This is a genomic window from Pontixanthobacter sp., from assembly GCF_049682855.1.
Lineage (GTDB): Bacteria > Pseudomonadota > Alphaproteobacteria > Sphingomonadales > Sphingomonadaceae > Pontixanthobacter.
Genome location: NZ_JBAUIK010000018.1, coordinates 57,135 through 114,805, shown reverse-complemented (window position 1 = coordinate 114,805; position 57,671 = coordinate 57,135). Strand labels below are relative to the sequence as shown.

At 57.5% G+C, this 57,671-nt stretch carries 49 protein-coding genes and 1 tRNA gene (2 of these 50 cut by a window edge); 35 read left to right on the top strand and 15 right to left on the bottom strand.

The features are described from left to right. On the bottom strand, positions 1–2,843 hold the 5' portion of the coding sequence (locus WA922_RS12080; protein WP_424771961.1) for an intermembrane phospholipid transport protein YdbH family protein. It extends 421 nt beyond the left edge of the window; 2,843 of the gene's 3,264 nt are visible here — the first part of the coding sequence; the start codon lies at positions 2,841–2,843; the stop codon falls past the left edge of the window. Between the two features lie 67 nt (positions 2,844–2,910). On the opposite strand from WA922_RS12080, the gene radC reads away from it, so the two are divergent. Beyond that, a complete protein-coding gene (gene radC, locus WA922_RS12075) occupies positions 2,911–3,621 on the top strand; it encodes a RadC family protein (protein ID WP_424771960.1) in 711 nt (236 codons plus the stop codon). A gap of 31 nt (positions 3,622–3,652) precedes the next feature. On the opposite strand, the gene WA922_RS12070 is transcribed toward radC, so the two are convergent. Further along, positions 3,653–6,442 (bottom strand): DUF3857 domain-containing protein, encoded by a 2,790-nt coding sequence (locus tag WA922_RS12070; RefSeq protein WP_424771959.1) that lies wholly within the window; start codon positions 6,440–6,442, stop codon positions 3,653–3,655. Between the two features lie 251 nt (positions 6,443–6,693). On the opposite strand from WA922_RS12070, the gene purB reads away from it, so the two are divergent. The 10 genes from purB (at position 6,694) to WA922_RS12020 (ending at position 15,655) form a co-directional block, all read left to right on the top strand. Next, positions 6,694–8,004 carry an adenylosuccinate lyase gene (gene purB, locus WA922_RS12065; RefSeq protein WP_424771958.1) on the top strand — a complete coding sequence of 437 codons (1,311 nt, stop codon included), beginning with the start codon at positions 6,694–6,696 and terminating at the stop codon, positions 8,002–8,004. A gap of 75 nt (positions 8,005–8,079) precedes the next feature. Next, positions 8,080–8,463 (top strand): DUF1049 domain-containing protein, encoded by a 384-nt coding sequence (locus WA922_RS12060; RefSeq protein ID WP_424771957.1) that lies wholly within the window; start codon positions 8,080–8,082, stop codon positions 8,461–8,463. Then, complete coding sequence (pyrF, locus tag WA922_RS12055; protein ID WP_424771956.1) at positions 8,460–9,134, top strand: orotidine-5'-phosphate decarboxylase; 675 nt, start codon at positions 8,460–8,462, stop codon at positions 9,132–9,134. Before WA922_RS12060 ends, pyrF begins: the two co-directional genes overlap by 4 nt. A 17-nt stretch (positions 9,135–9,151) precedes the next feature. Then, a complete protein-coding gene (gene bla, locus WA922_RS12050; RefSeq protein ID WP_424771955.1) occupies positions 9,152–9,931 on the top strand; it encodes a subclass B1 metallo-beta-lactamase in 780 nt (259 codons plus the stop codon). 30 nt (positions 9,932–9,961) lie between these two features. Next, positions 9,962–10,600: a phosphoribosylanthranilate isomerase gene (locus tag WA922_RS12045; protein WP_424771954.1), complete on the top strand. Its 639-nt coding sequence runs from the start codon at positions 9,962–9,964 to the stop codon at positions 10,598–10,600. Positions 10,601–10,603: 3 nt separating this feature from the next. Then, on the top strand, positions 10,604–11,821 hold the full coding sequence (gene trpB, locus WA922_RS12040) for a tryptophan synthase subunit beta (RefSeq protein ID WP_424771953.1): 1,218 nt from the start codon (positions 10,604–10,606) through the stop codon (positions 11,819–11,821). A 259-nt stretch (positions 11,822–12,080) separates the two neighbouring features. After that, positions 12,081–12,533 (top strand): endonuclease domain-containing protein, encoded by a 453-nt coding sequence (locus WA922_RS12035; RefSeq protein ID WP_424771952.1) that lies wholly within the window; start codon positions 12,081–12,083, stop codon positions 12,531–12,533. Further along, a complete protein-coding gene (trpA, locus tag WA922_RS12030; protein ID WP_424771951.1) occupies positions 12,530–13,309 on the top strand; it encodes a tryptophan synthase subunit alpha in 780 nt (259 codons plus the stop codon). Before WA922_RS12035 ends, trpA begins: the two co-directional genes overlap by 4 nt. A 112-nt stretch (positions 13,310–13,421) precedes the next feature. Further along, the gene (gene accD / locus WA922_RS12025; RefSeq protein ID WP_424771950.1) at positions 13,422–14,282 is read left to right on the top strand and encodes an acetyl-CoA carboxylase, carboxyltransferase subunit beta; all 861 of its coding nucleotides are present in this window, start codon (positions 13,422–13,424) and stop codon (positions 14,280–14,282) included. 5 nt (positions 14,283–14,287) lie between these two features. Continuing rightward, on the top strand, positions 14,288–15,655 hold the full coding sequence (locus tag WA922_RS12020) for a bifunctional folylpolyglutamate synthase/dihydrofolate synthase (protein WP_424771949.1): 1,368 nt from the start codon (positions 14,288–14,290) through the stop codon (positions 15,653–15,655). Positions 15,656–15,658: 3 nt separating this feature from the next. On the opposite strand, the gene WA922_RS12015 is transcribed toward WA922_RS12020, so the two are convergent. Further along, positions 15,659–16,981: an AmpG family muropeptide MFS transporter gene (locus WA922_RS12015; protein WP_424771948.1), complete on the bottom strand. Its 1,323-nt coding sequence runs from the start codon at positions 16,979–16,981 to the stop codon at positions 15,659–15,661. 79 nt (positions 16,982–17,060) lie between these two features. On the opposite strand from WA922_RS12015, the gene WA922_RS12010 reads away from it, so the two are divergent. The 5 genes from WA922_RS12010 (at position 17,061) to WA922_RS11990 (ending at position 22,574) form a co-directional block, all read left to right on the top strand. Continuing rightward, positions 17,061–18,236 carry an aromatic ring-hydroxylating oxygenase subunit alpha gene (locus WA922_RS12010; protein WP_424771947.1) on the top strand — a complete coding sequence of 392 codons (1,176 nt, stop codon included), beginning with the start codon at positions 17,061–17,063 and terminating at the stop codon, positions 18,234–18,236. Positions 18,237–18,267: 31 nt separating this feature from the next. Then, on the top strand, positions 18,268–19,053 hold the full coding sequence (locus WA922_RS12005) for a pseudouridine synthase (RefSeq protein ID WP_424771946.1): 786 nt from the start codon (positions 18,268–18,270) through the stop codon (positions 19,051–19,053). Further along, positions 19,053–19,598 carry a 16S rRNA (guanine(966)-N(2))-methyltransferase RsmD gene (gene rsmD, locus WA922_RS12000; RefSeq protein WP_424771945.1) on the top strand — a complete coding sequence of 182 codons (546 nt, stop codon included), beginning with the start codon at positions 19,053–19,055 and terminating at the stop codon, positions 19,596–19,598. The genes WA922_RS12005 and rsmD overlap by 1 nt, the downstream gene beginning before the upstream one ends. 37 nt (positions 19,599–19,635) lie before the next feature. Continuing rightward, positions 19,636–21,936 (top strand): UvrD-helicase domain-containing protein, encoded by a 2,301-nt coding sequence (locus tag WA922_RS11995; protein ID WP_424771944.1) that lies wholly within the window; start codon positions 19,636–19,638, stop codon positions 21,934–21,936. Positions 21,937–22,007: 71 nt separating this feature from the next. Next, entirely contained in the window at positions 22,008–22,574 is a 567-nt protein-coding gene (locus tag WA922_RS11990) for a DUF7010 family protein (RefSeq protein WP_424771943.1), read from the top strand. A 36-nt stretch (positions 22,575–22,610) separates the two neighbouring features. On the opposite strand, the gene trhA is transcribed toward WA922_RS11990, so the two are convergent. From trhA to WA922_RS11975, 3 genes are all read right to left on the bottom strand, one after another. Then, positions 22,611–23,243 (bottom strand): PAQR family membrane homeostasis protein TrhA, encoded by a 633-nt coding sequence (trhA, locus tag WA922_RS11985; protein WP_424771942.1) that lies wholly within the window; start codon positions 23,241–23,243, stop codon positions 22,611–22,613. A gap of 14 nt (positions 23,244–23,257) precedes the next feature. Next, the gene (locus WA922_RS11980) at positions 23,258–24,724 is read right to left on the bottom strand and encodes a DEAD/DEAH box helicase (protein ID WP_424771941.1); all 1,467 of its coding nucleotides are present in this window, start codon (positions 24,722–24,724) and stop codon (positions 23,258–23,260) included. Positions 24,725–24,910: 186 nt separating this feature from the next. Further along, positions 24,911–25,468 carry a hypothetical protein gene (locus WA922_RS11975; RefSeq protein WP_424771940.1) on the bottom strand — a complete coding sequence of 186 codons (558 nt, stop codon included), beginning with the start codon at positions 25,466–25,468 and terminating at the stop codon, positions 24,911–24,913. Between the two features lie 172 nt (positions 25,469–25,640). Here WA922_RS11975 and WA922_RS11970 point away from each other — a divergent pair, with 172 nt between their 5' ends. Then, a complete protein-coding gene (locus tag WA922_RS11970) occupies positions 25,641–27,149 on the top strand; it encodes an FAD-binding oxidoreductase (RefSeq protein ID WP_424771939.1) in 1,509 nt (502 codons plus the stop codon). A gap of 93 nt (positions 27,150–27,242) precedes the next feature. Then, positions 27,243–28,022 (top strand): SapC family protein, encoded by a 780-nt coding sequence (locus WA922_RS11965; protein ID WP_424771938.1) that lies wholly within the window; start codon positions 27,243–27,245, stop codon positions 28,020–28,022. A gap of 190 nt (positions 28,023–28,212) precedes the next feature. Here the strand turns inward: WA922_RS11965 and WA922_RS11960 are convergent, their stop codons facing one another. Beyond that, on the bottom strand, positions 28,213–29,175 hold the full coding sequence (locus WA922_RS11960; RefSeq protein WP_424771937.1) for an N-formylglutamate amidohydrolase: 963 nt from the start codon (positions 29,173–29,175) through the stop codon (positions 28,213–28,215). Between the two features lie 139 nt (positions 29,176–29,314). Here WA922_RS11960 and cpdR point away from each other — a divergent pair, with 139 nt between their 5' ends. The 6 genes from cpdR (at position 29,315) to WA922_RS11930 (ending at position 35,419) form a co-directional block, all read left to right on the top strand. After that, positions 29,315–29,704 carry a cell cycle two-component system response regulator CpdR gene (gene cpdR / locus WA922_RS11955; protein WP_424771936.1) on the top strand — a complete coding sequence of 130 codons (390 nt, stop codon included), beginning with the start codon at positions 29,315–29,317 and terminating at the stop codon, positions 29,702–29,704. Between the two features lie 123 nt (positions 29,705–29,827). Continuing rightward, positions 29,828–29,902: transfer RNA gene (locus tag WA922_RS11950), tRNA-Val, on the top strand. Positions 29,903–30,319: 417 nt separating this feature from the next. Next, complete coding sequence (locus WA922_RS11945) at positions 30,320–31,534, top strand: NADP-dependent isocitrate dehydrogenase (RefSeq protein ID WP_424771935.1); 1,215 nt, start codon at positions 30,320–30,322, stop codon at positions 31,532–31,534. Positions 31,535–31,730: 196 nt separating this feature from the next. Next, positions 31,731–33,368: a GNAT family N-acetyltransferase gene (locus WA922_RS11940; protein ID WP_424772040.1), complete on the top strand. Its 1,638-nt coding sequence runs from the start codon at positions 31,731–31,733 to the stop codon at positions 33,366–33,368. Positions 33,369–33,421: 53 nt separating this feature from the next. Continuing rightward, entirely contained in the window at positions 33,422–35,179 is a 1,758-nt protein-coding gene (locus WA922_RS11935) for a cation:proton antiporter (RefSeq protein WP_424771934.1), read from the top strand. 66 nt (positions 35,180–35,245) lie between these two features. After that, positions 35,246–35,419, top strand: coding sequence for a hypothetical protein (locus WA922_RS11930; protein WP_424771933.1), 174 nt, complete (start codon positions 35,246–35,248; stop codon positions 35,417–35,419). An 11-nt stretch (positions 35,420–35,430) separates the two neighbouring features. Here WA922_RS11930 and alaS read toward each other — a convergent pair whose 3' ends face one another. From alaS to dapA, 6 genes are all read right to left on the bottom strand, one after another. Then, positions 35,431–38,082 carry an alanine--tRNA ligase gene (gene alaS / locus WA922_RS11925; RefSeq protein WP_424771932.1) on the bottom strand — a complete coding sequence of 884 codons (2,652 nt, stop codon included), beginning with the start codon at positions 38,080–38,082 and terminating at the stop codon, positions 35,431–35,433. 274 nt (positions 38,083–38,356) lie between these two features. Beyond that, positions 38,357–39,430 carry a recombinase RecA gene (gene recA / locus WA922_RS11920; RefSeq protein WP_424771931.1) on the bottom strand — a complete coding sequence of 358 codons (1,074 nt, stop codon included), beginning with the start codon at positions 39,428–39,430 and terminating at the stop codon, positions 38,357–38,359. Positions 39,431–39,675: 245 nt separating this feature from the next. After that, on the bottom strand, positions 39,676–42,162 hold the full coding sequence (locus WA922_RS11915; RefSeq protein ID WP_424771930.1) for a response regulator: 2,487 nt from the start codon (positions 42,160–42,162) through the stop codon (positions 39,676–39,678). Further along, on the bottom strand, positions 42,159–42,779 hold the full coding sequence (locus WA922_RS11910) for a DUF2062 domain-containing protein (protein ID WP_424771929.1): 621 nt from the start codon (positions 42,777–42,779) through the stop codon (positions 42,159–42,161). The genes WA922_RS11915 and WA922_RS11910 overlap by 4 nt, the downstream gene beginning before the upstream one ends. A 152-nt stretch (positions 42,780–42,931) precedes the next feature. Further along, positions 42,932–43,414 (bottom strand): SsrA-binding protein SmpB, encoded by a 483-nt coding sequence (gene smpB, locus WA922_RS11905; protein ID WP_424771928.1) that lies wholly within the window; start codon positions 43,412–43,414, stop codon positions 42,932–42,934. A gap of 26 nt (positions 43,415–43,440) precedes the next feature. Continuing rightward, a complete protein-coding gene (dapA, locus tag WA922_RS11900) occupies positions 43,441–44,322 on the bottom strand; it encodes a 4-hydroxy-tetrahydrodipicolinate synthase (RefSeq protein WP_424771927.1) in 882 nt (293 codons plus the stop codon). A gap of 103 nt (positions 44,323–44,425) precedes the next feature. On the opposite strand from dapA, the gene WA922_RS11895 reads away from it, so the two are divergent. The 8 genes from WA922_RS11895 (at position 44,426) to WA922_RS11860 (ending at position 52,320) form a co-directional block, all read left to right on the top strand. After that, the gene (locus WA922_RS11895) at positions 44,426–46,375 is read left to right on the top strand and encodes a lytic transglycosylase domain-containing protein (protein WP_424771926.1); all 1,950 of its coding nucleotides are present in this window, start codon (positions 44,426–44,428) and stop codon (positions 46,373–46,375) included. 16 nt (positions 46,376–46,391) lie between these two features. Continuing rightward, the gene (locus WA922_RS11890; RefSeq protein ID WP_424771925.1) at positions 46,392–46,892 is read left to right on the top strand and encodes an invasion associated locus B family protein; all 501 of its coding nucleotides are present in this window, start codon (positions 46,392–46,394) and stop codon (positions 46,890–46,892) included. 54 nt (positions 46,893–46,946) lie between these two features. After that, entirely contained in the window at positions 46,947–48,215 is a 1,269-nt protein-coding gene (gene rlmN, locus WA922_RS11885; protein WP_424771924.1) for a 23S rRNA (adenine(2503)-C(2))-methyltransferase RlmN, read from the top strand. A gap of 46 nt (positions 48,216–48,261) precedes the next feature. Continuing rightward, a complete protein-coding gene (locus WA922_RS11880; protein ID WP_424771923.1) occupies positions 48,262–49,269 on the top strand; it encodes an alpha/beta hydrolase family protein in 1,008 nt (335 codons plus the stop codon). Next, a complete protein-coding gene (locus WA922_RS11875) occupies positions 49,242–49,886 on the top strand; it encodes an MOSC domain-containing protein (protein ID WP_424771922.1) in 645 nt (214 codons plus the stop codon). Before WA922_RS11880 ends, WA922_RS11875 begins: the two co-directional genes overlap by 28 nt. A 189-nt stretch (positions 49,887–50,075) precedes the next feature. After that, positions 50,076–50,855 carry an SDR family oxidoreductase gene (locus tag WA922_RS11870; RefSeq protein WP_424771921.1) on the top strand — a complete coding sequence of 260 codons (780 nt, stop codon included), beginning with the start codon at positions 50,076–50,078 and terminating at the stop codon, positions 50,853–50,855. Then, positions 50,852–51,571 carry a cytochrome b/b6 domain-containing protein gene (locus WA922_RS11865; protein ID WP_424771920.1) on the top strand — a complete coding sequence of 240 codons (720 nt, stop codon included), beginning with the start codon at positions 50,852–50,854 and terminating at the stop codon, positions 51,569–51,571. Before WA922_RS11870 ends, WA922_RS11865 begins: the two co-directional genes overlap by 4 nt. After that, positions 51,568–52,320, top strand: coding sequence for a molybdopterin-dependent oxidoreductase (locus WA922_RS11860; protein WP_424771919.1), 753 nt, complete (start codon positions 51,568–51,570; stop codon positions 52,318–52,320). The genes WA922_RS11865 and WA922_RS11860 overlap by 4 nt, the downstream gene beginning before the upstream one ends. Positions 52,321–52,437: 117 nt before the next feature. On the opposite strand, the gene WA922_RS11855 is transcribed toward WA922_RS11860, so the two are convergent. Then, positions 52,438–53,988: a tetratricopeptide repeat protein gene (locus WA922_RS11855; protein ID WP_424771918.1), complete on the bottom strand. Its 1,551-nt coding sequence runs from the start codon at positions 53,986–53,988 to the stop codon at positions 52,438–52,440. 268 nt (positions 53,989–54,256) lie between these two features. Here WA922_RS11855 and WA922_RS11850 point away from each other — a divergent pair, with 268 nt between their 5' ends. From WA922_RS11850 to WA922_RS11840, 3 genes are all read left to right on the top strand, one after another. Beyond that, positions 54,257–54,772 carry a PEP-CTERM sorting domain-containing protein gene (locus WA922_RS11850; protein ID WP_424771917.1) on the top strand — a complete coding sequence of 172 codons (516 nt, stop codon included), beginning with the start codon at positions 54,257–54,259 and terminating at the stop codon, positions 54,770–54,772. Positions 54,773–54,937: 165 nt separating this feature from the next. Continuing rightward, positions 54,938–56,152, top strand: a complete 1,215-nt coding sequence (locus WA922_RS11845) for an argininosuccinate synthase (protein ID WP_424771916.1) — start codon at positions 54,938–54,940, stop codon at positions 56,150–56,152. A gap of 505 nt (positions 56,153–56,657) precedes the next feature. Beyond that, complete coding sequence (locus WA922_RS11840) at positions 56,658–57,215, top strand: septal ring lytic transglycosylase RlpA family protein (protein WP_424771915.1); 558 nt, start codon at positions 56,658–56,660, stop codon at positions 57,213–57,215. Between the two features lie 65 nt (positions 57,216–57,280). Here WA922_RS11840 and WA922_RS11835 read toward each other — a convergent pair whose 3' ends face one another. Then, positions 57,281–57,671, bottom strand: partial view of a hypothetical protein gene (locus tag WA922_RS11835; protein ID WP_424771914.1) — the end only. 440 nt of this gene lie beyond the right edge of the window; only the last 391 of its 831 coding nucleotides appear in the window; the start codon falls outside the window, past its right edge — the gene reads right to left on this strand; the stop codon is at positions 57,281–57,283.

Here is a 57,671-nt window from a genome sequence, read left to right as displayed (position 1 = left end):
GTCGTGAAAGCATAATTCGCCATCGGCGAAAGGTCGCGGTAGCTTAGCTCGCCGACATAGGCGACATTGCCGCCGGGCGCCCGCGATACCAGCGACCCGCCAACAATTGCGCCAAATCCTTCCTTGTCAAACACGATCGGCAGCGACCCATCAAAGATTCCGGTCGCGGCAAGATTGGCAATGTCCATATTTTCCACGAACAGAGCCGCATCCAACGCCTCGACTTCGAGAACATAGCGGCGCTCTTCCTGCGCAGACAAGTTGAGATCGACCGGTTTGAGAGTGAGCGTGCCGCCCATAAACGGCCATTCACCGCCGGTGACACCCAGAAACTGCCCCTCTCTCAGCGAAAAACCAATAATCCCGTCCAGCACCTCGATACCCGGGTTGACCGATGCGACATATATTTCCTGATCGGGCGCGGTGGTCAGGCTGAGCAGATCAACAAACTCCACTGTCCCGCTGGCGCCGCGGACCGGCCCGAATACCGCCGCGAAATCAAGCGATTCGGAAGAGAATGTTCCGGCGCTGGTGAGCGTGTCAGCATCCCAGCCTATCCTGCCCGAACCGGTAACCCTACCTCGCACCAAGGCCACTACGCCGCCCGCCAGATAGGTCAGGTCATCAGGCTGTAACGCGTTATCAAAAGTCAGCCCCGAGGCGGTGAGATTGGCAAAACCGGCTGCGCTGTCCAGATTGTGCCGCATATCCACCGCGCTCACCGCCCGGCCGCTCGCCGGATGGCGCAGCACGGCATTGGCGGTAACAATATTATCCTGCAAAACCAGCGATGCACCGCGCGCGATTAACGGTTCGAAGCGTTGAACCTCCTCGCGATCAGATACGGTGAATGCCGCATCCGAAACCGCCAATACAGCATCATTGAAACTCCACTCGCCGCATGACCCGGAAATATCGAGCGGCACCGCGAATAGGCGTATATCTGCGCCGCTGAAGCTGCCAGTGATGGTTTGATCAAACATCGCCGTAAGCTCTGACACGGCAAAGCGGTTCGCCTGTGTATCTGCGCCCAGCGTGATGGTCACGTCTCTTGCCTTAACCACACCGGGATAGGCAATGGCGACCGCCCCGCTCGACACCGCAATGTCGGTTCCGCCCAGTGATCCGTTCAGCGCCAGCGATCCGGTACCTGCCGCGATACGCAAGGCATCGCCGCTTTGCCGAACGATCGCGCCGCCGGGCGGCGGGCACAGGCGCAGTCCCCGGCTGGCCAGATCAAGATTGGCAAATTTCAGCGAATCGAAGCGAACAGTCGTGCAGCTGTTCCAGATCGCCAAACCGCGCGCCGCGCTCCAGCTGCCTTCAATGGGCACCGCCAGATTGCGCATCGCGCCGCCGGGCAACATTCCGCTAACCGCAGCATTACCGGTAAATTGTACCGCTCCGCCGCGCTGCGTCACAGCCAATTCGGGCAATTCCACCCAATTGTCACCCGCACTGTATCGCTGCATTTTCAGCCGGAATATCGCGTCATCCGCGCCGCGTTGTTCCATCCGCCCGGTAATCAGCGGCAAACCGTTCCCGCCCATCCGGAAATTCCCGCTCAGCTTGGCCTGTGCAGAACGTGATTGCTGGTACTCAACGCGGGAAAAGGATGCGATATCACCGCCGCTGGCATTGCGCAGGCTGCCTTGCGGAACCGATGCGCTGATCGTCCCATTGGCGGCTTTCATATTAAATGAGGCGTTCAGCCTCGCGCCGCGCAATTGTCGCTGCTGCGCGGCATCCAGTTTGGCGAAGAGCGGCGCAAGCAAAGTGCCTTCGGCTGATGTTTGCAGTGGCAGCAAGCGGCCCGATAGATAAGCGCCCGCATCAATTGCGGTGACAGCCACATCACCTTGTAATTGCGCCGTATCATACCCGTTCTGCATCCGCAGCATGGCGCCGATCGTAGCCTTGCCCGCACGCAATTTTCCCGACGCCAGCCGTCCGGCCTGCAAATCAATCGCTGCGGTCAGCCCATCCTGCGTTGCAGAAAGCCGCAATGGTCCGCTCACCTGCGCGGCAAGGATACCGGCACCGGAAAATTGCCGCGTCAGGGCCGCGGCCTGCACGTCGGCTTTGGCAAAGTCGCTGGCCACGGTCAGATCGAGCGCAAACTCTGCCCCTCGCGCATTGACCCCCGCATCGGCGCAATCAAGCGATGGCACCCGAAGCGGACCGTCAAGCGATATCGCGCCGGCCTGTGTCGAAATATTTCCGTAAAGCGAAGGCGCAGCAGCACGGCATCCGGCGATGCTTAAAGACGGGGTCGTTGCAGCGATGATACCGGTAAAACCGCTATCCAGCCTCCCTTCCCCTTCCGCCTTCCAGCCAATTCTGCCAAAATCCGTCTCAAGCAGCCCGCGTGCATCAATCAGCGCGAGATCCAGCGCGGGCAGACCCGGCGGCTCGTCGCTTTCAGCGAACACCACCGTATCGAGCGCGCCGAAACTGAGGCGGCCATCACGGTAACTGCCGAACAGGCGCGGCTTAATCAATGTAATCCGGCCCAGCTCCGGCGGACCCAGCCCGTATATTAATTCTGCCTCAACCCGTTCGATAGTCAGATCGGGATTGGCGGGATCGCCAATAATGATATTGGTGAGCACTTGGCGGTCGGGCGAAATTTCCGCGACATCATAGGTGGCGGGCACACCGAGCCTCGCCAGTTCCTCCCCAATAAGATCGCGGGCGATGTCTTCCCGCAGCGCCCAGCCCAGCAGGCTGACACACATCAGGCAACCGAACAGCACCCACGCAAACCGGCGCAGCGCCTTACGCCTCCTTCGCAGCGGCAATTCGGGCGCAGGATCGCCAGTGTTATTGGAAGCGGGCGGCATCGCTTATTCCTTGCGCGGAGTGGCTGACAAAGGCAATGCAGTCCGCGCGTCACAACAGGATTAAATCGTGCCCGACACAGGCGATACGCCGCCCAAAGCCCCGCAAAAACATGGCGGAACCGGTCATCGGGCCCGTTTGCGTGACAGATTGCTGCATGGCGGTGCAGAGGCGCTGGCTGATTATGAAGTGCTCGAATATCTACTGTTTGCGGCCATCAAACAAGGCGATACCAAACCCGCCGCGAAAGCCCTGATCGACCGGTTTGGTTCGCTTGCAGGGGTACTCAATGCTGACCCTAAAGCACTACAGAGCGTCAAGGGAATTGGGGAGACGAGCGCGGCCTCTTTGAAAATCACCGCTCTGGCGGCACGGCGCATGGCGCGCAATGAAGTATCGCAAAAACCCGTGCTGGGCAGCTGGCAGGCGCTGCTCGATTACCTCACCATAGATATGGCGCATCTGACGGTCGAACGGGTACGGGTGCTCTATCTCGATACGCAGAACCGGCTTATCCATGATCACCATGTCGGCGATGGATCGATCGATGAAGCGGCCATTCATCCGCGCGAAGTCATCCGCAAGGGATTGGATATAGGCGCGACGGCTCTTATCCTGGTGCATAACCACCCCAGCGGCAACCCGCAGCCCAGCCGCGCCGATATCCAGATTACCCACCGCATTGCGGAGGCTGGCCGGTTGCTAGGCATTGTGGTGCATGATCACGTTATTATAGGCCGCGACGGGCATGTTTCGCTGAGAGCCAAAGGCCTGATCTGAAACGGCAATCTACTGCTCTGGTGATCTGTCATTACAGTTCGGGTTCTATCCCGAAGAGCGCGTAATAATCCTTCAACTCGGGCGTCTGGCGCAATGCCATTTCGATTTGCTCGCGACCTTCGCTTTTGCCCTGCTCCAACAGGATAATACCGCGCAAATAGCGCGAGGCCGACAGGGCGGGAGCAATCTTCAAAGCCGCATCCAGATCAGCGATTGCAGCGTCATAATCGCCTTTCGCGAAATGCACCATCGCACGGCTATCCAATACCGAAGCGGGATAATCGGCCCGTTCGACAGCGCGCGTACATTGCGCCACGGCATCGCCCAGACCGACCTTGTGCAGCCCGCGATACCAGCAATCGGCATTGAGCAAACTAGAGCTTTCCGACTTTTCGAGCAGCCGCTCCTCCAGCATGGTGAGGCCGGTACCGACATCTCCTGCCATCCCCAGAATGAAGGACTGTGTATCGATAAAGCCGTCCTGCTCGTCTTCCGAGACGGGTAATAATTCGAGCAATTCGAGCGCGCGGTCAGTGTCGCCTGTCCGGGCAATTAGCTGCGCCTGGTAATAGGCGGTATCATTGCTGGGCGACAGGTCATAGGCGGTTTGGATATCGGCAATCGCGGCGTCCAATTGGCCCAATGATACATGCAGGCCCGAGCGGGTCAGAAACAGATCGGCTGTCGGCTGTTCGGCGATCACCGCGTTGATATCTGTTAGCGCATTGTCGAAATCATAAATCAGCCGGAAGAAATTCGCCCGCGATTGCAGCGGCGCAAAATCATCATCATCGGCCAGAACAACCGCCACATTATAGGCATTGCGCGCTGTGCGCGTGCGGGCCGCCAGTTCGTCCGGGTCAAGCTCCCACCGCCATGTAATATTTTCCGGCGCATTTAATGTCAGATCGGCTTTTGAAATCCGTAAGGCCGCATGGCGGTTTTCGGCGAGTTTCTCGACCGGTATTTCGCCCAGATCGCTGATCGTCTGCTCTTCGACTGTCACGCGGTCGCCATCGATAGAGGATTTCCGCATAATCTGCGTATTGGCGAAGCGGTCATCAATGGTTTCGGTGCCGGTCAGAGTGAACCCTTTGCCGCCTTCGGGGAGAATAACCGTGGTGATCGTATGGTCGCGCCTCGGGCCATAAGTGGCCACGGGAATATCGCGCCATTTGGGCCGGATACGATTGGGTTCGAAAGATACATTATCGTTCGTATCGCCCATATCCATCGTGATCTCGCCCTGGTCGAAATCAAACGCGGAATCGGACACGCCCTTTATCAAGATGTTGCCGATAGCCAGTTCTTCATCATAGGACAGCAATACGGAAGTCACCTGTCCCGTCCCGCCAGCCCTGCCGAACCTTTGGCCAATCTGCTTGCGGACTTCGGGATCATCCTCGTCGACGACCGACTGGATAGATGCGCCCGTGGTACCCGAAATTTCCATTTCGATACTGAACAGCATCGGCAAATCAAGGCCCGCGCTCTGGTCAAAAGTCATCCGCATAACCGAATCGGGAAACAGTTTCTGGCGATCGGTCATTTTGGTCAGATCGGCGCCGCCCGGTTGCAGCGGCAAAGCGTAGTAAAATGCGGGCACTTCAGCCAGATTGTGCATCCGCGTGGCGGTGCTGGTTCCGTCGATCCAGTAATCGGTGCCGTTAATTGTGGCGCGGACAATCATATGATCGAAATTTGCGGGGATCGGCAGCAATTCCGGCAAAGCGTCACCGCCCTCGGTCGCAACCAGAACAACGTCCGCCTCGATACCCATCTGCCGCAGGATCGACATCAGGAGCACCGATTTGGCTTTGCAATCGCCGTATCTTTTTTCCCACGTCTCTTCCGCCGATTGGGGCAGATAATTGCCGCCATCCAGACCATCCAGCAGATAGCTCACCTGATCCTGTACCAGCCGGACAGCCAGCTCAGTGCGTTTCAAAGGATCGTCGCTTTGCGCCATGATCGAAGCCACTTCGCCCGCGACATTACCCGATGGCGAAACAATCGCTGCTTTGGTGAAATGCGGCTCCATCACAGCGGACAATTCCTGCCAGCTTGCAAAACTGCCCGCGCGCAGCAGCGGCGGACGGCTGAAGCGTGACGGCGCATCTTCGGGCATCTCGTCCGGTTTGGCGATGGGCAAATCCACCGTCAGATAAGTGTACCCGCCCCGCTCGACAACATCGGGCAGATCAATATTGGGGCCCGCCTGATAGGAAATATCGTAAGCCGTCGGCCAGCTCACGATGGTGCGCGCCTTGCCCGCGCGCCATGGTGCGGGTGGAAGATACTGGAATGCCTGCACTTCCTCACCCAAGGCCTGATCCGCCAGAGTAATACTATGCGCCACACGCAAAATATCACCCTCTTGCAAACCCGGCACTGCAACCGTCGCGGTCAAACGGCCATCGAGCAAGCGGCTTTCGAGCCCCTGTTCGCGCCGCAAAATTTCGAACCGGACGCCTTTTGCAGCCAGATCAATCACTTCGTCGCCGCGCAGGATTTCAAGCCGGTGAATAAACAGATCGCCTTTATCGGGCGCCCATGAATATTGCAGCGTCCCTTCCGACATAAGCGATTCCGGATTGTCTATCCGGACAGCGCGGTCGTTATATTCGTGCACCATCCCTTCTTCGAGCCGGTGCTGCCAATCATAGAGAATATCGGATGGGCCCGCAGCCAAAGTGTCAGGGGCCAGATCGGCGGCAATAACCCAGTCTGGGGCTTCCTCGTACCGGACTTCCTCACCGGCATAGGCTGGCGTGGAAGTTGCAACCATCGCAAATGCGCTGATGCAGCCCAATTTGTACATGAATAACCCCTGATGGAAAGTAATCGGGCAAACCTACAGTATGCTCGGTCCTTTGCAATTAGAACCGGTCAATTTTATTTACTGAACCGGGGCAGCAAAAACAGTAACAACAACGGTTTACAGGTGCCCGGCCAGCCAAGATACCATTCGTCCGCAGTTCGTCGACACGCATCACTTGCCAAGCGCAACCGGCCCGCTTAGCCGCCTCAGCACGCCAGTAATTTTCAAGAATCATCTGTTTCGGAGTGTTTATGGTCCCGCGTTATTCCCGCCCCGCAATGTCCGCCATTTGGGAGCCGGAGGCACGCTTTCGTATCTGGTTCGAGATAGAGGCGCATGCGACCGAGAAACTGGGCGAGCTTGGCGTAGTCCCGAAAAGCGCCGCAAAGGCGCTGTGGGACTGGTGGGCGACCGATCCGGTCATTGATGTTCCCGCAATTGATGCGATTGAAGCGGTGACCAAACATGATGTCATCGCTTTTCTGACATGGGTGGCAGAGCAGGTCGGCGATGAAGCCCGTTTCATGCATCAGGGCATGACCAGCAGCGATGTTCTGGACACCGCCTTGGCGGTTCAACTGGCACGTGCCTCTGATATCCTGCTCACCGACCTCGACGCTTTGCTCGCAGCCATCAAACGGCGCGCGCAGGAGCACAAATATACCCCCACCATCGGGCGTAGCCACGGTATCCATGCAGAACCGGTGACGTTTGGTTTGAAACTGGCGCAGGCTTATGCAGAATTTGACCGCTGCAAAGCGCGCCTGATCGCAGCACGCGCTGAAATTGCCACCTGCGCAATCTCGGGTGCGGTTGGTACATTCGCCAATATTGACCCCAGCGTTGAAGCGCATGTCGCGGAAAAATTGGGCCTATGCGTTGAACCTATCTCCACCCAAGTCATCCCGCGTGACCGGCATGCGATGTTTTTCTCTGTTCTGGCCGTGATCGCCGGATCAATCGAACGGGTGGCTGTCGAGGTTCGCCACTTGCAACGGACCGAAGTGCTGGAAGCGGAAGAATATTTCTCGCCGGGCCAGAAAGGCTCCAGCGCCATGCCGCACAAACGCAATCCGATCCTGACCGAAAACCTGACCGGCCAGGCCCGTATGATCCGCGGCTATGCCATGCCAGCCCTGGAAAATATCGCGCTGTGGCATGAACGCGATATTTCGCACTCCTCAGTCGAGCGTTTCATTGGCCCTGATGCGACAATTACTCTCGACTTTGCTCTGGGCCGCTTGACCGGTGTAATCGACAAATTGCTGATTTATCCTGATCGGATGCAGAAAAATATGGACCGTATGGGCGGGCTGATCCATTCGCAGCGTGTATTGCTGGCGCTGACCCAAGCCGGTGTCAGCCGTGAGGACGCCTACCGCCTGGTACAGCGTAATGCGATGAAAGTATGGGAATCGGACGGCGCGGTATCATTGCTTGATCTGCTCAAAGCCGACACCGAAGTCACCGACGCGCTGTCAGCCGCTGAAATCGAAGCAAAGTTTGATCTCGAATATCATTACAAACAGGTCGATCATATCTTTGAACGGGTGTTTCATTAGACGCCAAAATGTGCCCGCCCTTCACTTCCGGCACGAACCGGCGTAGGGATAAAAGGCAATAGTCGGAGTAAAATTATGCAGGTCGTCCGCACCATCTTCTGGGTTCTGTTGTTTGTCGGTCTGGCGGCGTTTTCGTTTTTTAACTGGACCCCTGTAGAAGTGACAATCTGGGAAAACCTGATTGTCGAAACCAAAGTGCCCGCGCTGGTTATCATGGCATTTCTGCTAGGCATGGTGCCAACATGGCTGGTCCATCGCGGTATCAAATGGCGGCTTTCGCGCCGGATCAAAACGTTGGAAAACGCTGCAAGGGCGTCTGCCGTCACACCGTCTGCCAGCACGGCAGATGCGATGGGCGGCCCATCTGGCAGTGCGGACGCCGCCCGTTTCGCCCAGCCTTCGTCACCCGCCTCTGCTTCGGGCGCGCGCCCCCTATCGGCCGAGCCCAAAACATTATGAGCAACCCTGTCTATCTTGCGCTGGATATGCCGCAATTGGATGCGGCCCGGATCATGGCGAAAAAAGTAAAAAGCCATATTGGCGGGCTGAAATTGGGTTTAGAATTCTTCTGCGCGCACGGTTCGCACGGGGTGCACGAGATCGCGCAGCTTGGCTTGCCGATTTTTCTTGATCTGAAATTGCATGACATCCCCAACACCGTTGCGCGCGCGATGCAGGCAGTCCATGTTCTGGAGCCAGCAATCGTCACCGTGCATGCCAGCGGCGGACGTGCGATGCTGGAAGATGCCAAGGCGGCAGCGGGCGAACATACCAAAGTCGTTGCGGTAACCATGCTTACCAGTCTGGACCAGCGTGATCTGGTAAAGCAAGGCATTGGCGGCACGCCGCATGATCATGTGATGCGTCTGACAGAGCTTGCCCACGCAGCCGGGATAGATGGCATTGTCTGCTCTGGCCAGGAAGTTGGCGCAGCACATAAACATTGGAAAGACGGCTTTTTTGTTGTGCCAGGCCTGCGTCCTGCGGGTAGCGCGATTGGTGATCAAAAGCGCGTTGTGACCCCCCGTCAGGCACGCGATGACGGGGCCAGCGTGCTCGTGATTGGCCGCCCGATCAGCCGGGCAGCCGATCCGGTTCAGGCCGCCCGCGATATTGAAGCAACGCTGTGATCGCTGCGGGGATTCGTATGTCAGCCGCCGCCTTGCTGGCGGTAGCAAGCGCATCCTGCACTTATAAGGAAATCCGCCCCTCGATCGCCCAGCAGGAATCGGCTCGCGCGGATGTCCAGCAATTCGGGCCTGTGTCTTTTCAAGAACTTGCGCCGGGTATCTGGCAACATACCGCCTATCTTGACGTACCCGGGTTCGGCGCGATCCCGACCAACGGCCTGGTGGTGGCGGATGGGGAGACATCCCTGCTGGTCGATACCGCATGGACCGACCAGCAGACCGAAGCGATCATAGGCTGGGCGCGCGCGGCGCTGAACAAGCCGATCCGCGCGGCTGTGGTCACGCATGCGCATAAGGACAAAATGGGCGGAATGAACGCGCTGCATGATGCAGGTGTCGCCACCTATGCGCTGGCGATGACCAATTCCTTGGCCGCAGAAAAAAACCTGACCCCTGCACAAAACGACATCACTTTGAATGCGCGGCAATGGGCCACCGGGGACGCAGCGCAGGTGCTCGCACCGCTCAAAATCTATTATCCCGGCGGCGGACATACAGCCGACAATATCACGGTTGGAATTGCCGGTACCAGGATCGCATTTGGCGGCTGCCTGATCAAGGGGTCGGGCGCGAAATCGCTGGGTAATCTGGCCGATGCAGATACGCAGAATTACGCCGCAACACTCAGCAATTTCGCCGTCGCATTTCCTGATGCGACGATTATTGCCATGAGCCATTCCGAGCCTGAAGGCCGCGAGGCCATCGACCGCTCTTTGAAACTCGCCAAAGACCTATAGCCAGCAGAACCCCGATAAACAACAGAGCCCATGACCACGCAGATCAAAATTTGCGGCATTTCGACCGCTGAAACGATGGCCGCGGCATTGGATGCCGGCGCGACGCATGTCGGCCTGGTCCATTTCGAACCAAGCCTGCGCCATTCGGCTTTAGGCGATGCATCGCGCCTGCGTGCCGCCGCGCGCGGCAGGGCTAAGGTCGTGCTGCTGCTGGTCAATGCGGAGATCGCGGTAACTTCTGCCGCGATTGAGGCGATACAGCCCGATGTCATCCAGTTTCATGGCTCCGAAACGCCCGAATGGACCGGACTGGTGCGTGAACGATTGGGAATCGAGGTGTGGAAGGCGCTGGGCGTTAAAGACAGGCCCACTCTGGCAAAATCGGAACGGTTTCTGGGCAAAGTGGACCGCCTGTTATTTGATGCCCCGGCTACCGCTTTGCCTGGCGGGAATGGCACCAGTTTCGATTGGGGTTTGATGGCCGAACACACGCACCTGATCGAATGGGGGCTGGCCGGCGGGCTGACACCAGACAATGTCGCCGATGCGATCCGCCAAACCGGTGCGCCCCTGGTCGACACTTCCAGCGGTGTTGAAAGCGCGCCGGGCGTGAAAGATATTGGAAAGATTGCGGCTTTCTGTAATGCGGCGCGCAGCGCCAGAGGATGATCGATGAATACACTTTCCCCCAATTCCTTTAAAAACCAGCCCGATGAACGCGGCCATTTCGGCGCCTATGGCGGCCGTTATGTCGCCGAAACGCTGATGCCGCTGATCCTTGACCTAGAAACAGAATATCGCGCGGCACAGGCTGATCCGGCTTACAAGGCGGAATTTGATGATCTGCTGGAGCATTATGTTGGCCGCCCGTCCCCGCTCTATCATGCAGAACGGCTAACCGAAGCGGTCGGAGGTGCACAGATCTGGTTCAAGCGGGACGAATTGAACCATACCGGCGCGCATAAAATCAACAATTGCATCGGGCAGATCCTGCTCGCAATCCGCATGGGCAAAACGCGGATTATTGCCGAAACCGGCGCGGGTCAGCACGGTGTCGCCACCGCCACCGTATGTGCGCGCTTCGGCCTGCCCTGCGTGATTTATATGGGCGCGACCGATGTTGCCCGCCAGCAGCCCAACGTGTTTAGGATGAAGCTGCTGGGTGCAGAGGTCGTTCCCGTCACCAGCGGAGGTGCGACGCTTAAAGACGCCATGAACGAAGGGCTGCGCGATTGGGTCGCGAATGTGCATGACACATTCTACATTATCGGCACCGCGGCTGGCCCGCACCCCTATCCGGAAATGGTCCGCGATTTCCAAAGCGTGATCGGCATTGAGGCCCGCGCGCAAATGTTAGAGCGCACGGGCCGTCTGCCCGATCTGCTGGTCGCCTGCATTGGCGGCGGTTCCAACGCGCTGGGCCTGTTTTACCCGTTTCTGGACGATCCCCAAGTGAAAATGCTCGGCGTGGAGGCCGCGGGACACGGCCTTGATGGAGACGAACACGCCGCCAGCCTGACCGGCGGCGCGCCGGGCGTGCTCCACGGCAACAAGACCTATCTGCTGCAGGATGAAGACGGCCAGATCACCGATGGTCACTCGATCAGCGCAGGCCTCGACTATCCTGGCATCGGCCCTGAACACGCATGGCTGAAAGAAAGCGGCCGTGTGGACTATACCAGCGTAACCGACGACGAGGCGCTGGAAGGCTTCCAACTGCTGTGCCGCACCGAAGGTATTATTCCTGCGCTAGAGCCCAGCCACGCGATTGCGGCGGTTGCTAAAGTCGCGAAGGAAATGCCCGATGACGCGACCATCTTGGCGAACCTGTGCGGACGCGGTGATAAAGACATCTTCACCGTGGCAGAGGCGCTTGGGGTGGAGATATGATACGAATTGTTCAGATTGTCTCTGCAATCTCCGCGCTCATTTTGGCAGTTTTCGTTGTGATTACTGGTGAAGAAACGAAGTCAATATACGGCCAGCTCTCAATAGCTTTTGTTGGTATTAGCATGTTCTGCCTAGCTTGGAACAATTGGAACGGTAGCAGTAAGCATGACTGAACGGATAATCTCAAACCTCGCCATTCTTAAAAAGCCCTCTCACCTTCAGGGGAGAGGGTTGGGAGAGGGGCCAAGCGTCAGTGCAAATGCGTAACGCCGCCTCACTCCAGCACGCCAAGACAATGCGCAAAGAACCAACCGAGCCAGAAAAACGCCTCTGGCATCAACTTCGCGCTGGCAGATTTCGCGGCATAAAATTCAGGCGGCAGAAGGTTGTTGGCAAATATATCGTAGACTTTGCATCTAATGCGCCAAAGCTGGTGATTGAGTTGGATGGCGATACGCACGCTTTTCAAGCCGAATATGATGCAGAGCGCACTGCCTTTTTGAACGGCGAAGGGTACCGGGTGCTGCGGTTTTGTAGTAATGATGTGATGAGAAATATGGATGGTGTTTTGGTTAGAATTGGTGAAGCTGTTGATGAGTTGAAAGGCAGTCCCCCTCTCCCAACCCTCTCCCCTGAAGGTGAGACGGCTTTAGCCTGTGTGCCTCCTCTCCCCTTGAGGGGAGAGGACCGAGGAGAGGGGCCTGCCGCATGACCCGCATTTCAACCGCCTTCGCATCCCCAGCACTCGTTTGCTTCCTAACCGCTGGTGACGGGGACACGGCGGCCAATCTCGATGCTCTGGTAGAGGGCGGAGCGGATGTGATTGAGCTGGGGATGCCCTTCACCGATCCGATGGCCGATGGGCCTGCGATCCAGAAAGCGAATCTGCGCGCTCTCGCCAAGCGGACCACGACCGCCGATATATTTGCGCTGGCTGAGCAGTTCCGGCTGCGTCACCCTCATGTGCCGCTGATCCTGATGGGCTATGCCAATCCGATGATCCGGCGCGGGCCCGAATGGTTTGCGGATGAATGCGCGAAGGCCGGTGTCGATGGCGTTATCTGCGTCGATATTCCGCCGGAGGAAGACGAGGCACTCGGCCCTGCTTTGCGCGCCAAAGGCATTGCCCCAATCCGCCTTGCCACACCCACCACCGATGCCAAGCGTCTGCCTCAGGTTCTGAATGGGTCAGACGGTTTCGTATATTATGTCTCCGTCGCAGGCATTACTGGTCTGCAACAAGCAGCGACAGCATCCATCGAAGACGCCGTGGCCAAGCTCAAAGCCGCCACCGATCTGCCCATTGCGGTCGGTTTCGGCGTGCGGACCCCCGAACAGGCCAGCGCCATCGCCAAAGTCGCGGACGGTGTCGTGGTCGGCTCTGCTCTGGTCGAATTGGTGGAGCAGCATGGCGCAAATGCGCCCGCTGCGCTAAGGGAGCTCACTTCGGCTCTCGCAAACGCGGTTCATTCCGCGCGGACCCCTTAATTTCGTCATTGCGAGGAACCGAAGGTGACGCGGCAATCCAGCGAAGGCGCTTGATACTCTGGATTGCGTCGCTACGCTCGCAATGACGATAAAACTAGAATAGGCTATCAGCATGAACTGGCTTACCCGCGTCCGCAATTCCTTGCCATTTGGCGACAAGCGCGAAACCAATGACAATCTGTGGGTCAAATGCCCCAATTGTCAGGAGATGCTGTTCGCCAAGGAATTTGAGGAAAACCAGCAAATCTGCCCGCGCTGCGACTATCACGGGCGCATCGGCGCGGATGAACGGCTCAGCCAGTTGCTCGACATGGGATATGATCTTCTGGAGCAGCCGGAGGTTAAGGAAGACCCGCTGAAATTCCGCGATACCAAGAAATATACCGACCGGTTGAAAGACGCCCGCGCGAAAAACCCGCACCGCGATGCATTCAGTGTCGGGTCAGGCCAGATCGAAGGCCATGATGCGGTTGTCGGCGTGCAGGATTTCAACTTTATGGGCGGATCGATGGGCATGGCTGTCGGCACCGCATTCTGCCAGGGGGCAGAACGCGCTTTGGCGCGCAAATGCGCCTATATCGTCGTGACTGCGGCGGGCGGTGCGCGGATGCAGGAAGGAATTTTGAGCCTGATGCAAATGCCCAGGGCAACCGTGATGACGCGCCGCCTGAAAGAGGCCGGCTTGCCTTATATCGTGGTGCTGACCGATCCCACAACCGGCGGCGTCACTGCAAGTTACGCCATGCTGGGTGATGTGCATATTGCCGAACCCGGCGCCTTGATAGGCTTTGCCGGACAGCGCGTGATCCAGGACACCATCCGCGAGCAATTGCCCGAAGGGTTCCAGCGCGCTGAATATCTGAAGAAGCACGGCATGGTCGATATGGTGGTACACCGGCACGCATTGCGCGAAACATTGGCGCGATTGCTGGATTATATGCAGGGGTCGGCCAAGGATACCAAAGCGGCCTGATACCGGTGGCAGATTTCGGCACGTCCGACCATCCGGCGGTCCGGCAGCAGCTCGACCGGCTGGCGCAATTGTCGCTGCCGCAGGGGCGATTTGGCCTTGATACCATGCGCGCGATGATGGCGCGGCTGGATAATCCGCACCAAAAATTACCGCCGGTTTTCCATGTTGCGGGTACCAATGGCAAAGGCTCTACCTGCGCATTTTTGCGCGCGATGCTGGAGGCGGATGGCAAGCGCGTCCACGTGACGTCCAGCCCGCATCTGGTGCGGTACAATGAACGGATCCGAATTGCCGGAAAGCTGATTGAAGACGACTATCTGGCGCAGTTACTGGCCGAAGTTCTGGATGGCTGCGGCGATCTCGGCCCCAGCTTTTTCGAGGTGACCATTGCCGCCAGCTTCCTCGCCTTTGCCCGTAATCCAGCCGATGCCTGTGTGGTCGAAGTCGGCCTTGGCGGGCGGTTCGATGCGACCAATATTATCGAACAGCCAGCCGTTTGCGGGATCGCCGCCTTGGGTATTGATCACGAACAATTCCTGCTTGCGCCAGAGGACGGCGCGCCGGATGCCCCCATTGCGCGGATCGCATTTGAGAAAGCGGGCATTGCCAAACACGGTGCTGCGCTGGTGACGCAAAGTTACGCTGCGCTGGCCAATGATGAAATTCGAAAAGCGGCAAAAAAGAATGATAGCGCATTGATAATGCGCGGCGACGCCTGGTCTATCAGCGCAGCAGACAGGCTCACATATTCTGACCGGACAGGCGCGCTTGACCTTCCGCTGCCTGCGCTGTTCGGGCGGCATCAGACAGACAATGCAGGATTGGCCATTGCCATGCTACGGCATCAAAATGCGTTGCCAGTCACCGGCTCGGCCATTGCGTGCGGGCTACAGACGGCGCGCTGGCCTGCCAGAATGCAGCGGCTGGGTGATGGACCGCTTGTTGATATCCATGAACTGTCCGAAATCTGGGTTGATGGTGGTCACAATGCAAACGCGGCAGAGGCAATCAGACAGACGCTATCGCAGGACAGCATAGTGCCGAATGCGGCGCAAGACGGCCCTAAGATCAAGGTGATACTGGGAATGCTAGGCAACAAAAATGCGGAGCAATTCATTCAGGCCATCGCGCCGGTCACCAGCATAATGATCGGCGTTCCAGTGCCCGGACATGATTGCCACAAACCCGCCGCATTGCGCGCAATGGCAAAGGCGGCAGGGATTGCCCCGAACGGCGCGGCAGATACTATCGAAAGCGCCCTGCACCTGCTCAATTCCGGGGGGCCAGATGATAAACGGCAACCGGTCGCCATTCTGGGTTCGCTCTACCTCGCTGGCGAAGTGCTCAAACGAAACCGCGAATTTCCCGATTAGGCGCTAGCCACTATTTTCAACAGGACTTTCTTCACCCGCTGTACCCAAGGACTGATCCACCAGTCCATTTCGCATCATCCACCAAAACAGCATAACGCCTGGGAATGCGAGAACCGTGGTAAGTATATAGAAATTTACGTACCCGATGCCTTCTATCAGACCACCTGCAGTGGTCCCTGTTAGAAACCGTCCCAGAATACTGGCGGCAGCAGAGAGAAGGGCAAATTGGGTGGCTGTGAAACTTAGATTGCAGAGCGCTGAAAGATAGGCGACGACACACACTCCGCCAATTCCACTGGCGAAATTTTCGAAACCAATCGCGGCTGCCATTCCCAGATTGCTGTGCCCTACTGCGGCAAGACCCGCAAAGCTGAAATTGGAAACGGCCATCAAGACCAAGCTAATCAATACCGACTTCTTCATACCCAAACGTGCGTAAAGAAAACCACCGACGAAAACTCCGACCAGCAGTGCCCAGAAACCAACCCCGACATCGTAAATCGCGATCTCATCTTTGCTGTATCCCAAATCTTCAAAAAGCAACCGGAAGGTCAGATTGGCCAGCGTGTCACCCAATTTGTGGATAAGCACAAATACCAGTACTAAAAACGCACCTTTGCGTTTGAAAAATTCGGCAAGCGGGCTGACATAGGCAATTGCGGCGGCAACGGGCCCCTGTAGCGGTTTCGGTGCGATACGCCGCTTGGGTTCTCCCATGACTATACCAGTTGCAATCGCAAAGATGCTAAAGAATGCGCAAACAGTGTACGCCGCGCTCCACCCATAGCGTTCTGCTACTACCAACGCTGTGGCTCCGGCAGCGGCAGCACCAATTCGCCAGCCATATTGGCTCATACCGGACCCAACGCCCAACTGATGCGGCTCAAGCAGTTCAATGCGATACGCATCGATCACTACGTCGAAAGTTGCCCCCGCAAATCCCACCAAAATTGCCGCTGCGGCAACCATCGCGATATCTTCCGTAGGATCAAGTGATCCAAGAAACATAATGCTTATCATTACCAACAGAGCCGTAAAGATGAGCCAAGATACGCGCTGGCCAATACGCCCAAGCAAAGGCACACGCACTGCATCGACTACTGGTGCCCACAGCCATTTGAAATTATAGGCTAAAAAAGTAAGTGCGAACGCTGTGACCGTAGATTTTTCAATCCCTGCCTCTGCCAGTCTGGTGGTCAATGTGGCAGCGATCATTGCAAATGGGAACCCAGATGATATGCCCAGAAATAGTGCTGCTAGCGGTGCGGGCTCCAGGTATGGTTTGATACCGTCCCATGCAGTTTTCTTTTCGGCGGCTTCGCCCATACTATTCCCATCCCTTTGAATGCGGCAAATTTCATGCGACACTAGCGTCTCGGCGCATTTAGGGAAGAGTTGGATGACCATGACCGGAACTGAAATCGGGGGATTGCGTCCCACCAGCGGCCAATTGGCGCTTGCCCAGGCGATTGTGAGCGGTGGAGGCCGCGCGCCTGACAGAGACAATACGGGCATCACGCATGTCCCGGCCAGCGTATATATCGATCCTGAGCACTGGCGCGCCGAAAAAGCGGCTCTGTTCGATCGGATGCCGCAAGTGATCGTGCCTTCTGCCTTGCTTCCCGGTGCCAATATGGCGGTTCCGCATGATCACACCGGCAGACCTCTCCTGATCACGCGCGATGCGGATGGCACGGCGCATGTGTTCCTGAATGTTTGTCGCCATCGCGGGACGCGATTGATGGAAGGCGGCGATGCGCAATGCACCAGGCGGTTGGTTTGCCCTTATCACGCATGGACATACAGGCTGGATGGCAGGCTGCTCGCCCTGCCCAGGCCCGAAACTTTTCCCGGTCTTGATAAATCCGATCACGGCTTGATCGAATTGCCGAGTTGCGAGGCTGGCGGCCTTATCTGGTTCGCGCCCGAACAATCAGAACCGGGCGCGGATTTTTCCGATGCGCGAATATTGGGCGAGGATTTTTCCGCTTTCGGCATGGATGATCTGTTCCTGTACCGGCGTAAAACGCACCACGTGACGGGCAACTGGAAGCTCATCATGGACGCTTTTCTGGAAAGCTACCATGTCACGCGGCTTCATGCGAACACCATCGGCCCCTTCTTCAAAGACGGCGTGACGGCTGGCGATATGATCGGCCCGCATGCCCGCTCTGCCGTCGGGCGGCTGGAAGATATGGAGAACGCTGACCTGACCGATATGGCCGCAATGCGCCGCGTGATTACGTTCGCCTATCAGCTATTGCCCGCGACAATCATCATCCCCAGCCCCGATTACGTGAATGTGATGGTGCTGATGCCCAGCGCGCATAACCGCACAGCAGTGGAGGATTTCATGCTGATCCCCGAAAAACCCGCCAGCGATAAAGCGCGCGATCATTGGGAGCGGAGCTGGAACCTGCTCGATGGCGGCGTGTTCGCCAGCGAAGATTTTCGCGCGGCGGAACTGGGGCAACAAGGCCTGGAAACAGGCGCAGTGCCGCACTTGACTTTGGGGTCGCTGGAAACCGGGATCCTGCGTTTTCATGAAACCGTCCAGCAGGCGCTGCGCAGTAATGCTTGAGTGAAATGGGTCAAGCGCGTAACCGCGCGCTATGGTCACAGTCACACCCGTCCCCAAGCACGATCCGTCCAAACCTGAAGGGCACCGGATCGCTAAACTGCTCGCCCGCGCAGGTATTGCCAGCCGCCGCGAAGTGGAACGGATGATCGGCGATGGCCGCGTCGCGATCAATGGTACAGTGCTGGAAACTGCAGCCACGATTATTGCCGATCTCACCGGCGTGACTGTGGATGGCAAACCGGTCGGCAAACCTGCACCCGCGCGGCTGTTCTGTTTCAACAAACCGCCCGGATTGCTGACCGCCGAACGCGATTTCAGCGGGCGCGGCACCATTTACGATGCGCTGGAAAATTCACTGCCGCGCGATGCACCGCGGGTTATGCCGGTGGGCCGCCTCGATTTTAATACCGAAGGCTTGCTGCTGATGACCAATGATGGCGCGCTGAAACGCGCACTGGAATTGCCCAGCAGCGGCATACCGCGCACCTATCGCGCCCGCGCATTTGGTGATGTATCGCAAACCCAGCTGGAAGATTTGATGGACGGAATCACCATCGAAGGGGTGCGTTACGGATCAATCAATGCCAATCTGGAACGCCGGACTGGCCGCAATCAGTGGATCGAACTTACCTTAACCGAGGGCAAGAACCGCGAAGTGCGCAATGTGCTGGAATTTTTGGGGTTGGAGGTGAACCGCCTGATGCGGACTGCCTATGGCCCTTTCATTCTTGGCGATATCAAGCGCGGCATGGTCAGTGAAATCAAGCAAGCCGATGTCGAACGGTACCGTAAGCATCTGCTGACGAGCGGCAAATAATGCGGATCATCGCGGGCGAATGGCGCGGGCGAACGATTGCTGCACCCAGGGGTGAATCAACGCGCCCGACGGCGGACCGTACCCGCGAAACATTGTTCAATATGCTCAACAGCCGTTTGGGATCATTCGAAGATTTGCGTGTGGCCGATATGTTCGCCGGATCGGGCGCGCTTGGTTTGGAGGCGCTCTCTCGCGGCGCGGCGCAGTGCCTGTTCGTGGAGCAGGAAGACAGCGCGGTTAAAACCATTCGCGCCAATATCGCTGCCTTTGGCGCGAAACTGCGCTGTGATGTCCGGGCAGGCTCTGTGCTGGCGCTGGGCCCCGCCAATACGCCGCTTGATCTGATCCTGCTCGATCCGCCCTATGAGACCGGGGCGGGGATGGTGGCGCTTGATAAATTGCACCGGCTTGGCTGGGTTGGCCCCGCCACCTGGTGCGTTCTGGAAACTGCGCGGCATGAGGATGTTAGGCTGACCGATTATTCCGTTGAGGCGGAGCGTAACGTCGGCAAAGCGAGACTGACTTTCTTGCGCAGCGCGGCTTGATACGCAGCGTAATGTTCTCTAACTGTTCGCGTTCATTATGACTGACCATTCCTCCGCCCCCGCGCCGCCCATAGGCGAGACAATTCCCGCCTATGCCGCACGTCTGAACGACCCGCAGAAGGATGCGGTGCTGACCACGGAAGGTCCGGTGCTGATGCTGGCGGGTGCGGGAACGGGCAAAACCGCCGCATTGACGGCGCGGCTCGCACATCTGGTCGCGATGCGCAAGGCATGGCCGAGCGAGATTCTGTGTGTGACGTTCACCAACAAAGCCGCCCGCGAAATGCGTGAGCGGGTTGGCGGCCATATCGGCCCGGCGGTGGAAGGGATGCCGTGGCTGGGCACGTTTCATTCCATCGGCGCGAAAATGCTGCGCCGCCACGCCGAACTGGCCGGCCTGAAAAGCAATTACACGATCATTGATACCGATGACCAATTGCGGCTGTTAAAACAGTTGATCCGCGACAATGATGTCGATGAAAAACGCTGGCCGCCGCGCCAGTTGGCCGGACTGATCGACAAATGGAAAAACCGGGGCCTGAACCCGTCCGATCTGGATGTGATCGAGAACGAGCTATACGCCAACGGACGGGGACAGGAATTTTACCGGCTTTATCAAGACCGGTTGAAAGCGTTGAATGCCTGCGATTTCGGGGACTTATTGCTGCATGTTCTGAATATTTTCAAAACGCATCACGAAGTGCTCGTGCAATACCGGCAGCGGTTTAAATATATTCTGGTGGACGAATATCAGGACACCAACCAGGTCCAGTATCTGTGGCTGCGTTTGCTCGCTCAGGAACGCAAGAATATCTGCGTGGTGGGCGATGACGACCAGTCGATCTATTCCTGGCGCGGCGCAGAGGTTGCCAATATCTTGCGGTTCGAGAAAGATTTTCCCGGCGCGAAAGTGATTAAGCTGGAGCAGAATTATCGCTCAACTCCCGAAATTCTTGCCGCCGCCTCCGGCCTGATCGGCGCCAATAGCGAGCGGCTGGGCAAGGAACTTTGGACTGATCTTCCCAAAGGCGACAAGCTGCGTGTGATCGGCGTGTGGGACGCCCCCGAGGAAGCCCGCCGAGTGGGCGAGGAAATCGAACGGCTGGAGCATGAAGGCGCTCCGCTTGATGAGATCGCGATTTTGGTGCGCGCACAGTATCAGACGCGCGAGTTTGAAGACCGGTTTATTCAGATTGGTCTGAATTACAGGATCATTGGCGGTTTCCGTTTCTACGAACGTGCTGAAATCCGCGATGCACTTGCCTATCTGCGCGTGATAGCCCAGCCCGCCGATGATCTGGCGTTTGAGCGGATTTACAACCAGCCCAAACGCGGGCTTGGCGCCAAAACGCTGGAAAAAATGTATCAGTATGCGCGGGCCAGCGGGATGCCGCTCGCCGCTGCTTCGCTGCAATTGGCCGATAGCGATGAACTGCCCAAGCGTGCGGGCAATACCATTGGCGCATTGATGCGCGATTTCTTGCGCTGGCGCGAAATGGAAACGCAGATCTCCCCGTCGCAGCTGCTCCGCGCTGTGATGGATGAAAGCGGATATAATGCCATGCTGGAAGCGGAGCGTTCAACCGAAGCCGCTGGCCGGATTGAGAACCTGTCCGAACTCGCCCGCGCGATGGAAGAATACGAAACGCTGGGTGATTTTCTGGAGCATGTCAGCCTGGTTATGGATAATGACCGCGCGAATGAGGGCGAGAAAGTCACCATCATGACCATGCATGCAGCCAAGGGGCTGGAGTTTAATAACGTTTTCCTGCCCGGCTGGGAGGAAGGCGTATTCCCCTCGCAGCGGTCGCTCGATGAAGGCGGTCTTGCCAGCCTGGAGGAGGAACGCCGCCTCGCTTACGTGGCCATCACGCGGGCGCGCCGCCGCTGTACCATCCTGCATGCTGCGAACCGCCGGATATATGGCCAATGGACGAGCTCGATTCCCAGCCGCTTTGTCGAAGATTTGCCCGAAGATCATATCACCAAGGAAAGCACGATGGCGGGCGGGGAATCGCTGTGGCGGGCCAATTGGTCCGAAAATGATGACCCGTTTGCGCATGTCAGCAGCGCACGCAGCGGAACGCGCGGCCCCGGCTTCCAGCGCGCTCTCTCCGGCGGCTATTCATCATCCCCCGCAGTGGTGAAAGAACCGCGCCGGAGCGCCGCCAGCTTCGCCGCCAAAGCGCGCACCGACATCACCATCGGCGCGCAGGTCAAGCATGATAAATTCGGCAGCGGCACGGTGATTGACCAGGATGGCAACAAGCTGGTGATCAATTTCGAGAATGTCGGCGAAAAGCGGGTAATTGACAGCTTCGTGACCATCGATAGTTAGGATGCTCCCCAGGCAATCCCGCGCAATTCCGCGCAATCCGGCGCAATTTTGCCCAGTTCGAGGATCATCTTATGGCAAAGGATACGGTTCGCACAAAGACACCCATGAACACCCTGTCTTTGGCAGAGCTGCAGACGGATTTTCGTGAGGGCGGCACTGTAGCCATGCCCATTGCCGGAATGATCGTATGGGCTGTGTTGGGAGCCGCCGCGCTGCAAGTGGACGAGCGGACTATAGCAACCGGCGCGCTTTATATCATGATGGCGATTATGCCGCTCGCTTTCATCATTGATAAATTGAGAGGGCGCAATCTGTTCGGCGGGGGCACCGACAACCCGCTGACCAGGCTATTCCTGCTGTCAATACTGATTGTCGGTCTTGTCGTGCCGATCGCCATTGCCGGTGCCAATGCAGGCGAGCCGCTGATCCTAGTGGTCGGCATGGCTGTGCTCGCCGGTATTGTGTGGATACCCTATGGCTGGGCGGCCGATGATCCGGTCGGTGTTCGCCATGCTGTGGTTCGCTCGGTAGGGTGCTATACAGTCTTCGCGCTCGTCCCTGCCCCCTACACCGCGACGGCCATTTGCGCTGTGGTGGTTGCGGCCTATGTCTATTCGCTAATATTCATGCGGCGGTGAACGGATCAACAACAGATACGGACAAGCATTCAGGCTTTAGCTGCTCAGGCTTATCCAGATGGCGGCGAAAAAGGATGATCCGCCAAGCAAGCCGAAAAAATGCCAGATTGGATAGCGGAACCGCAAGGTTTTGCTTTTGTAGAACAGTGTCCCGACGGTGTAGAATACGGCACCTGCACCCAAAGAGATCAAGGCAGCGGTCGGCAATGCCGTGCGGAAGTCCGGCAATGCAAACAGGCCAAACCAGCCCAGCCCCAGATAAGAGGCGAGTGACCACTTCGTCTCGATATTCCTGCCAAAAATTTTGAACCACACACCCGCGAGCGCGCACATCCATACAATACCCAGAATGACATACGCACTGGTTGTGCCGGCAAACACCAATAATGGGCTGAACGTCCCGGCGATCAGCGTATATATCGCCGCATGATCCCAGCGCTGCAGGGTCCTGCGCATATGATGCTGCGGCATCAGATGGTACGCGCCCGATATGCTGATTGACGCCAGTATCGTCGCGACATAGATTGCGGTCGCAGCGACCAGCGCCGTGCTGCCCTGCGCTGCCGCAACGGGAATAAGCATCGCCCCGGCAATGACGAAAGCAATCAGACTAAGAGCATGCACGCCCAGATCGGCGAAACGCTCTGGTGCGGTTTGACTGGGATACATAAGCCGATCAGATTTTATTCGAAGCCAATACCAAGAAAGTCGGGCTTTGGCCCGTTCCATTCGCCAGCAGGGACCGGCTCATCCTCCTGATTTCTGCGGCCATTGCGCAATTTTTGATCAACCGGCTTGGCGGATTTCTCGGCGCGTGGTTTTTTTTGGCGATCCTCGCTTTGTCCCCGGTCGTTCCTGGCTGGTTGGCCTTCACGCTTTTCGTGGGACCTATCGGCGGATTTTCTTGATCGTGAGCGTGCTGGTTTATCGTTACGGTCCTGGTTCGCGCTGGGCGTGTCATCCTTTGGCGCATCGGATTTCTTGGACTTGGCATTGCCTTTGCCCTCAGGCGCATCTTTCAGCTCGACCCGGACATCGTCTTTACCGAATATATCGATTTTGCTGCCGGTCAATTTCTCGACATTGGTGATAGCTTCTGCATCTGCATCAGTGACGAAGGTGAAAGCCCGGCCCTTGGCCCCTGCGCGTCCGGTGCGGCCGATGCGGTGGACATAGTCATCGGGGTGCCAGGGCGTATCGTAATTGAACACATGGCTGACGCCCTTGATATCCAATCCGCGCGCCGCCACATCCGACGCGACGAGAATATTAATATCGCCAGATTTGAACCGTTCCAGTTCCTGCTGGCGCGTCGCCTGATCGATATCGCCGTGAATCTCGCCGCTTTTGAACCCATTACGCTGCAAAGTTTTATTGAGTTCACGCACAGTGGTTTTCTTGTTTGAAAACACGATCGCGGTTTCGACGTGATCGTTGCGCAGCATCCATTCGAGCGTTTCGCGTTTTTGACGCGGCTTCACCATCACTTTGAATGCAGTGATATTCTCGTTCGTATTGCCGGCACGGCTGACTTCAATCTGTTTCGGATTGGTCAAGAACTTATCCGCCAGCTTTTTAATCACCGGCGGCATCGTGGCGGAGAACAGCATCGTCTGACGGGTTTCGGGCAGCTTGTCACAGATGAATTCGATATCCGGGATGAATCCCATATCGAGCATCCGGTCCGCTTCATCGATCACCAGCAATTCACAGCCATTGAGCATGATCTTACCGCGTTCGAACAGATCCATTAGGCGGCCAGGTGTAGCGATCAGAACATCAACGCCCTCATTCAGAGCCTTCAGCTGGTCCCCCATCTGCACGCCGCCGATCAGCAGCGCCATTTTCAGATCGTGGTTTTCACCATATTTCTCAAAATTTTCCGCAACCTGCGCCGCCAATTCGCGGGTTGGTTCGAGTATGAGGGACCGCGGCATCAAAGCGCGGCGACGACCTGCGGCCATCACATCAATCATTGGAAGGACGAAACTGGCGGTCTTGCCGGTTCCTGTCTGCGCAATCCCGATCAGATCCTTCATCATCAGGATAGCGGGAATAGCTTGCGCCTGGATCGGCGTAGGTTCGGTGTAGCCAGCGGCGTCAACCGCTTTCAAAAGCTCATCAGAGAGGCCGAGATCGGCAAATTTCATATGGGTCCAAATATCCGGATAGAGCGGGAAAATTCCCGCAGGTGTGCCGGGCACAGCGCCCAAGCATCAAAAACCGCCTGCGCATCTGTGCGCTATGGCGTAAAAAGTCAAGAAATCGCGCCCTTACGCGATCACGGGCAATTGCGGCTTATCCGCGTATTGGCAAAGGTCGGTTACGGTCAAAACTTACGTGTCGGCCGGAACCAGTTGGCGCATGCGCTTGATTGCACAATTCGCGCCTGTTCGTGACCGCAGCTTGTCCCGGTCAATGCATATCTGGCCATCCGCATTGTCTTCCACATACAGCCCGGAATAGAAATCGCGCGCGGAGCAAGCCTTTTCCAAATTCGCAGCGATCATCTTTTGATCGCGCAGAAACAGCAGCAACCGGTCATCCTCCATAGGTTGGACACCGACAATCTGATTGGTTTTAACACAATTACCGATTTTGCGCTCGGCCATTTGCCTCAGCTTCTCACCCTGCGGCAGGGTCGACATGAATTGTCGCGGGTCTCTGCTGCGTTGAGGCGATATGCGAATGGTCAGACGCCGTTCAATTCGAACCTGGAATTGTTTGGGTACACCGCTCAGGCTTTCGAGCATCAGCCAGCCCTTGGACGCGGCCTCTTGCTCAACATTCGATTCCGGCGTCATTTGCGTTTCCACAATGCGCGCTTCATTGTCTGTCGCCGCACCGGGCAACAACAATGCCAATGGCGCAAAGAAGGAAATGAAAGACGGCATAAATCCGGATGATACTCCAACGGCAATATTGCGACTCAAACGCCGCGGTTCCTGTAATCCCGGCGATATCTAAAGCAAATGGTTGAACGCTCGCTTAATTGCATCCGCATAAGCACAAAGCGCCAAGAGGGAAATGCTGGAAAACCTCAGCCAATGCTCTCATGATGCAGCGATGCAGAATCTAGAGCTGTTCATCAACACTGCACAAACGATGCTGGGTGCGTCTGGTTTCACTCGCGATGCTGACGTGCTGCGCCCGTGGCTGACCGATTGGCGCGGACGCTATACCGGCACAGCAATTGGGCTCGCTTCCCCGAAATCGGCCGAGGAAGTGTCCGCGCTCATCAGCTTATGTTCACAGCACGGCGCCGCGATAGTGCCGCAAGGCGGCAATAGCGGCATGTCGGGCGGAGCCACGCCGGATGAGAGCGGCACCGCCATAATCCTGTCGCTGCGCCGTATGGATGCGATCAGACACGTCGATCCGCAAGCACGCCAGATCACGTGCGAAGCGGGGCTGATCTTACAAAATTTGCATGACGCTGCGGACCGGTATGATCTGCGCTTCCCGCTGACGCTTGGCGGCAAAGGCACGGCGACGATTGGCGGGCTGATTTCCACCAATGCGGGCGGCACACAGGTTCTGCGGCATGGCACAATGCGGGCGCAAGTCGCCGGGATTGAGGCCGTTATGGCAGATGGGCAGATTTTCAGCGCGCTCACCCCGTTGAAGAAAGACAATCGCGGATTTGACCTCAAGCAATTGCTGATCGGGTCAGAGGGGACGCTGGGCATCGTAACGGCGGCCACGCTCAATCTGGTCCCTAAAATATGGGACCGTACTGTGCTGTGGGTTGGGCTTGCGCGGATTGAACACGCGCGCGAGATGTTTCTGCTGTGCGAAGATTTGTGCGGCGACACGCTGGAGGGATTTGAAATCTTACCCCGCCACTGCCTGCAGTCGGTGCTGGACTATCTGCCTGCTGCCCGTAGCCCGCTGGATGGTGAACATGCATGGTATGCACTCATCGAAATCGTGTCATCATCGCCATCATCCGCCTCATCGTCAGCAGCGCCAGCAGCGCCAGCCCTATCGGCGCGCGCAGAGCAGATACTGGGGCTGGCCTTCGAACGCGGGCTGATCGCCGACGGTACGTTTTCCGCTACGCAGGCCCAGGCAGAGGCTTTCTGGCAATTGCGCGATTCGATCTCACCTGCGGAACGCGCGATCGGGCCAGCGATGCAACATGACATTTCAGTTCCCGTCGATCAAATGGCAGCATTCGTTGCTGCAACGGTCCCGGCGGTTGAGAGCCGGTTTCCCGGCGTTACCGCGCTCGCTTTTGGCCATCTGGGTGATGGTAATGTGCATTATCATGTGCTGGCCCCGCCAGAGGCGCAGCGCGGTATCTGGGAAGCGAATGAAGGCAAAGATATCAGCAACTTCGTGCATGACCTTGTCACCCAATGGGGCGGTTCCATCAGTGCAGAACACGGTATCGGCCAGATGAAGCGCGACGAGTTGGGCCGCCTTGGCGACCCGGCGGCACTGTCTATCCTGCGCAGCGTGAAAGCGGCGCTCGATCCGCAGAATTTGCTCAATCCGGGAAAACTCATCCCGCCAATCCCGGGCAGTGAAGGCAGCCCGCCAGGGCCGCACACTGTCAGGCCACTTGCGTAGGCAGCTGTCACGCCGTAAAGCGCGCGCTTCATGCGTGAGGGACCGTTCCTGGGCGCACCCAAGATACTATTTCAGACGAACCGGAGATTGCTCATGGCCACCGCGCCGCAGCCGACACTGCCACTATTTTACAATGATCTGATGCCGCTGAACAGCCGCGACCATGCGACTTGGAAAACCAAATCGCTTGAAAATGCCGAGTGGCTGAGCAAGCATCACGCCATTCCGCTGACCGCGGATGAATTCGTGCAGGCACAGCGCGATTTTCCGATTGTGTTCTCCTCTGGCGATAATCCGCTTCCTTTGGCGCTGATGGGTCTGAATGAAGGGGTGAACACCTTTGTCGATGACAATGGCAAGATCAATGATCCGGTGTACCTGCCCGCCTATATCCGCCGATATCCGTTCATGCTCGCCAAACTGACACCGGAGGGTGATGATCTCTCGCTGTGTTTTGATCCGACTGCCGGTAACCTGGGCGAATTCGAAGACGGGGAAGCATTGTTTGACAGCGATGCCCAAGCCACCGACGCCACCAAGAGAATTCTTGAGTTCTGCCAGCAGTTTGAAACTGCGGGCAATCGCACCAAGCAATTTATCGATGAATTGAAGAAGCATGATCTTTTGATGGACGGTGAAATTTCCATATCGCAAAGTGAAAACGGCGATAAACCTTATATTTATCGCGGTTTCCAGATGATCAATCAGGAAAAGCTTCAGGAGGTCCGCGGTGATGTTCTGCGCGAATGGAACAAGAACGGCATTCTCGCTTTGATTTATGCGCATATGATGTCGCTTGAACTCATGCGCTCGATCTTTGCCCGTCAGGTGGCACAGGGCAAAGGCCCTCAATTGGCTGACGCGGCCAGCTGATCTGCAATATAAAATGCTGAAATGGCGGCGGCTTGAGGGTTGAAAAGCCCTCGATCGTCGCCATTTTCTTTGGGTCAGGCCGCAACCCCCTCATTCGCCGGCCTGATTATGCGCAGTAGCGCATACCTCCCTGAACCTTGGCCACTCCGCATAATCTTATGCGGAGTGGTTTTTTCTGGGCACCGCCTGATTATTCTGCCGCCAGCGGGGTTCCGCTTTCGCGGCCCAGATCGGCGACCTGTTTCCCCAATTGGCGAGCAAGCCGTCCCACTATTTGCGCCACCGCATCCATCCGCGTGGTGGGCCGGGATAGGTGCGTATCAAGATAGAGAGAGCGGCAGATCTCGATCTGGATGGCGTGGATATTGCGCGCCGGTCTGGCGTGGCGGTCCAGCACATATCCCCCGGCATAGGGACGGTTGTGGGCCACGGTGGCCCCTTCTTGGCCCAGCATCTGGATCGCGCTGGCCACAAGCCGGTCATCGGCAGACCCACCGAACCTGTCGCCAATGACGAAATGCGCGGTCCGTTCTTCGGGCCGTGATTTTTTAAGCGGCGGCATGGAGTGGACATCGATCAGCAAGGCAGCCCCCCATCGATCCCGGATGGTGGCCAATGTCTGAGCCAGCGCGGTGTGATAGGGCCCGTGAATATGGTCCACCCGCTGCTTCAACCCGTCCGGCGATAAGGCTTCGCGCCAGATTTCGCCCACCCCGGCCAGTCTGCGCGGCACCAGCCCCAACCCGCTTTTCGCGCGGTGGTTGGTACTTTTTTTGCCTGATCCCTCAGGCGCCCCTCCCACGACCATGCTCCAGTCGACATCATCAATTGCGCGGTTCAGATCGAGCATGGCACGCGGCGCATGGGCAATCAGCAAACATCCGCCAATCATCCGGGCGGCGCGCGATGCGATATGGTCAACATATCGGTCCTCCAGTCGGATTTTGGAATAATCGGGCTGGCGCATTAACGCTGTGATATATTCTGGATATTGCCGGCCAGCATGCGGCGCGGCGATTAGCACCGGAATGGGCATTTCGGACGGAATAGACAGCGCGAACGCAGACTTGCGCGTGCCGGGAATTGTCCCGCCGAGGCTGTCGCCACGCGCGGGTGAGGCAGTGTCGGGAGAAATTAACGGCGCGTCAGACATCACATAGCGGACTTAAAGCAGCCGCGCACGATGTCAAAGCACACAGTGCCCTCCAGCCTATCCCGCCGTGATGTGTCAAAGCTGGTCACTTGTAACAAAGCATAGGATTTCTTAAACCAATTGCCCTACAACTACCCTCATGACGGAATCACACGCACCCCGGATCCTCTTGGCAGAGGATGATAATGCCATGCGCGGTTATTTGACGCGCGCGCTGGAGAAGGCTGGATATGAGGTGGTTTCGGTGGACCGCGGCACGGCGGCGCTTCCGCTTTTGAAAACCGAGCATTTCGATCTGCTTTTGTCCGATATTGTGATGCCGGAAATGGACGGTATTGAACTGGCGCAGCGATGTAATGAAGCCAGCCCGCATACCAAAGTCATGTTCATCACTGGATTTGCTGCAGTCACTCTGAAAGCCAGCCGCGAACAACCGGCGGCAAAAGTGCTTTCCAAACCGTTTCATCTGCGCGATCTGGTGCTGGAAGTAGAACGGGTATTCGACGAGCAGGCGATTGCCAGCCTCTAGAGGCAGGGCGCAGCGATGAAAGCGTCAGGCGCGCAGTAATCGCAATATATCCAAGACGGGTCTTGCGCGCCGGATTTGCGGGCGCTAATGCGCGCCTCTGCTTCGGCAGTCGCATGATGGTGCGGGCGTATAGCTCAGTGGTAGAGCACTACATTGACATTGTAGGGGCCGGGAGTTCAACTCTCTCTACGCCCACCATCTCTCTTGTTCTGTTACCTCAAACGCCGGGCGATGGCCATCCGCCCAGCCTGGCTTCGGCGCATTGGCCGCGGCGTGCAGTCGCGCTCTGACAGGCGAAGACAAGAACGGGCTCTTTCATTGACAGGCTGAAATGGATCGGTTGGTCATCTGCAAACCGCAGGGGCGGAGCCGGGTCTTGAAAACACAGATGACCAAATGCAGACGGCCAATGGCCGCCTATATGCCTGCCCGAGGCGATCCAAGGACGCAAGCGATGCGCAAGGTTTGCGCCCGCAAGGTTACAACAGAATTCTGACCGGCGCCTGAGGCCAAACATGAGCCCCTCCACCGCCCATCCTGTTCCCCTTTTCACTCTTAACAATGACGCCGTCTCTGCTAAGGGGCACCCACACGTAAAGAAGAGGCACGATCCGCATGGCGAAAATCACCGTGAAGAACCCCGTTGTCGAGATTGACGGCGATGAAATGACGAAAATTATCTGGCAGTGGATCCGGGAACGCCTGATCCTGCCTTACCTCGATATTGATCTGAAATATTACGATCTTTCCATCGAAAAACGCGACGAGACGGACGACCAGATCACGGTCGACTGTGCCAATGCGATCAAGGAACATGGTGTCGGCGTAAAATGCGCAACAATCACCCCTGATGAAGCCCGCGTGGAAGAATTTAGTCTCAAGAAAATGTGGCGTTCGCCAAACGGCACGATCCGCAACATTCTGGGCGGGGTTGTTTTCCGCGAGCCTATCGTGATCGACAATGTTCCGCGCCTGGTGCCTGGCTGGACTGATCCAATCGTGGTGGGCCGCCACGCTTTTGGTGACCAATATCGCGCCACCGACACGCTGATCCCCGGCGCCGGTAAACTGCGCCTCGTCTTTGAAGGCGAGGATGGCGAGAAGATCGATCTCGACGTGTTTGAATTTGAAAGCCCGGGCGTCGCAATGGCGATGTATAACCTCGACGATTCGATCCGCGATTTTGCCCGCGCCAGCCTGTCCTACGGCCTCGACCGCGGTTGGCCGGTCTATCTCTCGACCAAAAACACCATCCTCAAGAAATATGATGGCCGGTTCAAAGACCTGTTCGAAGAAGTCTTCGAAACCGAATTCAAGGACAAGTTTGATGCAGCCAATATCACATATGAGCACCGCCTGATCGACGATATGGTTGCCGCCGCCCTGAAATGGAGCGGCAAATTCGTATGGGCCTGCAAGAATTATGATGGCGACGTTCAGTCCGACATCGTAGCACAAGGCTTCGGTTCGCTGGGCTTGATGACATCGGTTCTGATGACACCGGACGGCAAGACTGTCGAAGCAGAGGCTGCGCACGGCACAGTCACTCGTCACTTCCGCCAGCACGAGCAGGGCAAAGCGACATCGACCAACCCGATCGCATCGATCTTCGCATGGACACGCGGGCTGATGTATCGCGGCAAATTTGACGAAACCCCCGACGTTGTGAAATTTGCTGAAACGCTGGAGCGTGTGTGCATCGAAACCGTCGAAAACGGCCAGATGACCAAAGACCTCGCCCTGCTTATCGGTCCGCAGCAAAACTGGCTTACGACCGAGCAGTTCTTTGAAGCAATTGTTGCCAATCTTGAGAAAGAAATGGCCGCCTAAAAAGCGTTTTTCTGTCAAGTGAAAGGCGGATACGGGTAAGGCGCGTATCCGCCTTTTTTTGGTCTCGCAGCCCTGCGCGACTTCTATACTGGGCGGCGCAGAAATCCCCTGCTATCAGGCAGCGGATCAAACTATAGGACTTATCTGCGTGACCAAACCGCCCCAATCCGCCAATCCGCCAAAACAGCCGCGCCGTATGGTCCGAAAATCGGCAGAGAAGTTCGGCAAACGGCGGCTGGAAATACGCGGCGCTCTGGTCAAGGATGTACGCGGCATCGCGGCCCTCATCCGGCGTGTATACATCGAACTTGCGCCCTATACGCTTGGCGAAATTCGCGGCCAGATCAACAATTTTCCGCAAGGCTGCTTTGTCGCGCTGCTGGATGATGAAGTCGTCGGCTATTGCGCGTCGATGCAACTGCCCGAACCGGTTGTTTTTGCCGATCACAATTGGGATGAGATCAGCGGGAATGGCTATGGCAGCCGCCACGATCCAACCGGTGACTGGCTGTACGGTTATGAAATGTGCGTCGATCCCAAGGTTCGCGGCGTGCGTATTGGCAGGCGGCTATATGAGGAACGCCGCGCGCTTGCTGAAGACCGCGATCTGACCGGAATCGTGTTTGGCGGACGGATGCCCGGATATGCCCGTGCCAAACGCCGCAAAACGGGCGGTGCGGACAGCCCGCAGGATTATCTCGACAAGGTTATCGCCGGAAAAATCCACGACCCCGTGCTGCGTTTCCAATTGGCCAACGGATTCGAGCCGGACCGCATTCTGGAAGGATATCTGCCAGAGGACAGGCAATCTGCGGCCAATGCCGTATTGATGGCATGGCGCAATCCATACGTCGAACGCGATCAGCCGGTTAAAAAACGCCTTCCTCGCGGAGTGGAGGCAGTCCGCGTGGCAACGTGCCAATTGCAAGCTCGCGCGGTCAAAAGCTATGAAGAGTTCACCGCTGCGGTGGAATATTTTATCGATGTTGCAAGTGATTATGAGGCAGACTTCATTGTCTTTCCTGAACTTTTCACGTTGATGCTGCTGAGTTTTGAGGAGAAGGAACTCTCTCCGGTTGAGGCGATCGAACGCCTTTCTGAATATACGCCGCGGCTGAAGGCAGATTTTTCCGATTTCGCGATGCGGTATAATATCAACATCATCGCCGGATCGCATCCAACGCGCATGAATGATGGCGATATTCACAACATCGCCTATGTCTGCCTGCGCGACGGATCGGTCCATGAACAGGAGAAAATCCACCCGACGCCCAACGAACGGTACTGGTGGAACATAAAAGGGGGCGACACGGTCGAAGTGATCCAGACCGACTGCGGCCCGATTGGCGTGCAGATCTGCTATGACAGCGAATTTCCTGAACTTTCCCGCCGACTGGCAGATGAAGGCGCACGAATAATTTTTGTCCCGTTCTGTACCGATAGCCGCCAGGGCTATTTACGCGTGCGCTATTGCGCGCAGGCCAGAGCGATCGAAAATCAGTGTTATGTCGTATTGTCTGGCAATGTTGGCAATCTGCCCAATGTCGCCAATATGGACATCCAATATGCGCAAAGCTGTATCCTGACGCCGTGCGACTTCCCGTTTGCGCGTGACGGTATCGCTGCGGAAGCGAGCGAGAATGTTGAAACCCTGACGATCAGCGATATCAATCTGGCTGATCTTAGCTGGGCCCGCGCCGAAGGCACTGTGCGCAATCTGGCGGACCGCCGGTTCGATCTGTACCGCATTGAATGGGACGAAGAAGGCGAGCATGGCGGCCGGTCCAAGCCGCGCCGCGCGCCCATTGGCACAGCCACGGCCGGCGGCGGATAAAAAGTCACAAGCTTTGCCGTGACAGGGCCGAACAGGCTGTGTAACTTACCAGCATGGCGGGGGAACTTGATACATCTGCACTGGGCGATGCGCTGGTTATTCTTGGCGCAGCAGGCCTGGTTATTCCGGTATTCACCCGTTTCCGTATCACGCCGGTGATCGGGTTCATCCTGATCGGTATCGCGGTGGGCCCTTTCGGTCTGGGGAAGCTGGTTTATGATGTGCCCTGGCTGAGCCACATGACCATTACCGATCCCGAAGCACTGGAACCCTATGCCGAATTTGGCATCATCCTGCTGCTATTCACGATCGGACTGGAACTGTCCTTCAAGCGATTATGGCAAATGCGCAAGCTGGTGTTCGGATTGGGCGCTCTGGAATTGCTCATTATCGGTACCAGCCTCGCGATTGTGCTGGGAATGATGGGGCAGTTTTGGACCGGTGCTTTGGCATTGGGCCTGGCATTGGCATTTTCATCCACCGCCATTGTCTTGCCGATTGCAGGAACGACCTCGCCGGTTGGCCGCGCCGCATTATCCATGCTGCTGTTTGAAGACATTATGATCGTGCCGATCATCTTCGTTCTTGGCGCTATGGGTCCAGCGGCGCAGAGTGATGGCTGGGCCGGATTGCTGACAACCATGTGGCAAGGCGGATTGGTAATCGCTGCTTTGCTGGTCTTCGGGCGCATCGCCCTGCCCCGATTATTTGCCCAAGCGGCTCGGACAAAAAGCCCGGAATTGTTTCTCGCCGCCAGTCTGCTGGTCGTGATCGGGGCCAGTCTGGCGACTTCTGTTGTCGGCCTGTCACCGATTGTTGGCGCAATTATCGCGGGTCTGCTGATCGCAGAAACCGAATATCACAACGAGGTTGAAGGGATCATAGAGCCGTTCAAGGGCCTGGCACTGGGTATTTTCCTGATCACCGTCGGCATGTCGATCGACCTGCAAACGATCTGGGCCAATCTCGGGTCTATCCTGTTTGCTGTGGTCGCCGTGCTGGCCTTCAAGGCGGTGGTCACGGGCGTTTTGCTGCGGCTGATGGGCGCGCGGCGCAGTACGGCTGCGGAAACAGGCATATTGATGGCCAGCCCGTCCGAGACAACCTTGATTGTTCTGGCGGCCGCCAGTGCCGCTTTGCTGATCCAGCCCGGCACAGCGCAGTTCTGGCAAATTGTGACGGCGATCGGATTGACCATAACCCCCCTATTGGCCCGGCTGGGGCGGGTTATTGCGCGGCGCGTTGAACCGGTGCCTGAACTGGATGAGGAAGATCGCGGCGAACCGCGCGTATTGATCATCGGGATGGGCCGCGTCGGGCGCCTGGTTGCGCAAATGCTGAAACGCCACGACAAAGCCTATGTCGCGATTGATTCCGACGCTGATCTGATCGAGTCTGCCAGACGCAATGGCTACCGGGCGACATTTGGCGATGCCGTGCGCGGTGATGCGCTGAGCAAGCTTGGTGTCGAACATTCACCCGCAGTCGTACTGACAATGGATGAGCCCGTTCTGGCCGAGCGTCTCACTCGCAAATTGCGCGCCGAACATCCCGGCCTGCTGATTGTGGCGCGTGCGCGTGACACTGCACATGCTGCCGATCTGTACCGCGCGGGGGCCAGCCATGCGATACCGGAAAATTTAGAAAGCTCGCTGCAATTATCCGAGGCGGTGCTGGTCGATATCGGCGTCGCGATGGGCCCGGTTATTGCCTCGATCCACGAGAAGCGCGACGAGTTTCGTGCCAAAATCGAACAGGAAGGTGCATTGGACTACAAGCCAAAACTGCGCACCTCCGCTGCCGAAAGCTGACGTCTTTGAAGTATTGGTGGAAACCAACATATGTGTACCGCGTTGATAGGGCGAAGGAGATTGTGGATGACCGATCAAACAGACCCCGCCAAACCGACGCCGAATGGCGAGAAGTTCAAACCGCAAAACGTACAGGATGAGAGCCACGGCAGCGTGAGCGAAAAGGGTCGCCAAGAGCGCAATATGGACGATATTCCGCGGGGCGGCGAGAGCGGTACATCACGAAAAAAGCCGCGTTAAAACACTTTCATCTACTCAGCGAGTAAAGCTTTCACGGCTGCGATAGCCTCATCGGCCTTGTCCGCATCAGTACCACCGCCCTGTGCCATGTCAGCGCGGCCGCCGCCGCCTTTGCCGCCCAAGGCAGCGACTGCGGCCTGCACCAGAGTAACGGCGCTCAGACGATCGGTGAGATCATCGGTAACAGCTACAGCCACGCTGGCCCGGCCATCATTGACCGCGACCACCGCGGCAACGCCCGACCCCAGTCGCGATTTTGCTTCATCGAGCAGCCCGCGCAATTCTTTGGGATTGAGAGCGTCCAGCACCTGGCCGGAAAATGTAATATCGCCAATCGTTTCAGCATCAGACGCAGCGGTTATACCCCCGCCGCCAAGCGCCAGTTGCTTACGCGCAAGGGCCAGCTCCTTCTCGAGAGCCTTGCGTTCGCTGACCAGAGCAGCAACGCGGCCGGCGGCCTCGTCCGGGGATGTCTTGAGCGCATTCGCCACGGATTTGAGCGCATTTTCGCGGTCCACCAGCCAGCGCCGTGCATTTTCACCCGTCAGCGCCTCGATACGACGTATGCCAGAGGATACCGCGCTTTCTGAAATGATACGAAACACGCCAATATCCCCGGTCGCGTTAACATGCGTGCCGCCGCACAACTCAACCGAATAATTGCGTCCGCCGGACGCGGCTTGGCCCATTGACAAGACGCGCACCTCGTCGCCATATTTCTCCCCGAACAGGGCCATAGCGCCCGCTTTGATGGCATCATCCGGGCTCATCAAGCGGGTTGACACGGTTTCGTTAGCCCGAATCTCCGCATTAACGTCCGCTTCGATCTGCGCGATATCGTCTTCCGTCATCGGCTTGGGGTGAGAAAAATCGAAGCGCAGCCTGTCCTCCGCCACTAGCGACCCTTTTTGCGTGACATGATCGCCCAGGCGGTTACGCAGCGCGGCATGGACCAGATGCGTCGCAGAATGGTTTGCGCGTATACGGTCACGGCGCGCCGCATCGACATGCAATTGTACGCTGTCGCCGACGCTGATGGAACCTGCGATAATCTTTGCCTGATGCGTGTGCAGGCGGCCAAGCGGTTTGCCGGTGTCCGAAACCTCCGCAGCAAATCCGGCGGGTGTGGAGATCGTGCCAAGATCGCCGGCCTGCCCGCCGCTCTCGCCGTAAAACGGGGTCTGGTTGGTGAGCAGTATCGCCGCGTCACCGGCGGTAACCGATTGCACCTCGGCGCCGTCTTTCACCAGAGCAACGACCGTCCCCTCGCCGCTGGTCGAGGCGTAGCCAGTGAATTCGGTGCTGCCTTCGCGTTCGGCAATATCGAACCAGATTTCTGTGGCTGCGGCATCACCTGACCCCTTCCAGGCCGCGCGAGCAGCCGCTTTCTGGCGCTCCATCGCAGCGTCAAACCCGGCGCGGTCCACGCCGATATTTCGGGCGCGCAAAGCATCCTCGGTCAAATCATACGGAAAACCAAACGTATCGTAGAGTTTGAAAGCCGTTTCACCGTCAAGCCGATCACCGCCGGACATCATATCGGTTGCATCATCGAGCAATCGCAGACCCTTATCGAGAGTTCGGCGGAACTGGGTTTCTTCGCGTTCCAGCACTTCGGTGATGAGCGCCTCTCCGCGTTGCAGCTCTGGATAGGCATGCCCCATTTCGGCCACCAATTCCGGTACCAGACGGTGCATCAGCGGATCGGTCGCCCCAATCAGATGCGCATGACGCATTGCGCGGCGCATGATCCGGCGCAAGACGTAGCCGCGCCCCTCATTTGACGGCAGCACCCCGTCTGCAAGAAGGAAGCTGGTCGAGCGCAGATGGTCAGCGATGACACGGTGGCTGGCCTGGTGGTCACCTGCGGCATCAACTCCGGTCAGGCTCTCGGATGCGGCAATCAGCGCCTTGAATGTGTCGGTATCGTAATTGTCATGGACGCCCTGCATCACCGCAGCCACGCGTTCCAGCCCCATGCCTGTATCGATACTTGGTTGGGGCAATTCGGTGCGATTGCCATCGCCGTCCTGTTCAAACTGCATGAATACGAGGTTCCATATCTCGATGAACCGGTCACCATCCTCGTCAGGCGATCCAGGGGGGCCGCCGGGAATATGCTCGCCGTGGTCATAAAACACTTCGCTGCACGGACCGCACGGGCCGGTATCGCCCATTGACCAGAAATTATCATTCGTGGTGATGCGGATGATCCTATTGTCCGGTAGTCCGGCGATTTTACGCCAAAGATCGAACGCTTCATCGTCTGTATGATAGACAGTTGCCGTCAGTTTATCAGGCGATAACCCCCATTCGCTGGTAAGCAAATTCCAGGCATGGGTAATCGCTTCTTCTTTGAAGTAATCTCCAAAAGAAAAATTGCCGAGCATTTCGAAAAAGGTGTGATGCCGCGCAGTGTAGCCGACATTGTCGAGATCATTATGTTTGCCGCCTGCACGGACGCATTTCTGCGCACTTGTGGCGCGGGGCGCAGGCGGCGCTTCCAGGCCGGTAAAGCTGTTTTTGAAGGGGACCATCCCCGCATTCACGAACATCAAAGTCGGGTCATTATACGGGACGAGCGGCGCGCTGTGTACAGGCGTATGATCCTGGTTCGCGAAATAGTCGAGAAATGACCGGCGGATGTCGTTTGTAGAGTGCATGATTTGCACGTAAGCACAGATCGCTGCGGCGACAAGGCGGTTTCAGCAATGGCTATCGTCTGGGCCAATCATCCGGCCGAGTAATTATCTTCTAGGTGCGGATGACAGTCACGGCGCGCAATAGACATACCAGCGCCCACCGGAACAGACCAAAGAAAAACCGGCGCAGGCCGCAAATGGCACATGCACCGGTTTTCCGTTCTCCCGAGCGCTGGCAAGGTTAGCCATATGGACCGTTTCCAGCCGCTAAGCGCGCTCGCTTAAAAAGATAATGTCAGTCTTCGTCGCTGGCCTCTGCGTCCGGACCGGTCATCATCTCTTCGGCGACTTCATCGGTGCGGCCGCGTATTGCAGCTTCCAACTTGTCGCGCATTTCTATATTTTCATCGAGGAAGGTTTTCGAATTTTCGCGCCCCTGCCCGATCCGAACCGAATCGTATGAAAACCACGAACCGGACTTTTCGACCACACCGGCTTTCACACCAAGATCGAGAATTTCACCCGTCTTGGAAATACCTTTGCCATACATGATATCGAACTCAACCTGCTTGAATGGCGGAGCAACTTTGTTCTTCACCACTTTGACGCGGGTCGAATTACCGATCACTTCGTCACGGTCCTTGATCTGGCCGGTGCGGCGAATATCAAGGCGGACCGACGCGTAGAATTTCAGTGCATTACCGCCGGTTGTCACTTCCGGATTACCATACATCACGCCAATCTTCATCCGCAACTGGTTGATGAAGATCACCATGCAATTGGAACGGTTAATCGACCCGGTAAGCTTACGCAGGCTTTGCGACATCAGGCGCGCTTGCAAGCCGACATGGCTATCGCCCATCTCGCCTTCGATTTCAGCGCGAGGTACCAAAGCTGCCACCGAGTCCACCACCAAAACATCAATCGCATTGGAACGAACCAGCGTATCGACAATCTCCAGCGCCTGCTCCCCAGTGTCAGGCTGCGAGACGATCAGCTCGTCAATATCAACGCCGAGTTTCTTGGCGTAAACCGGGTCCAGCGCGTGCTCTGCATCCACAAAGGCAACACTTCCTCCTGCCTTTTGCGCTTCTGCAAGAACATGCAGCGCCAGAGTTGTTTTGCCCGAGCTTTCCGGGCCATATACCTCAATAACGCGGCCTTTCGGAAGACCGCCAATACCAAGAGCAATATCCAATCCCAGCGAACCGGTGGAGATCGCTTCTACATTCATCGCTTCTTTGGAGCCCAGCTTCATCGCCGAGCCTTTGCCAAAAGCGCGGTCAATCTGAGCAAGCGCCGCATCAAGGGCTTTCTGACGGTCCACGTTCTTTTCCTTACCATCTACCAGTTTAAGACTTGCTGCCATGACACGGCCTCCAATGATTGCCTAGAGCGGCGTTTAACTCATCAACTGTTGATGTATGTACACAGTTTGTTCCATAAGAACAAGAGCGGAACAAAATTTATTTCATTGGGCAGTTTCCGCAAACTCTTCGCGGCTCGCATAAACGGTTTTGGGGCGGCGTATCTGCCGGTCAGACGCAGCAATCCGGCCCCTGCCCAAACACTTAAAGAAAAACGGGCGCGTACAATACCGCCCGGTTGCGGCAATCACTGTGGTTTTGCGCGCACTTCGGCCAGCACGCCGCCGACCTTGTCGCTGATCTGCTGGACGCTGAATGGTTTGGGAATGAAGTGCATGTTATCTATGTCAATCTCCTTGCGGAGCTGCTCTTCAGCATAGCCTGACATGAAGATGATCGGCAATGCAGGAGCCGCTTTGCGCAGCGCCTTGACCATTGTCGGGCCATCCATGCCCGGCATCACCACATCGGACAGGACGAGATCGAACGGTCCATTATTTGCAAAAGCTGCCAAGCCTTCCTCTCCGTCCGAGGCGCTGGTTACGGTAAAGCCCGCGCGCGACAATGCCCGCTCGGCAACGGCGCGGACCATATCTTCATCTTCGACCAGCAGCAGCGTGCCGCCTGCCGACCAGTCGCTGGCCGCCGCGTCTGGCGGGGCGCTTTCCGCTTTCGGCCGCTCCCCCCGGTAGACGGGCATGTAGACGGTGAACCGCGCACCTGGCGGTTGGCGCTTTGTCCCCGCAACATTGTCAGCAAAAATAAACCCGCCCGATTGTTTCACGATCCCGTAAACCGTCGACAGTCCGAGCCCGGTCCCCCGGCCTTGTTCCTTCGTGGTGAAGAATGGTTCAAATATCTTGCCCATCAGCTCAGCTGGAATGCCGCCGCCAGTGTCCTGGACCATCAATACGGTATAATCCGCAACCGGAATAAAGTCAGAACCCATTTTGCGAATATCGGCGGCGCTGACCCGGCGCGTCGCCAGTGTCAGCTTGCCGCAGCCATCACCGCGTGCATGGATGGCATCGCGCGCATTGACCGCAAGGTTGACGATCACCTGTTCCAGCTGCTGCGGATCAGCGCGCACCGGCCCCAGATCGCGGTCATGATGGACACGAAATTCGACTTTCTCGCCCAATAGACGCTTGAGCAGCTGGCTGACTTCGCTGACCACGTCGGGCAATTGCAAAATCTCAGGACGCAATGTCTGCTGGCGTGAGAAAGCGAGCAGTTGCCGGGTTAACGATGCCGCGCGGTTGGAATTGGCGCGGATCTGCTGGATATCATCATAATCACTGTCACCTGGCGTGTGCCGCAAAAGCATTAGATCACAATAGCCGATTATGGCCGTTAGAACATTATTGAAATCATGCGCCACGCCGCCAGCCAGCTGGCCGACAGCCTGCATCTTGGTGGCCTGAGCAACCTGGCGTTTCAGCCGTGTCTCCTCAGTGGAATCGGTGAGGCTAAGCAGCACCGCCGCTTCACCCAGTCCGCGCACTCCGGCAAGTCCCAGCGATACTGGATCATCCGCATCAGAGCGCAATCGTACAGCCATATCGCCGCTGCTGGCTGGCCCCTTACCAAATCGGCGGACCGCGTCGGCCAGCGCGCCCTTGTCTTCCCGAACGACAAGATCGGATGGATATTGTGGCAATACCGCGCCTTCCTCCACGCCGACCGCGCGCAGGAAGGCCTGATTGCCAAACAGGAACCGCCCGTCACGGTCAGTCGTGGCAAGGCCAAGCGGCAGAGCGCCCAGCAAAGCCTCCAGTTGCGGAGTTGCTACACTGCCAGAAACGTCCTCCGCCCCGCCCAGTGCCAGACCGCTTTCTATCAGAAGCATGAGCGAGGTCGCCAGCCCGTCCGAATTGCGGATTTCTTTGACGGTCAAGGGCACCTGGGTAAGCAATTGTGCGGGGCCTTTGCGGCCCTCGCGTGCAAAAAATATCCTATCCTGATCATCGGAGCGTAATAAAGACACAAATTCCTGCCCTGCCAGCGTGGCGGTATGATCCCCCACGCTGCGCAGCGCAAAACCCTGGCTGACGGCACGAATTATGCCGTCATCGCCGACCACCGCCGCTTCGATACCGGCCTCTGACAGCAATGCCCCGAAATGTCCGGTAATCGCCCCGGATACCATCCCCAACGCGTCGGCGGAATCAAGCGCAGTGAAGCGCCAGATCAAGTAATCCTCGCCGCGCCCGGCGCGCTGCGCCGAACCTTGCCAGCGCGCCTCACCCTCGGGCGTGTTCAATTCCGCAGATGTACTGCTGCCATCACGCCATGCCTCACGCGCGGTGCGGATGAGCGCCTCGAGAGAGCGGCGATCAAGCGGCAGGTTCGGCGGCGCCGTGCCGGTCCCGAACCATTCACCGAAGATGCTGTTTGCGCAGGTTAGCCGATTGGCCCGGTCCGTTACCGCGATCGCCACGCCGGGCTGCTCAATAGCCGCGACAGTCACAGACCAGTCCGGCGGTGCCAGTTCCTGCACGGCGGAGGGCGCGCCAAGCTGGCGCAGCGCAAGCATGGCCGCGATCAAGGTCCCGCTGCCGGCTGCAAATACGGCTGTCAGGATGCTGCTCTGCGTTACAAACCACAATATTGCAGTGCTGACTGCAAAGGCGGCAGTCAGGCCCGCATAAAGTACCGCATTGCTATCAGCCAGCGTACCAAGCCGACCGCCGCGACCTTTTCCGTCCACTGCAAACACGCCGCCAATATTCATTGTTCGGGCGCAACATTATTGATGGTGCTGCGCCGCGCGTCTCGCTTCGCTGTCATCTGTTTTAACCTGCGTTTGCGTTTGGCAGCCACGATAAACCGCCACGAGAAACTTGATACCAGATAGCCTATGGCGGCCCCAACAACTGCCAATACGATAAACCCGAATATTGTCACGAGCACTGTAACGCCTGCATCCGCAAACAGTTCAACCAGCCAAGACCAGCGGCCACTGGCCATTTCAACCTCTGCCGCGCCGCCCATCGTATCCTTGTCGAATTTCAGGAGGAACGCGCCCAGCCGATTGGCAATCACGGCCCAGAACGGAAATGTGAACGGATTGGTGATAAACGTTACCAGGGCAGATAGCGGCACATTGGCGCGCGCGGGCAATGCCAGAAAGGCGGCGAGAAAAATCTGTCCAACCGGAATGATGAAGCCGGAAAATATACCCAGCGCAACGCCGCGCGGTACCGAACGGCGCGTAAAACGCCACAATTCCGGGGTCAAAAACCGGTGAGCGATCGGGGCCAGATATTTGTTACGCGCCATTTCCTCACGCGAAGGCGTGTATTTGCGGATCGTGTCCGCCAGCCAGGTCTTGGAAGGTGCGTTGCTCATCTGTCTGTGCCCGCAATGCGCCAGCGACCAGAATTTGGCAACAGTGCTGCGCTGCAAAAAAATCAGTTTTCAGGCGGGCTGTTCTTATTAACAGATATGCGATGTATCGCGCGTTCCGCTACAGTAAATCTGTCGCTGCGATACGCCTGAGATCAGCCCTTATCACGCAACAACCGCGCTTTGTCCCGCTTCCAGTCGCGGTCCTTGATATACTCGCGCTTATCCGGCGACTTGCGGCCTTTTCCCAAGGCAAGCTCCACCTTGGCGCGGCCTGTCCGGTTAAAATATACTGACAGCGGGACCAGCGTCATCCCTTTACGTTCCACCGCGCCAAATAATTTGTTGATCTCACGCTGGTTCAACAGCAATTTTCTGGGGCGCTTGGCCTCGTGATTTTCGCGGTTGCCGTGGCTGTATTCGGGAATATTGGCATTGATCAGCCACACCTGACCATCTTTCACTTCGGCATAGCTTTCCGAAATGGTCGCCTGGCCCGCGCGCAACGCTTTCACTTCGGTGCCCTGCAGCATCAGTCCGGCCTCAAACGTGTCTTCAATTGCATAATCGAACCGCGCGCGCCGGTTTTCGGCGACGGTTTTAACTTTATCGAAGGGTACAGGTTTGGGGCGCGCCATATCGGGCAGATAGTGCCTTAGACGCCCTAAACCAACCCCGCATGATCCAACGCTGCATCGACGGCCATGCGCGCGTGCTCGCTGCACGCCACAATCGGCAACCGTACTTCATCGGTCATCCAGTCGCACACCCGGCTCAGGGCATATTTCACCGGCGCGGGGCTGCTATCTTCAAACATGGCATAATGCAGCGGGTACAGCCGGTCATTCAGGCGGCGCGCGGCGACCAGATCATTATCGGCGCACGCTTGCTGAAATTCCGCGCAAAGTTCGGGCGCGACATTGGCCGTAACCGAGATACAGCCTTTCCCACCAGCGGCATTGAACGGCAGAGCCAGTTCATCATTACCAGAAAGCTGACAGAAATCGCGGCCAATGCCCATCCGGTGATCGGCCACGCGCGACAGATCTTCGCTCGCATCTTTGATGGCGACAATCTGGTCAGGGTAAGTGTTCGCAAGTTCGATGGTGGTTTTGGGCGCGATGTCAGTAACCGTGCGGCCCGGCACGTTATACAAAACGATAGGCAAGTCGCAATTATCTGCAAGATAGCTGAAATGGGCGATCAGGCCCGCCTGGCTTGGCTTGTTATAGTACGGCGCAACGCACAGTGCGGCTGCTGCCCCGGCTTTCTTTGAAAAAATCTTATGGACGAGCGCGTTTTGCGTATCATTTGAGCCGCACCCTGCAATAACCGGAACGCGCCCGGCTGCCTGTTCAATACATACTTCGATTACGCGGTGATGCTCTGCATTGGACAGAGTGGATGCCTCCCCCGTCGTGCCGCACGGGACCAGAGCCTTGCTGCCCGCATCGATTTGCCAGTCAACCAGACGGCGAAAAGCCGCTTCGTCAAACGACCCATCGCGAAAAGGAGTCACCAGAGCCGGAATTGAGCCGGAGAACATTTGCGTAATCCTTTCAATAGCCCCATGAGAATCAGCTATAATTCCCACCACAAAGGCGTTTCATTCAGCGCCTGATAAGGAGCCGCGCCCCACTATGTCCAGCATGGACCGTAAACCTCTCCCCCTGATCGCCCTTCTCGCCGTACCGGCACTCACCCTTTCTGCCCCCACCTGCGCACAGGATGCCGCCAGTTGGGACCGCGCACGCCAGCAAATGGTGGCCAGCGCGCCCACCCAAATGGCGCGCGCAGTCGACCGGTGGGAATTTCTGGTGGCCAATGACCGGATGAATTTTGACGATTATGCGGGCTTCGTGCTCGCCTATCCCGGCTTCCCGCAGGAAGAACGCCTGCGCACCCGCGCGGAAAATGCATTGGACCGCGAGCCGGTTGAATCGCAGCGTTTGGTCGCTTTTTTTGACCAGCACCCGCCGCTGACCAATTCTGCACGGGCACGCTATGCGCTGGCTCTCGCCAATCTGAACCGGCCCGAAGCGCGCGATGTCGCGGTCGCGGCGTGGCGCGGCGGTGAGATGAGCGGGCCTTCCTCTGCCTATCTTGCAGGGTTGTTCGGATCGCAATTCTCGCAAGACGACCACGATACCCGCATGGATGCTCTATTATGGCAGGGCGACGAGGAAGGCGCACGGCGCCAGTTGGCCAATGTTTCGGCCAAGCAGCAAGATCTGTTCCGCGCGCGGCTGACTTATCTGCAGAACACATTGCCCGGCAATGCGGGTATCACCGTACCATCCGATGCACGCAGCGATGCCGGATATATCTATAACCGCGTCCGGTACCTGCGCAGCAGCCGCCAGGCCAGTGCAGCGGTAAGTGAGCTGGCCAACCGTCCGCAGTTTGCGGACATTCCGCTGGATTCCGAAGCTCTGCTCGTTGAAATGCTACGCTTGGCCAGAACCGGCACCGCACGTCAGGCGCAACACATCGCGGCCAAAGTCGATGATTTGTTTGCGCCGGGCGCGGATATCCGCGAAGAAAGCTTCCGTATTCGCGATGATTATACATCGCTAATGTGGCTCGGCGGAACAGAATCGCTTTGGACCCTGGGCGAACCGGCTGCCGCTGCGCCCTTATTCTATCGCTACGGCGCGGCAGCCCAGACACCGCAAACGCGTTCCAAAGGTTTCTATTGGGCTGGCCTTGCCGCATCACAGGCGGGTGATACCGCCGGTGCCAACCGTTATTGGGAAATGGCCGCTGTCCATCCTGACCGCTTCTATGGCATGTTGGCGCTCGACCGATTGGGCCGCACAATGCCAGAGCTTAACATCATCTCGACACAGGCCCCCTCCCCCCAGCAAGCCGCTACTTTCCAGAACTCGGCCATCGCCAATGCCGTGCGCGAAGTGTCCAAGGATGCGCCGTGGAGCACAGGCATCCGCTTCTACCGCGAAGTCGCACAATCGGCGGACACCCCCGCCGAACATGCATTGGTCGCGGATCTTGCGCGTGAGACCGGGCGCCGCGATCTGGCCGTGAATGTTGCCGAAGCGGCTGGTGCGGACGGTTTGAAAGAATTTGTCGCTTTTGGCCACCCGCTGCTCGACACGCCGCCGGGCACCAACTGGACGATGGTTCATGCAATATCGCGTCAGGAAAGCCAGTTTGCGGGCAACGCAATCAGCCATGCCGGTGCGCGCGGCCTGATGCAGCTTATGCCCGCCACCGCTCAGGAGCAATCGGGCAAGCTTGGCCTGAGCTATGCCCGCAGCAGGCTGATTGATGATCCCGCCTTCAATATCCGGCTCGGAGATGCCTATTTCGCGCGAATGCTGGCTTATTACGACGGGGCGTATCCGCTGGCAGTCGCCGCGTATAATGCCGGCCCTGGCAATGTGAACAAGTGGCTGCGCCGTAATGGCGACCCGCGAACCGGCAGCATTGACTGGATTACCTGGGGCGAACGTATTCCGATTTTCGAAACCAAGAATTACGTCCAGCGCGTGCTGGAAAATGCGGTGGTGTATGAACACCTTTATCCCGACAATGCCCGGTTTGGTACGCCGCGCGTCTTGCGGTCCTATCTGCGGTAACGCTTCGGCCTAAGGCATGTCCGTGAAACCCGCATATCCCGTTCTCGCCGTGGCAGCGTTTGCCGCTCTGGCAGCGCCGTTGGCGGCGCGCGACAGTCTTGGCGTATTTTCAGATTGGGGTGCGTTCCGTGATCCAAACGTGCCGCGCTGTTACGCTATCGCAAAAGCCGCACCCAGCACATTGCAACGCGACAATGATCCCTATGCCAGCATCGGCACATGGCCGCAGCGGGACATTCGCGGCCAGCTACATTTTCGCGTATCGCGCAATTTGGCGGGCGACCCCAAAATGACACTCAAAGTCGGCAGCCGTACGTTTGCGCTTACCGGAGCCGGGGCCAATGCCTGGGCGCAGAACCGGCAAATGGATGCAGCGATAGTTGCCGCTATGCGCTCCGCCAGAAGAATGACGGTGAGCGCCACCGATAATCGCGGTCGGCGCTTCTCCAACACCTATGCCCTTGACGGAGCCGCCACTGCGATGGACGCCGCCACCGTGGGATGCGCAAGCTTGTAAACCGGCAGGCTATGCTGGCTTTTAATGCCCTGCGCTTCTATATCGTCCGTCATCATGGCCGATACAGCACTCATGTCGATCCCGGGACAAGTCGATCCCGTCCCCGTCGCGCGCGACATTACACCGCGCGCTGATGGCCGTATCGACCTGATCGGCTTGCCACGGGCGCGTATCCGCGATGTGTTTGGCAAGGCAGGGCTCGACGCAAAACAGGCCAAGCTGAGATCAAAGCAGGTGTATCACTGGTTGTACCACCGCGGTGTAACCGACTTTATGCATATGACCGATATCGGCAAAGCGATGCAGCCCTGGCTGGCGGAGCGGTTCGTCGTAGGCCGTCCCGATGTGGTGGACGCACAGCATTCATCCGACGGCACGCGCAAATGGCTGCTCAAAACCGGCGATGGTCACGAATTTGAAATGGTTTTTATCCCTGACGACGCGCGCGGTACGTTATGTGTGTCTAGCCAGGTCGGCTGCACGCTTAATTGCACGTTTTGCGCCACCGGTACGATGCGGCTGGTCCGCAACCTGACGCCGGGAGAAATTGTTGGACAAGTGATGCTCGCGCGCGATGCTTTGGGTGAATGGCCCAGAGGGCGGATGGATCTGTCGGACCCCGCTAATGAGGATGAGGAGAGCGCATCCGCCTATCGCGCCGATGGGCGCCTCCTGACCAATATCGTGATGATGGGTATGGGTGAACCGCTGTATAATTTCGACCATGTGCGCGATGCTTTGCTGCTGGTAATGGACGGTGAAGGCCTTGCCCTGTCGAAACGCCGGATCACTCTGTCAACCAGCGGCGTGGTGCCGATGATGTACAGATGCGGTGAGGAAATCGGTGTCAATCTGGCGGTGTCTTTGCATGCGGTGACCAAGGGCGTTCGCGACGAGATTGTCCCGATCAACCGCAAATACGGGATTGAACAACTGCTCCAGGCCTGCGCCGATTATCCCGGTGCATCCAACGCCCGCCGCATCACGTTTGAATATGTCATGCTGAAGGACAAAAATGACAGTGACGATGATGCGCGCGAACTGATCCGTCTGATCCGGCAATATGATCTGCCCGCAAAGGTCAATCTGATCCCGTTCAATCCGTGGCCCGGTGCACTCTATGAATGCTCGCCCCCGGAACGGATCAGGAGGTTCAGCAGCATCGTATTCGATGCCGGTATCAGCGCACCCATCCGCACCCCGCGCGGCCGCGATATCGACGCAGCCTGCGGCCAGTTGAAAACTGCCGCCGAAAAGAAAAGCCGCGCACAGCTGGATCGGGAGCAGAACAGCGCGGAACCCAGGGCTGCATCCACAGCTTGATGCGCGGCGTATCTGGCGTATTATGCAGTTTGCACGGGGGCCCGTTATGAAAAAATTCCTACCAATACTTGCCGCTGTTGTCGGACTGGGCCTGTCTGCCCCCATCGCCGCTCAACCGGCCACAACAGCTGCCGAAAACACCGGTCTGCAACAGCTGGTAGGCAATATAATGCCCGGTGCGTTCTTCATGAAGCCAAGCAGTGATGGCCCCTTTCCGGTGATCATATTGCTTGGCGGAAGCGAGGGGAACGATGGCTCGGCACGGCGCAAAGCGCCGGTTTTTGTGGCGGAAGGCTATGCAGTATTGGGGGTACCCTATTATTCGCCAGCCTATGGCGGCCAGCCGCAGCAAATCCCTGGCCTGCCCCGCGCATTTGATGCCATCCCTGTCGATGCTTTAGAAACGGCCCGCGACTGGTTGCAGGATCGTGATGACGTAAAACCGCATTCCATTGGAATTTACGGTGTGTCAAAAGGGGCAGAGTTTGCTTTGCTTGGCGGATCGTTAATTGATGGTTTTGCCGCAATCGCAGCAATCGTCCCCACCGATGTGGTGTGGGAAGGCTGGGGCGCAGGCACGACATCCGGCGAGAACAGTTCCTTTAGCTGGCGCGGGCAGCCATTGCCCTTTGTCCCGTATATCGGGATGAATGAGGAAATTGCCAAATACAGCATTCCTGATGAAACACCGCGGCTTAGGCTGGCTCATGATAAGGGCCGCCACGCCTACCCTGCCAAAGCGGTTGCCGCCCGGATCAAAGTGGAAAACATTGACGAACCGGTTCTTGTTGCGGGCGGTGATGCCGATAATGTCTGGAATAGCGGCGAAATGACGCAGGCGATTGCCGAAATGCGGGCCGCCAACGGGCTCCCCACAGTCTCGCTCATATTTACCGATGCGGGCCACGGACTGTCTGGCACCGGGGACGATCCGAATGGCTGGTATAGCGACACCGATCTGGAGGCGCAGAATGCAATCTGGCCTGCCACGCTGGCTTTCTTTGCCAAACATCTCAAAAGGCAGGAATGCGCTGGCCGATCAAACAATTGCTGATCGGCTCTGCGGAAAAATTTCGTGGGGAGGAGACAAGCGCCATCCGCAAACGGCCTGCGCCCGGCCCGCTGCACATTACCGTACAGGGCCTTGCCGGAGATGAGCAGGCAGACCGCACAAATCATGGCGGGCCGCATATGGCGGTTCATCATTACCCCCAGGACCACAGCGCATTTTGGCAGGGCATTATTGGCGATCATAGCTTGCTGCGTGACGCCGGAGCGTTTGGCACTAATCTGGTCATCAGCGGATTGACTGAAACGGATATTTATATTGGCGAGCGGTTCCGGCTTGGCGGCGCGCTATTAGAAGTCAGCCAACCGCGCAAACCGTGCTGGAAAATAGAGCATAATTTCGCGCAGAAGGGCATGGTCACGGCAATCCTGAAATCGGGCAAATGCGGATGGTATTACCGCGTGATAGAGGAAGGCCGTGTAGCGGCCGCCGACGCGCTGGTGCGGGCCGGAACACCGCACAGCCACTGGAGCGTGGCACGGGCATTCGCCGTTCTGTGGGGCGACCCGCGAGCCGCGAGCCAAACCGACATACGCGATCTGGCAGCTACAGAGGCACTTACTCCCAAGCTGCGCGATGCTCTGCGTGCGAGGATCACATAGGCTGCATTGCGGGAAATCGCTTTCCTATTGGGGCTGGCTCTGCTTCACTGGGTTTATGACGCATTTCCCCTCTCTATCAGTATTTTGGCCCCACTTTTTGGGCGAAATTCGGTCGCATAAGCTGTCCGAGAAATTAATCTTTCTACTCTGTCCCATGTGTCCCTTTCCTACTCTAAATCGGCTTGCAACATGAACCGCCGCGCGGTTCTTGTCACCGGTGCTGCCAAGCGTTTAGGAGCCCGGATTGCCGAAGCCTTCGGGACCGCGGGTTGGCACGTGATCATCCATTACGGCAGTTCCGCCAAAGAAGCCGAAATACTCGCAGCCAGCCTCCCTTCTGCGGAGGCGATCCATTGCGATCTGGCGGATACCGATGCCGCCGTCCAAATGGTTAAATTGTTGGCCGCGCGCTTGCCCGATTGGCGGATGCTGATAAATTGCGCATCCATTTTTCGCTATGACCATGCAACCGATCTGGACCGGGCAACGTATAACCGGTCAATGGTCATCAACGCAAAAACCCCTGCACGTATGGCGCAGGCCTATCTCGCACACGCACAGGCCCCTGCCGGCAGACGCGTGGTGCATGTTACCGATCAGAAACTGGAAAACTCCAATCCGGATTTCTTCTCCTACACGATGAGCAAACACGCGCTGCATTCTACGATTGAAATGCTGCGCGATGGTGCCGCGCAGCCGCAGGACCGGATATATGGTCTTGCCCCTGGGGCGATTTTGGCCAGCCATGACCAAACCGCCGACGAAACAGACGCCTCGCACGTTCTCAATCTGCTTGAACGCCGGACTGATGCATCGGAAATTTCGGATGCGATGCTGTTTCTTGCCGACGGCCATCTCGCCAGCGGTACAACGCTGTTTATCGACAGCGGCCAGCATTTGCTGAACCAGCCGCGCGATGTCATCTATCTGGCGAGAGAACGGGCACCAGACGGGGAGGATGGGCGATGAATATACCGGTAAAACGCCACAGCCTCATCACGCGGCTGTGGCACTGGATAAATCTGGCCACCATCACCGTCCTGTTCATGTCCGGCCTGACCATATCGAATGCGCACCGGCTGCTATATTGGGGCGATTGGGGGTTTTCCCGCGATCATGCATGGCTGGAAGTACCGCGCTTCCCCGGATGGATGACCATCCCCACGCAATATAACTTGGCCATCGCGCGCGATTGGCATATTTTAATGGCTTGGCCGTTTGCATTTGGTCTGCTGGCCATGTGGATCGCGATGCTGATCAACGGACATTTCTGGCGCGATCTGCGTACGAGCCCGAGAGAATGGCACCCAAGAGCTATCTGGGGCGATATCGTCGAGCATTTGAAGCTCAATTTCAATCATGGCGCGGCGAAATTCAATTTTCTGCAGAAAGTCGCTTACGGCGTGGTTCTGGGTGTATTTCTGCCCGGCATGGTGCTGTCCGGTCTGGCTATAAGCCCGGGGTTTGAGCCTGCTGCGCCGTGGATGGTCGATACGCTTGGCGGGCGGCAAAGCGCGCGGTCGATTCATTTCATTTTCGCATGGGGCATTTTCGCGTTTTTCGTGATCCATATTGTGCTGGTCCTGCTGGCGGGGCCGATCCACCAACTGCGCGATATGATCACCGGCGGACGGTTTGATCCCAATACAGAAGCCGGACAGAATATAGCTGGAGACACGCAATGACCGGTATTATTGGGCGGCGCGGTATGCTGGCTGGGGCCGGCATGGTGTTTCTGGGTGCATGTTCCAAGGTCGCAGAGACATCTGCCGGGTCGCACCTGCTCAAATCAGCATCGGGGTGGAACAAAGCGATCCACCGGTCGCTGGCGGATCGCAAGGCGCTGGCCCGCGAATATAGCAAGGCCGATATATCGCCGTTCTTTCGTGGAAACGGGTCACTCAGCGGCGGCACAGCGGCCTATGACGCGGCGGTGGAAAATAAGTTTGCCGATTGGCGGCTGGAAGTGCGCGGCATGGTCAACCGGCCCCTTTCGCTTAATATGGAGGATATCCGCGAACTGCCCCAGCGCAGTCAGATCACGCGCCATGACTGTGTCGAGGGATGGAGCGCGATCGGCGAATGGACCGGCCCCCGGCTATCCGGCATATTGGACATGGCGGGCGTCCAGCAGGACGGAAGGTTTGTGGTGTTCCGCTGCGCCGATACTCTGAACGGTCAGGAGTATTATGAAAGCGTCGATATGGTTGATGCCTATCACCCGCAGACAATCGTGGCGCACGCCCTGAACGGAGAGCCGTTGCCGGTAATTAATGGCGCGCCGTTGAGGATGCGGATCGAACGGCAATTGGGTTATAAGCACGCCAAATATCTAACCGCGATCGAAGTGGTGGACAGTCTGGAAAATATCGCAGGCGGCGAAGGCGGCTATTGGGAAGACCGCTCCGGCTACCAATGGTACGCCGGAATGTAGGCTACGGGGTCAGGATGGGTTGCGGTGATGGCCGCCCGGTCTTGGGCAAATATCTTGTCCAGAACGGTCAAGTCCGCCTCCGCCAGTTCGCCCATGCTGCGATTGCAAGTGGTAAGATCAGGAAACGGCAACCCAATGTTCGGCAATTTCGCGATTGCCCGGCGCCAGATCCAAGGCACGGCGGATGAGATCACGGCCCTCGCTGCTTTGCGGGTCCAGCTGGACAAGGCTCCAACCCAGCGTGTCCAGGATAATCGGATCATCGGGCGACAGTTTAACCGCTTTGCGGGCCAGGCTGACCGCGCCCTGCTTGTCGCCGGTTTTCAAACGGGCATAGGCTGCATTATTGAGGATAACCGGATTTGTGTTCCCGCCCGCTTTAAGGACTTTCTGGTAAATAGTGTCGGCTTCTTTCCATTTGCCTGCCCGCATCGCCGCGCCAGCTTTGACCATGTTCGCTGCAAAGGGATCTACACCCTGCGCCTGCGCGGCCCGCTGCGCCAGTTTTGCCTGTTCCGGGCGGCCCAATTTGCTTGCAAGGTTCGCCCCCAAAGCAAGTGCTCCTGCATTGGCGTTGGAACTTTGTAAGACAGGCTGCAACATCTCCCATGCCTTCTGGTTGGCACCGGTGGCATTATACTGGCTGGCCAGCGCAATGCGTGCCGGAGCACTCTCTCCGCCCAATCGAAAAAAGCGTTCCAATTCGCTGATCGCTGTATGGGTTTGCCCGCGCTGAGCCGAAATCATCCCGCGCAGCAAGCGGAGCGCAGGAAATTCCGCACTTTTGGTGCCCAGAGATTGCACCAGAATATGCGCCTGATCCACATTACCCGCATCATATGCCATTTGCGCCGCAAAGTAGACGCCGACGGGATGGCCGGGTGATATCTCCTTGGCGCGGTTGAGCCAATCCGCTGCTGTTTCCTCGTCACCTTCATCGCGCGCGATCGCCGCAAGCGACAATATCGCGGGGAGATTCCACGGATTGATGCGCACAACCTGTGCGAACTGTTCTTTGGCTTTGTCCAAAGACCGCTCGCCCATTTCGAGACGGCCGAGCAACAAACGGGCTTCCATCATCATCGGGTCTTCATCAATTACGCTCGCCAAGGTGCTGCGTGCTTTGGAAAGTTTACGGCTGTCGAAGGACCGTTTGGCGTCCAGAACCCGCAAATCGGGGGCGTCTGGAAACTTGGCGAGCCCTTGATCAAGCATGGCAACGGCGCTGTCGGCATTACCATCGCTCAAATGCGCGACGACCGACACAGCATAGGCGATGCCGCTGTTCATGCCGTTTGTTTCCAGAGCTTCAAATGCCAGCTTTGAATTGCCTGACTGGACATACGCTTTGGCCAGCAGGTCATTGGCCTCGGCACTGAATTCGGGATTATTGGCGAGTTTCTTGAACTGTTCGGCTGCACCTTCCGGATTTTCGAGAACCAGCTGCGTTTTTCCATACAGCATAATCGCCGCCGCATTATCAGGCTCGGCATCCAACGCTTTTTGCAGAAACAGACGTGACGCCTGGAAATCACCGTCCTCGCTGGCTTGGACAGCCGCAGCATAGGGATCGGACGGCGCGCCATCACAGGCCGCTGTGAGAAATAGCGAAACGCCAACGGCCGAAGTCAGCAAGGCGCGCAGAACGGGTTTTTCAAGAATATTCATGCACCGTCATATTGCAGTTTTGCCTTCCGATTTCGTTAATCATGCAGCTGGCCGATTCATCGGTTTGCTGTCGAAATATCTTACACATACGGCCACAGCAAAAATCGCGTTAACCATTCAAAGCGCCAGAAACGCTGCGATGCCGCAAAGCTGGCACGGTCAGTGCTTTACCTTCCACACCACTATTTTCTGTTCCTGGTAAGCGACGTATTCATTTTTATTCGCGGTTTGGCAGGAACGTAACTGACGCCTTTTGGAGGGACGACCAATGAAGACACTTAAGAAAGCCTGCATCGCAGCCGGCCTTGCGATTGCTACTGTTGCAGCGCCTGCCTCGGCTGCCATTTTTGAGTATACCATGACCAATGGTGACATTCTGACAATTAACACCGACACATCCAGCGCAACTTTTGTCGGTAAGCGGATCAATGCCACTATGACGAGCGCGGGCTTTGCAAGCTTCACTGGCGGTGCCACGCCATCGTTCAACTACGTTCTCGACACGCTGGACGGCACACGCTTGATCAGAGGCAAGCGCGAAACTGACAATCCTCTCTATAAAGACACTACACACCCGCAAGTCTTGAAGACGATGAGCGGCAACCGAATCAATCTGTGGGCATGGTGGGGCGATCCGATTACTGGCGGCGACTACGTCAAGACGATCAAGTCCTACAGTGCGCAAGTGCCCGAGCCTGGCGCTCTGGGTCTGATGGCTCTTGGCCTTGGCGGAATGGCATTTGCCCGCCGCCGCCGCCGCAAGCAGGCACCTGTTGCTGCATAATGCACGCTGATCCGTCTGCCATATAGGGCAGCTTAAAGAGCCCCTTGCCGCTGGCAGGGGGCTTTTTCTTGCGCATGGTCTGATTAATCTTGCAGCAAAACCTTTTGCGGTGTTGCCCGCTGACTGATACCGGCGCGGCCTGTTATCTACCGGAGCATGAGTTGAATGTCTGATATCAAACGCGTAGTTCTCGCCTATTCTGGCGGCCTCGATACCAGCGTCATCGCCAAGTGGCTGGAGGTAGAGCGCGGCTGCGAAGTGGTGACATTCACCGCCGATCTTGGCCAGGGTGAGGAAATTGAGCCTGCCCGCGACAAGGCGCGCGCGATGGGCATCCCTGACAAGCATATCTATATTGAAGATCTGCGCGAGGAATTCGCCCGCGATTTCATCTTCCCGATGATGCGTGCCAATGCCCGGTATGAAGGCGACTATCTGCTTGGTACATCGATCGCGCGGCCGCTTATCTCCAAGCGGCTGGTCGAGATCGCGCGTGAAACCGATGCCGATGCCATCGCGCACGGCGCAACCGGCAAAGGCAATGATCAGGTCCGCTTTGAATTGTCTGCCTATGCGTTGGCGCCCGACATTCATGTGATTGCGCCGTGGCGCGAATGGGAACTGACCAGCCGCACAGCCCTGATCGCATGGGCGGAGAAGCACCAGATTCAGGTACCCAAAGACAAGCGCGGCGAAAGCCCGTTTTCGACTGACGCCAACATGCTGCACACTTCGAGCGAAGGCAAAGTGCTGGAAGATCCGTGGGAGGAAACCCCCGATTACGTATACTCGCGGACCGATAATCCAGAGGATGCACCCGGCACGCCTCAGTATATCACCATTGATTTTGAACGTGGTGACGGTGTTGCCCTTGACGGCACAGCCATGAGCCCTGCCACACTGATGGAGGCGCTTAATGATCTTGGCCGCATTCACGGCATCGGGCGGCTTGACCTGGTCGAGAACCGTTTTGTGGGCATGAAATCGCGCGGCATGTATGAAACGCCCGGCGGCGAGATTTACGCCCGCGCGCATCGCGGGATCGAGCAGATAACCCTCGACCGCGGCGCAGCCCATCTGAAAGACGAGCTGATGCCCAAATATGCCGAGCTGATCTATAACGGTTTCTGGTTCAGTCCGGAGCGCGAAATGCTGCAAGCCGCGATCGACCTCAGCCAGGAAAAAGTCAGCGGCACGGTCCGGCTGAAACTGTATAAGGGCAATGCCCATATTGTCGGGCGCAAATCGCCCCACAGCCTGTATAGCGAGCAGCACGTCACGTTTGAGGACGACGGAGGCGCCTATGATCAACAGGATGCAGAGGGTTTCATCAAACTCAACGCGCTGCGTTTGCGGCTGCTGGCCAAGCGTGACCGGTAGCGTGGCGGCGCATTGCTGAGCTGGCTGCTCCTGTCCGCAGGCACGTTTGCCGCGCGTGATCAGGCGAGCCCCCTCATACGTGAACCATAGACGGCGTGTTCTATGATGATGGCCTGATATAATGATCGCTGCCATGCGGTTCTTGGCGGCGTTTTGAAACAGTCTCTGGCCAAACCCAGAATACCCGTTTGACAAGACCGCGAAAACGCATTGCTGTCCGCCCTCATCGCGGCGGAACAGTCCCGGTAAAAGTCGCCCCAACAGTAATTCCGGCCCGATTTGCTGTGATATTCGCAAAAACTAACTCTGGATTATCGCACCTCTCTGGCAAGAGCTCATCCCGATTGAACCGATTCGGCAGCCCGACAGATGCCCTGCCCCGCCTGCTGTAGGACAGGGGATTGCGCACCGTGTGCCGCAATCCGCACGCTGGACGGCCCCAAAACCGCGATGAACGCCTCCCGATGGGATGATTTGACGCCGTCGAGCCTGTAAAAGCCGGCGCATGGACAAGACAAGCCGCAAAGTCTCCATCGCCGCGTTCACTCTGCTGGCTGCCGCAGTGGGCGGAACCGCCTTTGCCGATACCGGCGCAAATGACAGTGCCGGTGCCGCAAATTCGGTTGACGCAATCAGCTTTACCGACGAATTTGAGACATTCGAAACACTGCCCGAAGCGCCGGAGATGCCCGATCATGCGGTCGATATCTCCAAAATTGAACCGCCTGTCGAAATCGCGCCGGAAGTCGAGCCGGATGCCCGGATCACGCGCTCGCTCGGCAATGGGGTTGCCAGCTATTACGGCAAACGGTTCCACGGCCGGCGGACCGCCAATGGAGAGCGGTTCAATATGCACGCCATGACGGCCGCGCATAAAACGCTGCCGTTTGGCACCAAGGTGCGCGTGACAAACCGCCGTAATGGCGAATCCGTGGTGGTCCGCATCAATGATCGCGGTCCGTTCACGCGCGGCCGCACGATTGACCTCAGCCGCGCCGCCGCCAAGGAAATCGGTCTGATCAGTTCAGGCCATGCACGGGTCGAGATCGACATTGTGAGCTGAAACCGCCTGCGCCGCAATATCGCTGTAGGAAAGGGACAGGTGGGACACAGTCCAAACGCACAATATCACGCATTGCGATCCGCCTCCTCTGCCCCAGGCTGTCCATCCCCGTAACTCCGGCCATCCCCGTAACTCCGGCCATCCCCGTAATTCCGGGACGCGCGATACTCCTGCGCATTGGTGACCAGCCACCATTCGCGCACTCTGTCCTCAAACGCTTCCAGCTGAACCGCCTCAATATCCTCGGCAGATAGCCCCGTCTCGGCTGCCAAACCTTGCGGGGTTTTCGCGCCGAGCGGGCGCGCATCCTCCATCCGCGAAAGCCGGTTTTCCAGCCACTGGCAATCCTCCGGCCGCAATAGCCCCATTGCGATGGCGCGCGGATCATCACAATTTCCCCCGCAATCGGGACAATGTGATGGCGCCTGTGGGGGCAGAGCGGACGCGGTGGAGGCG

What these genes read in the sequence shown, in the direction of transcription:
- WA922_RS12070 (WP_424771959.1), bottom strand. Translation starts at nt 6,442, where the DNA reads ATGTACAAATTGGGCTGCATCAGCGCATTTGCGATGGTTGCAACTTCC.
- purB (WP_424771958.1), top strand. Translation starts at nt 6,694, where the DNA reads ATGGTCCCGCGTTATTCCCGCCCCGCAATGTCCGCCATTTGGGAGCCG.
- WA922_RS12060 (WP_424771957.1), top strand. Translation starts at nt 8,080, where the DNA reads ATGCAGGTCGTCCGCACCATCTTCTGGGTTCTGTTGTTTGTCGGTCTG.
- pyrF (WP_424771956.1), top strand. Translation starts at nt 8,460, where the DNA reads ATGAGCAACCCTGTCTATCTTGCGCTGGATATGCCGCAATTGGATGCG.
- bla (WP_424771955.1), top strand. Translation starts at nt 9,152, where the DNA reads ATGTCAGCCGCCGCCTTGCTGGCGGTAGCAAGCGCATCCTGCACTTAT.
- WA922_RS12045 (WP_424771954.1), top strand. Translation starts at nt 9,962, where the DNA reads ATGACCACGCAGATCAAAATTTGCGGCATTTCGACCGCTGAAACGATG.
- trpB (WP_424771953.1), top strand. Translation starts at nt 10,604, where the DNA reads ATGAATACACTTTCCCCCAATTCCTTTAAAAACCAGCCCGATGAACGC.
- WA922_RS12035 (WP_424771952.1), top strand. Translation starts at nt 12,081, where the DNA reads ATGCGTAACGCCGCCTCACTCCAGCACGCCAAGACAATGCGCAAAGAA.
- trpA (WP_424771951.1), top strand. Translation starts at nt 12,530, where the DNA reads ATGACCCGCATTTCAACCGCCTTCGCATCCCCAGCACTCGTTTGCTTC.
- accD (WP_424771950.1), top strand. Translation starts at nt 13,422, where the DNA reads ATGAACTGGCTTACCCGCGTCCGCAATTCCTTGCCATTTGGCGACAAG.
- WA922_RS12015 (WP_424771948.1), bottom strand. Translation starts at nt 16,981, where the DNA reads ATGGGCGAAGCCGCCGAAAAGAAAACTGCATGGGACGGTATCAAACCA.
- WA922_RS12010 (WP_424771947.1), top strand. Translation starts at nt 17,061, where the DNA reads ATGACCGGAACTGAAATCGGGGGATTGCGTCCCACCAGCGGCCAATTG.
- WA922_RS12005 (WP_424771946.1), top strand. Translation starts at nt 18,268, where the DNA reads ATGGTCACAGTCACACCCGTCCCCAAGCACGATCCGTCCAAACCTGAA.
- rsmD (WP_424771945.1), top strand. Translation starts at nt 19,053, where the DNA reads ATGCGGATCATCGCGGGCGAATGGCGCGGGCGAACGATTGCTGCACCC.
- WA922_RS11995 (WP_424771944.1), top strand. Translation starts at nt 19,636, where the DNA reads ATGACTGACCATTCCTCCGCCCCCGCGCCGCCCATAGGCGAGACAATT.
- WA922_RS11990 (WP_424771943.1), top strand. Translation starts at nt 22,008, where the DNA reads ATGGCAAAGGATACGGTTCGCACAAAGACACCCATGAACACCCTGTCT.
- trhA (WP_424771942.1), bottom strand. Translation starts at nt 23,243, where the DNA reads ATGTATCCCAGTCAAACCGCACCAGAGCGTTTCGCCGATCTGGGCGTG.
- WA922_RS11980 (WP_424771941.1), bottom strand. Translation starts at nt 24,724, where the DNA reads ATGAAATTTGCCGATCTCGGCCTCTCTGATGAGCTTTTGAAAGCGGTT.
- WA922_RS11975 (WP_424771940.1), bottom strand. Translation starts at nt 25,468, where the DNA reads ATGCCGTCTTTCATTTCCTTCTTTGCGCCATTGGCATTGTTGTTGCCC.
- WA922_RS11970 (WP_424771939.1), top strand. Translation starts at nt 25,641, where the DNA reads ATGCAGAATCTAGAGCTGTTCATCAACACTGCACAAACGATGCTGGGT.
- WA922_RS11965 (WP_424771938.1), top strand. Translation starts at nt 27,243, where the DNA reads ATGGCCACCGCGCCGCAGCCGACACTGCCACTATTTTACAATGATCTG.
- WA922_RS11960 (WP_424771937.1), bottom strand. Translation starts at nt 29,175, where the DNA reads ATGTCTGACGCGCCGTTAATTTCTCCCGACACTGCCTCACCCGCGCGT.
- cpdR (WP_424771936.1), top strand. Translation starts at nt 29,315, where the DNA reads ATGACGGAATCACACGCACCCCGGATCCTCTTGGCAGAGGATGATAAT.
- WA922_RS11945 (WP_424771935.1), top strand. Translation starts at nt 30,320, where the DNA reads ATGGCGAAAATCACCGTGAAGAACCCCGTTGTCGAGATTGACGGCGAT.
- WA922_RS11940 (WP_424772040.1), top strand. Translation starts at nt 31,731, where the DNA reads ATGGTCCGAAAATCGGCAGAGAAGTTCGGCAAACGGCGGCTGGAAATA.
- WA922_RS11935 (WP_424771934.1), top strand. Translation starts at nt 33,422, where the DNA reads ATGGCGGGGGAACTTGATACATCTGCACTGGGCGATGCGCTGGTTATT.
- WA922_RS11930 (WP_424771933.1), top strand. Translation starts at nt 35,246, where the DNA reads ATGACCGATCAAACAGACCCCGCCAAACCGACGCCGAATGGCGAGAAG.
- alaS (WP_424771932.1), bottom strand. Translation starts at nt 38,082, where the DNA reads ATGCACTCTACAAACGACATCCGCCGGTCATTTCTCGACTATTTCGCG.
- recA (WP_424771931.1), bottom strand. Translation starts at nt 39,430, where the DNA reads ATGGCAGCAAGTCTTAAACTGGTAGATGGTAAGGAAAAGAACGTGGAC.
- WA922_RS11915 (WP_424771930.1), bottom strand. Translation starts at nt 42,162, where the DNA reads ATGAATATTGGCGGCGTGTTTGCAGTGGACGGAAAAGGTCGCGGCGGT.
- WA922_RS11910 (WP_424771929.1), bottom strand. Translation starts at nt 42,779, where the DNA reads ATGAGCAACGCACCTTCCAAGACCTGGCTGGCGGACACGATCCGCAAA.
- smpB (WP_424771928.1), bottom strand. Translation starts at nt 43,414, where the DNA reads ATGGCGCGCCCCAAACCTGTACCCTTCGATAAAGTTAAAACCGTCGCC.
- dapA (WP_424771927.1), bottom strand. Translation starts at nt 44,322, where the DNA reads ATGTTCTCCGGCTCAATTCCGGCTCTGGTGACTCCTTTTCGCGATGGG.
- WA922_RS11895 (WP_424771926.1), top strand. Translation starts at nt 44,426, where the DNA reads ATGGACCGTAAACCTCTCCCCCTGATCGCCCTTCTCGCCGTACCGGCA.
- WA922_RS11890 (WP_424771925.1), top strand. Translation starts at nt 46,392, where the DNA reads ATGTCCGTGAAACCCGCATATCCCGTTCTCGCCGTGGCAGCGTTTGCC.
- rlmN (WP_424771924.1), top strand. Translation starts at nt 46,947, where the DNA reads ATGGCCGATACAGCACTCATGTCGATCCCGGGACAAGTCGATCCCGTC.
- WA922_RS11880 (WP_424771923.1), top strand. Translation starts at nt 48,262, where the DNA reads ATGAAAAAATTCCTACCAATACTTGCCGCTGTTGTCGGACTGGGCCTG.
- WA922_RS11875 (WP_424771922.1), top strand. Translation starts at nt 49,242, where the DNA reads ATGCGCTGGCCGATCAAACAATTGCTGATCGGCTCTGCGGAAAAATTT.
- WA922_RS11870 (WP_424771921.1), top strand. Translation starts at nt 50,076, where the DNA reads ATGAACCGCCGCGCGGTTCTTGTCACCGGTGCTGCCAAGCGTTTAGGA.
- WA922_RS11865 (WP_424771920.1), top strand. Translation starts at nt 50,852, where the DNA reads ATGAATATACCGGTAAAACGCCACAGCCTCATCACGCGGCTGTGGCAC.
- WA922_RS11860 (WP_424771919.1), top strand. Translation starts at nt 51,568, where the DNA reads ATGACCGGTATTATTGGGCGGCGCGGTATGCTGGCTGGGGCCGGCATG.
- WA922_RS11855 (WP_424771918.1), bottom strand. Translation starts at nt 53,988, where the DNA reads ATGAATATTCTTGAAAAACCCGTTCTGCGCGCCTTGCTGACTTCGGCC.
- WA922_RS11850 (WP_424771917.1), top strand. Translation starts at nt 54,257, where the DNA reads ATGAAGACACTTAAGAAAGCCTGCATCGCAGCCGGCCTTGCGATTGCT.
- WA922_RS11845 (WP_424771916.1), top strand. Translation starts at nt 54,938, where the DNA reads ATGTCTGATATCAAACGCGTAGTTCTCGCCTATTCTGGCGGCCTCGAT.
- WA922_RS11840 (WP_424771915.1), top strand. Translation starts at nt 56,658, where the DNA reads ATGGACAAGACAAGCCGCAAAGTCTCCATCGCCGCGTTCACTCTGCTG.